This window comes from Muribaculum sp. NM65_B17, assembly GCF_004793735.1.
In the GTDB taxonomy this organism is placed as follows: domain Bacteria; phylum Bacteroidota; class Bacteroidia; order Bacteroidales; family Muribaculaceae; genus Muribaculum; species Muribaculum gordoncarteri.
Map to the genome: position 1 here is coordinate 230,685 of NZ_SRYY01000002.1, position 57,671 is coordinate 288,355.

Consider the following 57,671-nt stretch of genomic DNA (forward strand, 5'->3'; position numbering starts at 1 on the left):
CGCAAAAGATTGATAAGAATCGTAGTTCATATTACAGAACATGTTAAAATCAAGATTGGAAAATTCAAATGAACCGTTAGACCAAGTCCTGAAATTATTTAATAAAGGGAATATGACTAAAAATCCTATTAGAAATAGAAATATGAATCTGTTGTTGTATCTAATTTTAGGAAATGCGAGGATTAATAAAGGCATATAATAGGCAGCTGTTCTCAATCGTGCCAGAGATATGGGAAAACAACTAATCAACATTAGAATAAAAAAATAAAATTTGTAAGTTTTACTTTTCCCAATAGCCCAATAATTAATGCAGCATACGACTGAAAGAGGTCTAATTATACAATCAAATAGGGGACCCGTAAAATTGCCTGATTTTTGGGATACATCATCGCCAACGATATCAGATAACCCTCTAAAAATTAGTAAATATAGATTATTCCTAAAATAGAAAATTGTATATGCAACACTTACTATACTTATCCCCAATAATATGGCTCTCCACTTTTTTATTTTTTTTACAGAAACCGGGGTTTTGTCTAAAGTCAATATGGGTTTATTTATATGTTTATAGGAATAATTGTATGTTAAATCATAGATAAATAACATGAGCAATGTAATCAAATTTGTTATTATATATGTGTCCTCTGATATCTTATAACCACCTACGGTTTCTGTCCCCATTTTGAACTGCATTAATGGGGCAATACCCATGAAAAAGAATATGAATAGATAGAAAATCTTTTTTGCTGAATAGGCTTTATTTTCGTTGGATAATATATGTAAAAGCGAATATATTATGATTGCGGCATTTGATAAGTAAACTGCGTCAGATTTATATTTCCCAGGTGATGCTATCATTATGGCGTATATTGCCATTACAAAAATGAAAGCATTAAAAAAAATGAAAATGCTCCTTAAGGCGTTATATTTATACAATTTAGGCATCCTAATTGTATTTGGCTTAATTTAATTTTTATAAAATGATTTTTTCAAAATGGGAGTTAGATTCTATATTTGAAGGAATTTTGGTGTAGTCACCATAAATGGATTTTAAATAATGGTCATAGCCCTTTGGGATTGGGAATTCTCCGTCTTCAAATTTTGCCAAAGTCGTTTCCTTAAAATCTTTAACGAAACGAGGTTTGGGGAATGGAGATCCATATGAATGTCTGAAAACGCCATTAGAATTAAATTTACTTAGCATTGCAAATAACGGATATAATATTCGCCTATTTAATAAATGACCTCCGAAAATGAATTTTCTACGTAATGATTCATTCTTTATTTTTGCAAATACAGTTAGGGTGTGCCACCATATTTTAGATGATAGTATATGCATATACTTTGAGTTGGAAGGTTCAATTGTAAAGATGTCAATAAAGCAACCGTGAAATTTTATCCAATCATCTATGAAATATGATTCTTTTACATAAGAATTTTTATCTCGAAGTTTATCAAATGGGTATAGGTATTCTTTATCATTAAAATAAGAATGTAATATATATCGATCGTTTTGTTCAGAATTCAAGATTTTATAAAACTTAATATAATCCTTTCGCTCCATTTCAATGTCTACATCATCATCCCAGGGAATGAATCCTCCGTGGCGTACGGCTCCAAGACATGACCCTGCAGATAGCCAATATTTAATGTTGTTTTCGCGACATACTTTGTCTATGTACTTGAGCATTTCAAGTATGTGTAATTGCATTCTGCGAAGATTTGAGCCATCAGGATTATATTTTGCACGAAGTTCGGCCTGTTGTTCGGAGCTAATCATAGTTTTGTCAAGTATATTTTCTTCCCGGATAGAGGGGTGTTATTAACAAATTCACGCTTATTAGTGTGATATATTGATGGAGTGATCGATTTTTCAATAGGATTCAATTCTAATAGAAGTGCCAAGGAATCTCCGCCATTTATTTGGTATTGAAGATTGAACATGATAATGGGTGACTTGAGTTCATAATCATTAAAAGTTACGAACCCGTTGTGGCCACATATAACTGCTATGCAATTATCAAAATCACGCAATAATACATCAGAAACTGTTTTCGGATCTGACCATGTTGAATTGGTAGTCTCAAAATGCCATTGAGCGTAGCTGTTGCTATATATTATGTTCCCATTATTTACATCTAAAAATTCATGTGTCAATAATATGAACTGCTCATCAGGATGGTCAATTATCCAATTTTGGGCCCATTTTAAAACTTCATGTCGGGGGGCGAATTCAAGAATCATTAAATATATATTAAAAGACCTTAAAGGTAATTTTAGAATTATATTTTCGATATTATTGGGTTCAAAATATGACACGATATTGCAATTGGGCATTAATGGATTGCAATATTTATTGATTAAAGTATTTCCTCTGTCGAATATCTTATTTTCATGATCCCATAGATAGTCGTGATTGCCGGTGCATGTGAATATTGGAATGCCATTTTGTGACAGATTCGCCATTGCTTTGCTGTATCGGTACCAACTCGATTCGGAATTGGTATTTGTCACATCTCCGACTTGTATGACACAAGGTATGTTTTTCAAGAATACACTTTGGCTTAATGTCCATTCTATTGTATTCATAAATGGACGCATACATTTGTCAGATGCTGTATATTCTTGTACATCTCCTAAAACTACAATGTATTCATTATTAGGATTGATGTTGAGGTCTTTATCTTGAATAGATACAGAGTATATGTCATCGTTATCATTGCATGAAGTTAGTGTAATTATATATAGGATTAATAGTGGTATATAAAGGTTGTATTTTATCATAAATGTGGATGGCTTAAAGCGTTAATTTATTTAATTAACCGTTTTGCTAGATTGATGCTTTCAAATAAACCTTTATTTTTGAAGCCATAAGCTAGTACTAAATAGCTTAGAGTGAATATCATCGATATTATAATGAAATGTAGATTAAAGTATGAATTAATTGTCCATGCAAGTGTGAATGCAATAAACGTTAATGCAATATTGATTAGAATATTTATTATTTGATGTATTATTGAAATGCCAACAAACCGAAATGCAAGGTATGCATTAATAAGATATATATTGAGCGAAGAAAGTACCATTCCCCATAGAAGGCCGTATATTCCCCAATTAATTCCAATGAGGAGTGCTGCCAATAAAAACCCCCATTTATAGAAACTCCATAGAAATAAATTGCGACTTCTTCCAACAGCAGCAACAGCATAAAAATTGATGTTTTGTAGGCATGCGAATAGACCGCCGATACACAAGATTTGAAAATACGGTACGCATGGAAGCCATATTTCCCCATAGAGGGCATTAATTAGAGGTTCTGCAATTAATATAAGTAATCCCATTAATGGGAATATAAGAAAGCTAATTATTCTAATGTTCATAGATAATATTGCGATGAGTTTCTGCTTATCATCCTGTATTGATGAATATACCGGAAACATCACTTGAACAATAACCTGAGGAATAGAATAGCTACATACGATGTCAAGCTTATAGGCCTGTGAATAATAACCCATCTGAGTCGCAGAGAATTTCTTGCCTATGATTATTCCCTGTAGATTTTTACACACTTCTTGTAATATTCCTGCGGCGAATAGATATCCTCCAAATGAAAAAAGTGAACATATTGTTTTAGTTGAAAATGTTAAAGAGGGATGCCAACGTGTTTGAAGCCAATATAGTATTATTGACATAATGCCACTTGTGATTTGTAGTAGTACAAGGCTCCATACTCCCCATCCTATGTATGCTAAATAGATTGCTAATCCACTGGCTGTAATATATGACCCAAGATTAGTTATGGCTATTGTTTTGAATGCCAATTGTTTCCTAAGTCTTACGGTTTGTATGGATATAATGGATGTTGTTATTAAAATAAGCCCAATGGCTCTTAGGACATCTGAGAGTATTGGCATTTTGAAATATATTGCTATATAGGGAGAAAATGCGTATAGCAATGAATACATAACGGTGGACAATCCTATGTTCCAATAAAATATTGTTGAATAGTCTGTTTGACTAGGATTTTTTTTCTGGATTAGAGCATTCCCGAACCCTCCGTCGATTATTACTTGTGACACGGCTATAAATATGGCTAGCATACCTATGGCACCAAAGTCATCGGGCATCAGTAAACGAGCTAATACTAGATTAACAATAAACTGCAACGCCATATTCCCAAATCGGTCAATTGTAGCCCATATAGCTCCAGTTGCAGTTTTATGTACTAATGTATTGTCCAAAGTAAGAGATCTGAGATTTTTTTTGCAAAATAGATGTCATGAAGACCAATGCCAACATTGTAAGAGAGAATACGTTCTATGTCGCTTTCTCGACCTTCAATTTTGCCTGAAATCACATCGCCAATTTCACCGAATTTGCGAAATTCATTAAAATATCTAAAGCCTTTTACGTGACCTTCATCATCCGCAAAAACCTTGTCGAATATACTGTCACAGTTTTGGAATCCTCTTGTATGTACAGGCACAACGAGTACGCCTTGTTTAAAAAGTTTGGTGTCATTGACTAAAATGTCTTTTGCCTCAGTTATACAAGAAACTATTACATCTGAATCTTTGACTAAATCATCTATTTCATCTACTATTTGAAACTCTACATTCTTGAAGTCTTTATATTTTTCAACTGTTTTTTCTGCGTGGTCCTTGTATTTTTTCAGTCGAATAATAAGTTTTTTATCACAATTAGTAGCTAAAAGGCAATCCAAAGTTGAATGTCCTATTACTCCCAAACCTATGAATGAATATATTTTTGCTGAGGGCGATCGCAAAGTGTTGATTGACAAAGCGGCAACTGCACCAGTCCTCATTGCCGTTATCCAATCGGCATTCATGACAGAAATCATTTCCCCTGTATTAGAGTTAAAGAGCATTAAATCACTCTTTAATGCCGGATGATTTCCTGCAATACGTGAAACGATTTTACAACCAAAAGTGTGAAATTCAGCTGGAAGTAAACATGGCATTGTATTAAAAAAGTCAATCCCTTTAGGGTGTATAGAAACTTTGGGGGGTAAAATACTTCGGTTTTTCATAAGAAACCCTTCTTTAACCCATTCTACGCATGTAATGGGATTGATTTTTAAATCTTCTATATCGTTAGATGAGATATATTTCATGGAAGGTTTATATTATGTTAATGTTATGTTCGGCAAATTCAAGATCTTTTTCGTCGTCTATCTCATACCATTGCAGGTTGTTCTCTATAATGACATATAGTGGAAGTCTTGATGATATTTTATCGGAAGGATATTCGGGTGTATTTCCGTATTGATCAGCAATCCCTGCTGCTAATGGCATCCAAGTGGCAACATCTTCGATGATATATTCATATCCTACTTTTTCAGGATAAGAATTATTCTGGAAAAATTCTTCCCACTTGATTTGGTGTTCATATGTCGCCAACATGTTTTTGTAGAATGCATTTGACAGCTTGTGGATTCCAACAAGCTCTCCTATTGGTTCGTTTCCTGTTTCACTTAGAATCGTATCCTTGTTTGTTGAGCATTTTAGGAGATTTCCTTCGTCATCACAGGCGATGTAGTATTGATCCTGAAATTTGTTGACAGGGGTAACGAGCATTATGTCGGGATGTGGGTCTTCAAATAAAGAAGTAAGAGCCTTTTGTTCGTAAACTATATCTGATTCGAGCAGTAAGAAGTCATCATCCCCGATAGCATTCTTGCATCGGGACAGTGTTTCCATGCTGTTTGTTTCTGCAAAGCGGGGGCTGAATACGGTCTGTATCTGGGGATATTTTTCGGCGAGGTTATCATACCATTCTCGGTGATATCCGGTGCCTATGATAATCTTTTTTATTCCTGCAGAAATAAGATTTTCGATTGAACGAATTACCATTGGGATTCCTTTGAATTCTATGAATCCTTTGGGCTTTGTTTCGGTCATTGAGCCGAATCGAGTGCCTTTGCCGGCAGCCATTATAACTGCGGTTTCAATCATTTCAATGGAGTTTTAATCCCGATGGAATCAAGGGCGTCTTTAAATACTACAAAGAAATTTTCTATGTCTTTAGTGTCTATTGCTCCGAGTGAACAGAGTCGGAATGTATCGGTAGTTGATATCTTGCCCGGATATATGGTATACCCTCTTTCATAGCAAAAATCATGTACCTTGTTGAAATCCCACTGTGGAAGATCGGGGTATTTAACAGAAACCACCAGCCCGGATTCCTTTTCTTTATCAATGACATATTCAAGCCCTAACTGTTCAATGCCTTTGTGTATGGCGCTGTTGACTCTTGCATGGCGAGCAATTTTGGCATCTTCTCCCTCCTTGAAATATTCGGCTATGGCTTGTTTTAGTGCATAAACTACTTGTACAGGTGGCGTGAAGTGCATCTCTCCTGTTTTCTCAAAGAAGCTGTATTGAAGATAGAGGTTACAGTAATATGACCTCTTGGGGAAATCTTTTGATTTTTCAATAAACTCCTTGTCACCTATGATAAATGAGAGTCCGCTCATGGCCATAAGACCTTTCTGTGCCGATGCCATACAGAAGTCGACATTGTCCTTAACTATGTCAAATGGAATCATACCTAATGAGGATGTTGTGTCGACTACGAAAATAGCTCCGAATCGGTGTGCGAGCTCTCCAATTTCTCGAATGGGATTTAGAAGGCCGGTCCCCGTTTCGTGATGGGTTGTATATACAAGGGCTATATCGGGATTTTCTTTAAGGGCTTTCTCAACCAATGAGAGATCAGGGATATCGAAAATTGACAGTTTCATGTCGATGTGAGGAAGTCCGTAATATTGACATACCTCAACTGCACGTGAACTATAGGCTCCGTTATTGATTACGAGGATTTTCTTCCCTTCGGGGAGTAGTGAATTAAGGCAGATGTCTATGTTTATCGTACCGCTTCCACAAAATAGCACCGCAGTGTGCTTACTTTCAACGCCATGTGCAATTTTGACGAGATCTTTCCGAATTTGCTTCATAATATCAGCAAATTCCTTTTCTCTAGGACAAATGTCAGGAACCACCTGGGCCATTTTGACAGTATCAGTAGTTGTTGCCGGCCCCGGATTTAGTAATATATTTCGTTTTATATTCATTTTTTTTAGACCTAATTTTTGAGATTTGTCATGAAAGCCTCTTTGTTTTGGATGGGGGTCGTTGTGGGGCGACCAAGGTTGTCGCGGGAATCGATTCTTACGCGAAGTTCGATTAAGACCGGTCCGTCCATTGTGTTTATTCTCCCTGAAAGAGCTTTGATTTCCTGCTCAGTCGTTACTGTCAGGGTTTCTTTGTAACCACATGCTTTTGCAATGGCGCAGATGTCGATACCGAAGCCGAGTGTTGGCTGGCCGCCGACCGATTCATGAGCTCCGTTGTTGAATACCACATGCACAAGGTTTTTCGGCGCCAATGCTCCGATGTTTGAAATGGCACCCATGTGCATTATGAATGCTCCGTCGCCATCGAAGCAGAATATTCTCTTGTCGGGTTTTTCAAGTGCGATGCCAAGTGCGATGGATGAACTATGTCCCATTGAGCCTACTGTAAGGAAGTCCTTACTATGGCATTGGCTCAAAGCTTCACGAAGTTCAAACAGCTCGCGAGAGAGTTTTCCTGTGGTTGACACTATGACGCTATCGATGTCGAGAGCCTTTACAAGAATAGTCAATGCTTCCTCTCGGGAAAGTGGATAGTCGTTTATCGCTTGATTCTTAAGCTTATATTTGCCAAAAGTATTTTTTCGTATTATTATGGCATGGGGTTTGCTGAGCTTTTTGCAATCATTTACAATTGCCTGAACAGCAGCAAGGGCTTCCGTGTCTTCATTGGGAAGGACAATGTAGGGAATCTGCATTGCTTCAAGAAGAGGTATTGTTACCTCTCCCTGCTTCACATGCTGTGGCTCGTCGTGTACTCCGGGCTCACCTCTCCATCCTATTATCAACAGAACGGGCATTGAATACACTTTCTCGTCGACAAGTGACATGAGCGGATTTACGGCATTGCCTATTCCTGAGTTCTGCATGTATACAACAGGGACTTTTCCTGTGGCGAGATAATGTCCGGCTGCAATTCCTACAGCTGCACCTTCGTTTGCGGCTATTATGTTATGTGTCGCATCCGAGTTATCGGTTATATAGGCACATAGATTTTTTAGTAAAGAGTCGGGAACACCGGTGAATAGGCGAACTCCTGATGCTTTAAGGGTGTCGTATAATTTGTCAACAGATACCATTATATGTCTATTTTGTTCCGGGGATAAGTTCGAGAATTTCTTTTATCGGCATGCACATTCCGTTAGCCTCAAGCGAACGCTCATTTTCAAGAATTGTTTCTGCCGTCTTTTTCATTGCCGGATATGCGGCGCGCAACATGTGGTTGGCGTATATGACTACATTGACACCCCATTCGGTGAGCTCTTTTTCGTAGATGTGGTTGTAGGTGGTGGGGACTACGACAATTGGAATCTTGGGATGTTCCTCTCTGAATCTTAGGCAGAACTCCTTTATGTCTTCGCCAGATTTATTTTTACTGTGAATCATTATGCCGTCGGCTCCGGCTGCAACATACGCGCGAGCGCGTTCTAATGCGTCATCAATCGATTTTCCGGCGATAAGACTTTCGATACGGGCTATGATCATGAAATCTTTGGTTACCTGTGCTTCCTTGCCGGCTCTTATCTTTTGACAGAAATGTTCGATTGTATCTTGTGTCTGTATGGCATCGGTTCCGAAGAGTGAGTTTTTCTTAAGTCCCACCTTGTCCTCTATTATGATCGCCGATATGCCGTGGCGCTCCAGTGTGCGCACAGTAAACACAAAATGTTCTATTTTGCCGCCGGTGTCGCCGTCAAATATTATGGGCTTTGTCGTGCATTCAAGAATGTTGTTCAAGTCCTGAAGGCGAGTGGTGAGGTCTACGGCCTCGATGTCAGGTTTGCCTTTTGATGTGGAGTCGGTCAGTGAGCTTGACCACATGCCGTCAAAGGTATTGTGTCTTCCGTTGGCATCTACTTCGGCATTTTCTATTATGAGGCCGCACAGTCCGTCATGCGCTTCCATTATGCGGACAATAGGTTTGGCGGCAATAAGGCGGCGAAGACGCTTCATGCGTACTTCGGGTGTTGTTCCGAGTGATTTTTCCTCTTCAACAAGACCGGTTGAATCGATTCCTTTGGTGTAGGGAATTTCAATCACTTTGCCTCCGAGTTCCTCCATGACCTTGAATACTTCTTCGCGAAGCTCCATGTCGATGCCGGTTTTCCAGTCATCACCATGGATTATATAATCAGGCTTTAGTTTACGAAGATTTGGTATATACGACCATTCATCCTGAGGAATGACCTCTGCGACACCCTTTATATTTTCGACCACTTGTTTACGTTGCTCATAAGTGAGGAATGGAAGTCGTTTATGCTCGGCGACGGCTTTGTCGGTGAACAAGCCGATAATAACATCGCCATATTTTGCACCTTCGTTGATGATGTTTATAAGGCCTGGATGCATTATATCGGCAACCATGCCTAAATATACTTTCTTATTCATGTCTAATATATTTTAGTCTTATTATGTCCGGCCCTTTGCCGTTGATTAGTAGTCGAGAATTCTATATAACCCTTTGGGTGATATGGTTGAGGTTGTGTGTGATATGGCGAATAGGCAGCGTCCCATTAGAGCAAAGAGCTCCACAGGGTGCCTTTGAGGGTCTTGTGTTTCAGAGATTCGGGCATGGCGGTTGGCGCCTGATGCGGTGGGGCGGGGTTAGGGGATGACGGTGAGGAAGGTGGCGGGGATTTCGGCTTTGACCATGAACTGCAGGTTGAGCAGCTCGACGATGAGGTTGTAGCGTCGTCCTTCTTTTATTACGAGGCCTTCGTATCCGGCAAATGTGCCGTCGGTCACGCGCACTCTCGTTCCTTCAGCGAGGTGGCAACGGCGTTCTTCGTCGAGCATCGTCATTTCGGCGCATCGTGATATGATCCATTTGAAGCGCATCATTTCGGCTTCGGGGATTATGGCGTATTCGCGTGATGTACCGTTTGACGATGTGTATATTGCCGCTGTTCCAAACAGGTTGCTGCTTAATGACTTGACCTCTTCGGAGGTGGCGCGCAGGAATATGATGTTGCGTATGACGGGCTGTGTCTTGACGATGCGTTTCTTGCCTTGCATCTTGACCACCTCTTCGACGGGATAGTAGGTTTCTACGTCGATTCCTGCGGTTGACTCTATCTGCTTTAGTACGGTGTCGACGGGGGAGAACATGCGCATGGCATACCAATGGCTTTCGATGTCACACACTGATGATGCTACCTGACGCACGGCTGCGTCGATGTCGTCGCGGTCAACGGGCATGTCACGACGGTCGGCGAATTGAAATATCGAGGCTTCGGTGTTGCTGACACATTCGGCAATGACCGAGAGGTCGATGCCGCACTCTCTTGCGCATGATATCCAGCCGTTGAGCGCGGAGTCGGGGTTGAGCTGACGCTGTAGCTGCAGGTTGCGGCTGACGATGCCCAGTCGTGAGGCGTATTCGTCGAAGTCAAGTGTATCGGCAAGGGGGAAGAGTGGGGCGTTGCTGTCGGATTTATTGTCGGGTAGCAGGCGGTCCATGCATGAGAGCCTGATTGTCTTACGCCCGTCGGGAATGTTTATGTAGTCGTCGGTTATGTCGTTGAGTGTCATGCGCTTCATGCACTCAAACGATGTGCCGCAGGTGTAGAAGCTGAACATGAACATGTCGCGTACTCGTGCGAGTGCCGGATATTGACTCATCGAGGCGTTGGCTACGGTTAAGATGTCGTCACGTGTCGTGAGGTTGGTTTCGGCATCGTTTTTCGACGATACGTTGGCAAACACCTTGTTTCCGTCGTCGACCGAGTTGTTGAAGATGGCGCGCAGCGTCATCAGATAGAGTTTTATCGTTGATGCCGACTTTTTTTCATCGACAAGCCACGTGGCAAATCTCGACAAGTCGTTCTCGTCGAAATCGGTCACATCGATGGTGTCGTTTCCAAGGAATTTACGGAATGAAGAGATGCATGCCCGATAATATTTTACCGTTGACGGTGTCTTTCCCTCGATGCTCTTGGCCAGGAGTTGCGACAGGTCGACAATTTGTTCTGCGATTTCGGGCATATAGTCGGGGGTGAAATTAAAACCTATATAATCCTGGGCGATGCTAAAATTCCCTCCATCGGCGTTATGAGTTTAGCTGACAGAGGTTTAGGACTAATTACACTGCGCAATAGCGCGACCATACCAAACATTTTCAATTACTTCTCCACAATTAAAAGCTTCGAAGCTGTGTCCGTTGTCGTTTGACGGGCGACTTTGGATTTGACTGCAAAAATAGAAAATATTATTGAACTTTACAACTGTACTGTCAAATTAGGCGTGTTGATGTGGTCAATGGACGATAACGTATTTTTGAATTGAGGGTATCGGGCATAGTTAATTTTGGTTAAATGGATGGAGTTCCGACGGTTTGTTGCTGTATTTTGATACTTTTGCAAAATATATCTATTAAAAATGTTATAGTATGAAAAGGACTTTTATCACATTTCTAATCGTGTTGATTGGCGTTGCTAATGTGTATGCTCAGCAGGTTAAGATGGAGTATGACAACAAGGCTCTGTCGTTGCCTGAGGTTATGCAGCAATACTTCAGGATAAAGGGCGTTCAGTGCATAAGTGCCACGATGAAGGGTGACTTTAACGGTAAGCGCGGCAAAATTAAGCGTATTTCATGTCACAACGGTGAGTTTTCCGAAAAGGAGATGATGTCGGAGTTTATTCATTTCGTGTTGACCGACAGCGTGGAAACGCTTGATTTCATGGCCGTGCCGATCGATAACGGCAAGATGTTGCTGGAATGCGTATATCCTGTTAACGGTCAGCCGATGTTTTCCGACACATTGGATATCGATAAAAATAAAATCCTTATGGAAACTTATACCGCCGACGATGACGCGGCATTCCCAATCTTGGCTTACTCTTCGGGAATTAAAATTGACAGTGAAATAGGCACTATGATTTGGTTCTGCGGTCTGCGCGATTCAGGCGTTGCACCGCGTAAATGGCGTGATGAGCACGGCATAGACGATTATGTCTATTATACTGTTACGCTTGAGGAGGACACGCCTCCCGGCGACAATGATCCGGTATACATGAAAGTGGCCAAGGAAGGCGGAGGAGCTTTCCACCGGCATTGACGGTTGCTTGTCGTGATATAAATAGCAAAAACAAAGGCTTGCTTCTATGCTGAAGCAAGCCTTTGTCGTTTTGTATAAATCAAATCATTTATAAGAAAACTGCAATGTCGATTTTATGTCGGTGCTTGACGAGCCTATGTAAACTTTGAATTTGCCCGGTTCGGCAATCCATTCGTGAGCCTTGTCGTCAAAGAATTTCAGGTCGTCGGGCGTTATTTCAAATTTCACGACCTTGGTTTGCGAAGGGTTCAATTCCACTTTTTTGAATCCCTTCAGCTCCTTGAGCGGACGCGGAAGCGACGACTTTTCGTCGGCGATGTAGAGCTGTACCACCTCTTTTCCGGCAACTTTGCCGATATTGGTAACCGGTACAGTGACGGTGATGCTCTTGTCGCCCTCCATAAGGTTGGATGAAAGTGAAGCCTTGCCGTATTCAAATGTAGTGTAGCTCAGGCCGTGACCAAACGGGAACATGGCCGGAATCTTCTTGGTGTCGTGCCAGCGATAGCCTACCAGAATGTCCTCAAGATATTGCTGCTGGGGACTTTTGCCTTCGCGCTCGATTCCGGGATAGGATTCAGCTCCGAATGAGTGGGCTCCGTTGTCCTCAAGTCGCTTGGGGAATGAGAACGGAAGCTTGCCGCTCGGATTGGTCTTGCCCGAAATCACATCGGCCATCGACGGGCCTATCATCGTGCCGAGATACCAGCTTTGTATTACAGCCGGCACCTTGTCAAGCCAGGGCATTGCGTAGGCATTGCCGGTGACATTGGCCACTATCACATTTGGGTTGACTGCAACCAGCTCCTCGATTATCTTGTCCTGTCCCCACGGGAGGTTGTACTCGCGGCGGTCGGTCGATTCGCAATCCTGAAAAGCATTCTTGTTAAGTCCACCTATATATATTACGGCATCGGCGTCTTTGGCCATCGCCACAGCTTGATTGCGCAACGAGTCCAATGTGGTTTGCGCTATGCGGTCTTCGCGTTCATACATGGCACGCCCCGAGCGGTAGCCTTCGGCGTAGGTAACGCCGTTGCCGTAGGTGTTGCGTATGGCGTCGAGAGGCGTGAACATGTCCTTGACCTTTAGCTCTGATGAGCCTCCGCCCTCGTTGAGGAATCTAACGGCGTTTTCGCCAACCACAAGTATCTTCTTGTATTTGGCCGGGTCGAGCGGCAGGATGCCGTTATTTTTAAGGAGCACGATTGCTTCATCGCCTATGCTTTTGGCTGCAGCGTAGTGCTCGGGCGATGTGGCCGAGCCGAAAGGCTTGTCGGGATTCATCGCCGTGCGGAAGATGAGCCGCAAAATGTTGCGGGCCTTGTCGTCGACTGTCGATTCGGGCACCTCGCCGCTACGCATCATGTCGAGGTAAGGATTGGCGAGATAGTAGTCGGAGTAGGGTGACTTGCTTTCGCTTGTGAGGCCGTTGGTCCAGGTTCCCATTTCGATGTCAAGACCGTTGAGAGCCGCCTGCTTTGTGTTGTGGGCACCGCCCCAGTCGGTAATTACCGCGCCGTCAAATCCCCACTCGCCGCGCAGGATGTCGTTGAGCAGGCGTGAATTGTGGCAGCAATGCTCGTCCCACACTTGGTTATATGCGCCCATGATGCTCCAGGCGCCGCCGTCGACTACGGCCTTCTTGAATGCCGGGAGATATATTTCATAGAGTGCGCGATCCGAAAGAACCACATTTATGCTGCCACGCCATCGCTCCTGGTTGTTAAGCGCGAAATGCTTGACGCATGCAGCCACGCCGTTTTTCTGCAGCTCCTGAATGTAGGGGACTACCATTTCACCCGAAAGGTAGGGGTCCTCGCCCATATACTCGAAGTTGCGGCCGTTGAGCGGTGTGCGATAGATGTTAACGCCGGGGCCGAGCATCACGTTCTTGTCGCGATAACGGGCCTCTTCGCCGATGCTCTTTCCGTAGATTGCCGACAGTTCAGGATTCCAAGTGGCGGCAAGGGCCGTGAGTGCCGGAAATGCCGTGATGGAGTCGTTGGTCCAGTTGGAGTATCCCCAGTCGTTCCAGTTGATTTCGGCGCGCACCCCATGAGGCCCGTCGCTCATCCTTATTTCGGGAATGCCGAGGCGAGGAACTCCTGCGCTTGAAAATTTGCTCTGGGCATGGCACAGCCTTACTTTCTCCTCCAGTGTCATTCGCGATAGAGCGTCCTCTACACGCTCCTCGATAGGCTTTGTCTTGTCAAGATAGACCGGCTGTTGGCCTGAAGCCAATATCGATGTGCCGATAGCTATCGACATCAGTGTCGTTTTAAGTTTCATGTATTACATGTATTATAAGTTAAATTTTTAAGTTATTTCAAATGTTGGCTGTAACCTTCTCGCCGTTGTATTTCACAAGCAGTCCTTTTGCCTTTATGGCGTTGGCTGTTGCGTGCTTGCCGTCGACCTTTACTACGTTGAACAGTCTGTCGGCTTTCATGCCGGGGTATTGTCCCTCGCGACTCTCTATCGTCAGGGTAGAGGCGTCGTCGTCATATCGGAACCTTATCTTGGAAAATTCACCGCGCTCGTAGCCGTAGTTTGTGCCTTCGTCCTCATAGAGGGTGAAGTCGCCGTCATTTCCGCCGTAAACAACGATGGTCGTCGGCTCGCCGGATTCCTCGGCTGTCGACATTATGTCGCCGCCTGCGGGAATGATTGAACCTGCGCGCACATAGAGCGGTATCCTCTCGTAGGGCGCGTCGACGGTGATGTCGCGCCCACCTTCAATCATCTTTCCGCTGTAGAAGTCATACCATTTACTTCCTTCGGGGAAGTAGACGCTGCGGCTGCGTGCTCCATATTTATATACGGGCGCTACAAGGAGAGCCGGACCGAACATATATTGATCCTTGATGTCAAATGTAGCTTTGTCGTCGGTGAAGTCCATCACCATGGGGCGCATGATTGTGTAGTCGTTGAAGTAGGTCATGCCGGCAAGCGAGTATATGTAGGGCATGAGGTTGTAGCGCAACTTTGTGTAGGCCGTTATTGCCTTATAGGCCAGATGCGATTCGGGGGCGATGTTGAACACCTCGCGGAAGGGCCATTGGCCGTGGGCGCGGAAGAGCGGGGTGAAGGCTCCAAACTGATACCAGCGCGTGTTCAGTTCGCGCCACTCCTTGAGATCGGCGTTTTCGTTGCCGGTGAAGTTGTACTCCCGTTGGGCGGCTACATAGCGGTCCTCGACACAGAAGCCGCCGATGTCCATGGTCCAGTAGGGGATTCCGCTTACCGAGAAGTTAAGTCCCGCCGATATCTGCGCTTCCATGTCCTCCCAGCGGGTGGCGATGTCGCCGCTCCATGTGGCGGTCGAGTAGCGCTGAAGTCCCGAGAATCCCGAGCGGGTAAGCAGGAACACACGCTTGTCGGGCTCGACACCTCGCTGTCCGTTGTAGATGGCCTCGGCATTCATCAGGGCGTAGGCGTTGAAGTATTTGGCCGACGGACCGAGTGCCGTTGGGGTTGAGAGGTATTTGCGATATTCGATGTCGGTGCAGTCGCGAATGTTGGGCTCGCTGGCATCCATCCACCATGCATCGAATCCGAGAGGCATGTAGTGGTCGTTCATCTGCTCCCAGAACAGCTTGCGTGCATCGGGGTCGTAGGCATCGTAGAACGAGCCGAGATAGCCGGGGCCGACCCAGTCGCGGATGCTGTCGCGAATGGCTCCCTGATACATCCATCCGTTTTTGTCAAACTCCTTGAAGTGCTCGGTGGTGATATAGAATTTTGGCCACACCGAAATCATCACGCGCCCGTTCATTGCATGGATGGAATCGACCATGCCCTTGGGGTCGGGGAATCGCTTGCGGTCAAACTCATGGCAGCCCCATGCGTCCTCCTCCCAGTGCTGCCAGTCGATGACTATGTTGTCGATAGGTATGCGGCGTTTGCGGAATTCGGCTAATGTCGACAGCACCTCGTCCTGGGTGTTGTACTTTTCGCGGCTTTGCCAGTAGCCCATGGCCCATTTCGGCATTATGGGCGATTTGCCGGTGAGAGTGCGGTAGCCGCTTATTACATCGTCCATGTTGTCGCCGTAGATGAAGTAGTAGTCGATCATGTCCTGCATCTCGCCCCACCATGTGAGTTGATTCTTCTTGTCGTCGGGTGTAGGGGCATATACGCGAAGGCCGCAGTAGGCCACGCCGCCGTTGGGCTCCCACTCAATCCTTATGGGCGTGCGCTTGCCTTTCTCGAGATTTACCGAAAATTTGTAGCTGTTGGGATTCCAAGCCGTGCGCCATCGCTGTTCCACTACAGGCTTGTTGTCTATGTATATGGTCTGGTAGCCCGAGTAGTACATGATGAAGTCGAATGTGCCGCTCTCACGAGGCTCAATCTCTCCTTCGTAGACAACTTTTGAACCGTAGAAGTTGAAGTCGCGTGGCAGGTTCACTACGTGATTGAGGTCGCCTCTTATAAGGTGTTCGAAATATATCTGGGGCTCCTGACGGGTCATCGTGTCGCCCTTTGCGTCGGTATAAATTCCGGTCAGTGCGCCTTCGCGGCCTTCGATGTCGTAGAGCGTGAATATGTCGCCGAGCTGGCTGTAGTCATCGGGATTTCCCCAGCGGCACAGTGAATAGCTGTCCCACAGGATGCCGTAGTTGCCTGTCGACACTACAAATGGTATCGACACCTTGGTGTTGTACTGGAAAAGCTCCTCGTTCTTGCCTTTGTAATTGAACTCGTTGCTTTGATGCTGGCCAAGACCGTAGATGCCTTCATCGTCATCGAGCGAGAGAAATGACTGCGTTACTGTGTATCCGTCGGTGCCTTCTACGGTTATCGGTTTGAATGAGCGGCTTCCGTCGCTCTCCTGAAGTATCTTTTTACCGCTTTTGTCAAGGAATGTCACGGCTCCGGAGTGCTTGTCAACGGCGGCTTTGAGCTGCGATGTCGTTAGATACACACTGTCGTCAGTCTGTGTTACTGAAAATTCGGGAATTTCATTGACCGGTAATGCCACAAGGCTTGCGTCGTCGGGGAACTCGCTGTCGGGCGATGCCGACACTCTTATTATCTTGTCGGTTACGACCTTAAGCCTTACATTGCCTGTCGGTGTTTCGATGGTGACCCCATCCGGCAATATCTCGGTTGCCGAACTTTTGGTGCAGCTTTGGGTTGATATGCCGATTGTCAATGCTGCGGCAATCCAAAACAGGTGTAATGATTTCATGTTGCAGTATTAAATATTTTTCAGTTACCTAAGTTGCGTCATGCGATACTCTATTCCATTTGCCGTCGGCATTGCAGGTCTGCTCCGATTGTAAGGGCGTAAAAGAAAAAAAGACCGCATTTGTGCGGTCTTTCGGGCCTTTTCGGCCAATTATCTTGTTTGTAGTGGGGGAAATCGTTGTCCTCTCGACAATTATAGGCCTTTTGCCTTCAGATTCCCAACTCTTCCGAGATTTCGGTGCCTCTCTTTCGGGGAAAGGCTTAGAGCCACATTCTTTATATTACAAAATTACTATATCTTTGCAAGCAATGCTTTCGTTAATGGTAATGATAGTATGCTTTACAAATAGGACAATCTATATTGTCGTCCTATGTGATGCAAAGATATACAATCGATATTGCAATGATGTTACAGCTAAGTTCCAATTCTAATAATTTTGCGCTTATTTCTGTTTATTTGGATTTGCAGTCCATTTTATAAGTGAAAATCTGAATTCCAGGCCGTGAGGCTTGTTGTTCTGAACCCTGATATAGCCGCCGAGAACGTTTATCGTATTCTTCACGATGGGAAGTCCGAGGCCGGTTCCCCCCACCTTGCGCGAGCGTCCCTTGTCGATGCGGTAGAATCGGTCAAACAGATGCGGAAGGTGCTCCTCTTCCACGCCGTTTCCGTTGTCGTAGAATGAGAATACGTATTCCCGCGAGTTCTGCTTCACTATCTTTATGCCGCAATCGGTTCCGTGGGAGTGGAAGTCGGCGTTTCTTATCAAATTTATGAGCATTCCGTAGAGCAGGTTGTAGTTGCCCACGACATAGCAGTCGAGCGGAATGTCAAATGTAAACTTGATGCCGTTGGTGAGGTTGATGTTCTTAAGCTCGGCCGCAACGTTGAACACGAGTTCGTGGAAGTCGACACGCTCCCTCATCACACCCGAGCCTCCTTCTTCGAGGCGAGTAATCGTCGACAAGTCGTTGAGCATGTTGCACAGCCGCTCCATGTGTTCCTGGGCTTTGCCTATGAAGCGGGTGCGCGATGCCTCATCCATTTCGGGATGGTCGGCAATTGTGTCGAGGTAGCCCTTGATTACGCCCACGGGGGTCTTTAGCTCGTGGTTTATGTTGTTGGTGAGCTGCTTGGTTACGCTTATCTTCTCCTCGGTGGCCTTTATGGCTATGCGGTGCTCGCGCTCCGAACGTTCATTGGCTTCCATTTTTTCACGATACAGGCTTATTATCTGTCGCGATATGTCGCCGAGTTCATCGTGCGGGAAGTCGTCGTCGATGTTGAAATCCTTGTCGCTGGCGGCGCGGTTGGCAAAGTCATGCAGCAGGCTTATGTTCTTGCCGAGGTATCGCGTCGTAAAGTAGGCTATGACTGAAACTATGGCTGCGAGCGCAATGATTATTATCCACAGGCTCTCGTCGACGGCCATTGACTGGGTGAGCGATAGAGTGTAGGGCATTGCCGTATGCACATATATCTTGCCGTCGGAACTTGTGCGGGCTCCGAAGTAATAGTAGGGGTTGTCCTTGTCGTTTTCGTCGCTGCGTCGGAATGCGGTTCCCGCTCCCTTCTCGGTGGCGTCGGCCAACTCTGGCGGAAGATTCTCCGAGGTGTATCTCGGGATGGGGGTTCCTACGCAATAGAGCAGTTCGCCCCGTTCATCGTAAATGGAAACTCTTATGCCGTTGAGCACGGAGTTTTCATAGTATTTCGCGATGAAGTTCATGAACGGAGCAAGATCGATGTCTTGATCGTAGGATGCGATTATGCGCGAGTTTATAAGACGCAACTCATCGTTTACGCGCTGGGTTCGGTAGGTCTTCTCCCTTTCGTATTGAAACAGGGCAAGAGCGATGATGATGAACCACAGCATCGCAACAAGTGGAATGAACAGTCGCCACTGATAGCTAATTGGTTTCCTTAAAGCCATATCCGAAACCTAAGCGAGTTATGATGTTGTTGCCGTAGGGATCGATTTTCTTGCGCAGACGGGTTATATTGGTGTCGATGGTGCGGTTGGACACAACTACATCGTCGGGCCACACTTCACGTATAATCTCTTCACGCGAGTATATGCGATTGCGGTGAGTGAGGAAGAACAGCAGGATTTCAAACTCCGTCTTGGTCAGCGTTACGGGCTCGCCGTTGAGGAAGCAGCTCTTCTCGTTGCGGTCGATTCGGAGTGTCTTGAATGTGATGTCGGGCTCGTGGATGCTCTTTGAAAGGTTGTAGGCATATTGCTGCGACACGTGCGACCTGCGCAGCACGGCGCGTACCCTCGCAAGTACTTCGCTGATTACAAATGGCTTGGTGATGTAATCGTCGCCTCCGATGTTAAGACCCATGACTGTGTCATCTTCTCCGTCGAGTGCCGAGCAGAAGATTATCGGGGTGTTTTCGGTGGCTATGTTGTTCTTAAGCCTTTTGGCAAAATCAAATCCGCTAATCTTGTCCATCATTATGTCAAGGATGAACAATGAGTAGCTTGAAAGATCCATGGTAAGAGCTTTTTCACCTGATAGTGCATAATCTACCTCGTAGCCATCGAGCTCAAGGTTGTATTTAAGTATTTCGCATAATGACTCTTCGTCATCTACGACCAAAATTTTAATTCGCATTGATGTCTGGTTTTTTAGTTATGCTAAGGTACTCAGAAAATATGGATTTTAATGTTAATGTGTGTTAAATATGCTCGGGCCGTGAACCATTCATCCCCGGGGATGTTCTAAGGGTATAATTACTATATTTGCACTGTGTTTTTCATGGTATTAGATTTAAGGTTAATTATAAAGGGCGAGTCGGGAGACTGGCCCTTTGTAATTTTTATGACATGATGTTGATTGTAATCAGTGAATGAGCTTGGGAAACCGTGATGTAGTGCGTAGTTGCCATTGTCCGTTCTCGTCGGCTGTTACAAACAGGGCCGACACATTGTCGAGGCGCTCAATCATGTTGATGGCGCTGTCGATGTTCATTACCATGCATGCCGTGGCAAGTGCGTCGGCGGTAATGCATTCGGGAGCTACTACGGTTACGCTCAATGTGCTGTTTTCGGCCGGTCGTCCGGTGCTGGGCGATATGCTGTGGCCGTATATCGCTCCGTCGACATTGCGGAAGTTGCGATAGTTGCCCGATGTGGCTATGGCGCATGAAGTCACCGATATTACTGCGATGCCGTCATGGAGTATCGAGTCATGGGCCTGCAGTGGAGCGTCGATCATTACATTCCAGTCGGTGCCTCGCGGGCTGTTTCCGTCAACAACAATCTCTCCACCCACCTCTATCATGAAGTTCAGGCATCCGTTTCGTCGCATCATTTCGGCTATAGCGTCGCAACCGTAGCCTTTGGCTATCGCGCTGAAGTCGAATTCGGTGCCGGGATGCTTCTTCACGATTGTGTCCGACGGGGTCAGGAAACATTCATCGATGCCCATTAGCTGCAATGCGCTGTCGATCTGGTGCTGTGAGGGAGTGTGTTCGGCTGCTTTGCCGCTGCCAAATCCCCAAAGGTTGATTACGGGGGCTATCGTGGGGTCAAATGCGCCTTGGCTTATGTTGTTGATATGCTTTGACTTGAGAAATACTTTGTGAAACATCGAGTCGGTTATCATCGATTCGTTACGGTTGATTTTGCTTATAGTCGATGAGTCGCAGTAAGGCGATATCGACAGTTCAACTTGTCGCATTATGTCGTGTATGGAGTCGTCAAGCGATGCCGACGATGAGTATATTATGTGGAATGTAGTGTTCCACGCGACACCTTCGAGCATCTTATAAGGCTTGCGCGTGGTGCATCCGGCAATGACGGCTATTGCAGCCACTATTATGAGTAATTTCCTTTGCAACATGATAGGACGATTAATTCTTCAAAATTAATCTATTTTATTGGAAATTTGTACTTTTTCGCCGATTTTTTCATCCTACACCGATGTAAATAATCCATGTTTTACTTAAATTTGCACTTCATACAATAAATAATGTTATGCAACCGATATTTCTTGTAGGCTATATGGGATGTGGAAAGTCCACTCTCGGACGCACGGTATCGGCCATTACCGGATGCAGGTTCATTGACCTTGACACATATATCGAAGGCCGCTATCATCACACCGTAAAGGAGCTCTTTGCGCTTCACGGTGAGAGCGGGTTCCGTGACCTGGAGCGTAATATGCTCCATGAAGTGGGGCAGTTTGAGGATGTGGTGGTGGCCTGTGGCGGCGGCACACCATGTTTTTTCGACAATATGGATTGGATGAATCAGGCCGGGACTACTGTGTTTCTCGACACATCGGTCGACAAGCTTCATGTGAGATTGATGCGAGGACGACATAAGAGGCCGTTGATTGCCGACAAGAATGATGAGGAGTTGCGACGATTCATCGTGGATGCGCTTGAGGCAAGAATGCCTTACTATTCAAAGGCCGAAGTGGTGTTTAAAGCCGATTTGCTCGACTCGGAGTGCGAGAAGAGCGATACTGCGCGTCGGTTTATAAAGCAACTTAATCTCGAATGACCATGATGATAAGCGATGCTTCCCATACCCCCATGCCTCAACCTGTCGATGTAACAGTGAAGCCTCACAGGATTGCAATAGGTGTACCCTCGTGTGCCACGCTGACCGACCGTCGCTTCCCCCTCACTCCCGAGGCTGTGGCAATGCTGGTGGCTCGGGGATATTGCGTGAAAATTCAGGCCGATGCCGCGTCGGTGATTCACTACTCCGACTCGCAGTACTTGCGCGCCGGAGCCGCCATAGTCGACCGCGATGAGGCGTTGCGGTGTGACATCGTGCTGCATCTTGCGCCGGTGAGTGCCGCCGATGTGAAGCGCATGCGCCGTGGTGCCATGCTCCTTTCGCTACTTCATGCCGAACAGCAGTCGGTCGACGCCGTCAGGGAGCTGCTCAACCGTCGCATCGTGGCCGTTGCCGTGGACTTGATTCAGGATTCCAAGGGGCACACCCCGTTCTATGACATACTTGCCGAAATCGACGGGCGCGCTGCCATTGCGCTTGCTTCGTCGCTTCTTGCTCATCCCGACCACGGGAAGGGAATACTTCTCGGCGGAATCGCCGGCATAGTGCCGTGTGAGGTGACCATAATAGGCTCCGACATTGCAGCCTGTGCCGCCGCGTCGTCGGCATTGGGCATGGGCGCGATGGTGCGAATGTTTGACAATGATGTCTACCGGTTGCGTGAGGCATCGCGACTACTCGCCCCCGGGCTTGTCACCTCGGCCATACATCCGCGTGTCCTTGAAAATGCGTTACGCACAGCCGACATTGTGATAGCCTCGCAGGTGTCGTCGCGTTACCATGTCGACTCCGACATGGTCGATGTCATGAAGAAGGGTGTCATTGTCATGGATCTTGACTACGACTGCGGTGCCGCTTTCCCGTCGCTTCCGGCCGTTGACATATCTACATTGTCGACCTCCAATGCCGCACTCGCTTCGGGCGGACGGATATGCTACACCTGTCCCGGAAATGCCGTGCCGCGCACTGCCGCCATGGCCCTTAGCAACACATTCCTGTCGTTGATGAACGACATCTTGTCGTGTGAGGGCGTGACCAATGTCGTGAGGATGCTTCCCGGAATGCAGCGTGCCGTCTACACTTTTCTCGGAAAGCCGGTCAACCGCCGCATAGCGGCTATTGTAAATATGCGTTCGGTCGACATCGCGTTGTTGCTTAACTGTTCCTAATAACGCCGCCAATGAATCAGCGTAAATTTTATGTAGTGTGGAGCGGTAACGCTCCGGGCATATATGACTCCTGGGAGGAGTGCAAGGCTCAGGTTGAGGGATATCCTGGTGCCAGATACAAGGGCTTCAACTCGCTTGAGGATGCCACGATGGCTTTCAGGGGCGATGCCGAGGATGAGCTGTATGCGTTACGTGCCATAGCAGGTCACGGTGCGTCCATTGTCAATTACGAGGCGTTTCCCGAGATTGAGCGTAACGCAATTGCCGTAGATGCCGCTTGTGCCGGCAATCCTGGACGAATGGAGTATCGCGGTGTGGATGTGGCGTCGGGTGCCGAGCTTTTCCGCTTCGGGCCGATTGATGACGGCACCAACAATGTGGGCGAGTTTCTTGCGCTTGTCCATGCGCTTGCATTGTGTAAGCAGCAGGGTTGGACTATGCCCATATACTCCGACAGTCGCACGGCTCAGGCGTGGGTGCGCAACCGTCACGCCAAGACTTCGCTTGCCAAGACTCCGCGTAACGCCAAGCTGCATCAGCTCATAGCGCGTGCCGAGGCTTGGTTGAACAATAACACCTATCCCAATCGCATAATAAAGTGGAAGACCGAAGAGTGGGGTGAGATTCCCGCCGACTTCGGTCGTAAATAGTCATTGCTTCATGTTGAGTGCGGCGATGAATCGCTGCACCACTTCGGGCTTGCCCGTGTATTTGCCCCAGTCCTCGCTCAGCTTGCAGGTGTCGTTGTAGAAATCCCATGTTTCGGTGATTTTTACCGCGACAAGCTTTATCACTATGTTAAGCGGCTTCAGTCCCGGGAAGTCGTTGGTGAAGTGCGTGCCTATGCCGAATGACGGCATGCAGTACTTCCTCGCATACTTGTGTAGCTCGATTGCGCTGTCGGTGTCGAGGCCGTTGCTGAATATTACCTGCTTGGTGAGCGGGTCGATGTTGAGCGACCTGTACTTCTTCACTATGTTTTCGATCTGCTTGTAGTTGTCGCCGCTGTCGACACGCAGCCCTTTGAACATGTTGGCGAAATCTTCCGAGAAGTTCAGGCTGAATATGTGCCACCCGTAGGTGTCGTAGAGAAATGTTCCGAGTGCTCCGCGGAATGTGTTGCGCCACTTGTCCATGGCTATATGGTTGGCCATCTGCGGCCCATACATTCCTCCTATCGCGCACACCCATTCATGAGCCATTGTGCCCATAGGCGTGAGGTCGTGCTTCATGGCGAGATACACGTTGCTCGTGCCTACAAACTTTCCGGGACGACGACCGCTTTCGTCACACTCCTTCATCGCGGCCACAACCGTGTCCTCGGTTTTGAATGATGCCCGCCGGCGTGTGCCGAAATCGCTGTAGACGCATCCCGCGTCAAGGAGCCTCTCGGCTTTGTCGTAGGAATTCCGGTAGTAGGCGTCATAGTCGATTGTTTCTGCCTTGCCGGTCATGATGTAATAGAGCTCCGACACTATCGCGAGTATTTTTACCTCGAGCAGTATCGTGTCTGACCAGTTGCCCTCGATGTCGATGTGAAGGTGACCCTCACGGTCCTGATGCGCGCTCACCCATTCGCGGCGGTAGCGGAATCCCCTCAGGTAACGGTAGAACCACTCCGGGATGTAGCTGCATTTGCGTTTCATGAAGTCGATTTCACGGTCGGTGATGACGAGCTGCTCAAGCATGACTATCTGCTCGTTGAGGCGGTCGACGAATCCTGCGGGATACACCATGTCGTTTCGGTCGATGAATGTGTATTTCACCCTTGCTCGCGGGAAGTTCTCTATTACCGCGCAGCACATTGTGAATTTATACAGGTCGTCGTCGGTGAAGTGGGTGATTATCGGTTTCATTTGTCAGTCGATGTTACCGGTTAAACATTTGGGCCTGCAGCGGTTGCCGCAAGCCCAAACGGAAAATCATTGTCGTTATGGTCAGTCAAGAGCCATGTAATGTTCACGCGGATGGTCGCAGGCGGGACACACTGCCGGTGGCTGTTTGCCTTCGTAGATGTAACCGCACACGAGGCATTTCCACTTGATGGGTTTGTCGCGTTTCCACACTGTGCCGTCCTTTACCTGCTGGAGATAACGCTCAAATCGGTCGCAGTGATGTTGCTCTATCTCGGCGATTTCGCGGAAGTGGCGTGCTGCATCGGGGAATCCTTCCTCTTCGGCTACCTTGGCAAAGGCTATATAGGCCTTTACGCCTTCCTCCTTTTCCTCCTTGATGGAGATTTCAAGATTGGTGGCTGTGTCACCGATTACGCCGGCATCGGGAGTAAGGGCTATGTCGACAGTGCCGCCTTCAAGCATCTTCAGGAATATTTTGCCGTGACGCAATTCGTTGGATGCCGTATCACGGAATATCTCGCCGATCGGGAAATAATTCTCCTTATCAGCCTGCTGGGCGTAGAACGTGTAGCGTGCATAAGCCTGTGCCTCATTCATGTAGGAAATAGCAAGGTTCTTTTCAGTCTGTGTGCCCTTGATACTTTTTGTTTTATTAGCCATAAGTTTTTATTTGTTTTAGTATTAAAAATTACTTTATCATATTTCTAAAACGTATATGATAATGATTATGTTTAAGCGCGTCGTGTTAACTTCAGGCTAAAAAAGAATCTCCGCATCCATGTCGTGTTAATGGATGCGGAGATTGCATTAGGCGATGTTTATTATTGCATTTTTATTACGAATCCGCCTCTCGGTTGCATATTTATCTTTTCAGGGAGTGAGGTTATGGAGCTTATCGACCAAGGGTTGTCAGGTTTGCCGCTGTCGGTGAACATCGTGCCGCTTATCTCGCCTTTGTTGACGGGCGAATAGTCGGGTGTCACCTCCATCGGCTCGTCGGTTCCGTTTATGCCCGCTATGTACCAGTCGCTGCCTTTCCTGCGCGCTATCACGGTGTGGTTGCCGGGATAGCCGGCGAGCAGCTTGGTTTCGTCCCATGTCGACGGCAGTGTCGAGAAGAATTCGAGCACTTCGGCAGGCTGTGCGAGATAGCTTTCGGGGCGGTCGGCCAGATGCTGTATTCCCGATTCAAAGAGCACTGTCAGTGCCAGCTCGTGGCCGTGGCTGGTGATGTGGGGATGTTGCGAATCCGAGAATGTGCAAGGCGTATAGTCCATCGGGCCTATGACATTGCGGGTGAAGGGGAGTGTGGCGTTATGTGCGGCCGCACGATTTGTGAGTATGGGGGCGTTGTTGTACCACTCGGCTCCGTACACACCCTCGACCGACATCAGGTTGGGATAGGTACGCTGCCAGCCGCGAGGCACTGTCGCACCGTGAAAGTTTACGAGCAGATGATGCTTTGCCGCGCTTTCGAGCAGGTCGATGTAGTAATTCATCGTTTCCTGGCCGTCGCCCGGGAAGAAGTCGATTTTGACTCCGGCAAAGCCGTTATCCTCAAGCCATGCAAACTCTTTCTCGCGGTCTTCGGGCTTGTTGAGCCTGAATTTCGGGCCGGGGGCTCCGTTGATCCATCCTGTGCTTGAGTTGTACCATATCAGCGGTTTTACCCCTTTTGAGGCTGCGTAGGCAGCTACGTCGTTTATGTCGCCTCCGTTTGACATCTCGTCCCATTCGGCATCGATGAGCGTATAGGGCAGGTTGAGCGTGTCGGCAAGGTCGATGTATTGTTTCAGAATCTGATAGTCTTTTGATCCGTGATTATGAGCCCAATAAATCCATGATGCCACTCCAGGTTCAATCCATGAGGTGTCGATGCGTGCCTCGGGGCTGACATCGGTCACGAGCGTCGACTCCACGATGTCGTTGAGGCTGCCTATTATCACCACTCTCCAGGGGGTGGCGGTGCATGAGGCTGACGATGCCCACTCTACGGCATACTCCGACTCGTTGTCGGTGGCTTTCAGCAGCGAAGCGCAGTTCTCTTTCTCGATGGCCGCTTCGGTGAATAGTCCCCAGGTGCTGTCGCTGAACTCTACAAGGGCCGGGTAGCCCCAACGGTCATCCTTTTGATCATGTCCCGTCTGCTCGGGGAAGAAGCGCTCGTAACCCGGGTCATACCGTTGCATCCAGCGTTTCTTGTCGGCGTCGATTGTGTATTGGGTAATCTCACCTACGATGGGGGAGTCGGGTGTGGTGACATAACGTAACGTGATGCCGTCGTTGTAGATTCGCAGTATCATCGACACTCCCTCGATGTCGTCGGATGCAAACTCATACTCGTTGTACTCGTTGGTGCACACACTCTTCTTGCCGGTGAGCATCGTGTACTCGCTCTTAACGCCGGGCGTTGTCTTTTTAAATGAAAAGTTGGTGCTGACATTTGCGCTGTCGGAGGTCATTACTCCTAATGACGATATCGTGAACAGATTTTCTGAACTGTTGCCGTTGACATATTTAACGGTTAACGTGGTCGTAGAATCTTGGTTGATGTCGAGAGCTATCTTGCCGTTGGGCGAGGTAAGGTGGGGTGTGCCGGCGCAGCCTGTAATCAGGATTGCGATCGACAGAATGGCGAGAATGCGGTTCATGATTGATTAAAGTTTTAATGTCGTTTTGTTTCCGTTATAGTCTATTGTGCGTGCAGGTTGCCCGTTTATCGTTATGTTGAATTTTCGGTTCTTGCTCATGCCGGGATAGCTTCCTTTGCGTGACGCTATCTCCAATGTGCGTGACTTGTCGTTCCACTTCATGTCGATGGTGCTGCAGGCTCCCTTTTCGTAGTTGTAGTTGTCGCCTTCGTCTTCATAGAGCGAGAACTCTCCGTCGTTTCCGGTATATATCGCTATTTCAATAGGCTCGTCCTTCAGGTCGCCGGTGTACTGCTTGTCGTGCGACATGGGGAGTATGCTTCCGGCCTTTACGTAGACGGGGATGTTCTCCATCGTCACGTTGATGTTATGCTCGCGGCCTCCGTCGAGATGCGAGTTGTCATAGAGGTTGTACCATCCGCCTTTGGCTGCGGGCAGATAGGCGGTGCGTGACGCTATCGACGGTTCGGTAACGGGAAGTATGAGCAGGTTGCCGCCGAGCATGTAGTCATGCTTTACGGCAAGTGCATTCTTGTCGTCGGGGTAGTCAAATACGAGCGGGCGCATCATCGTGTAGCCTTCGCTGCTCACCTTGTGTGACAACGAGTAGATGTAGGGCAGCAGCCTGTAACGCCACTTGATGGCATTGCCTATTATGCGTTCGGCTTCGGCTCCGTAACGCCACGGTTCGGTTTCGCTCGTGAATCCGTGTACGCGCATCAGTGGCATGAACGTTCCTGCCTGGATCCAGCGTATCATGCGCTGTATGTAGTCGTCGTTGGTGTACTGGTCGCCGGGACGGAAGAATCCGCCTGCATCGTAGGTCCACCAGGGCATTCCCGAAGCGGCCATTGAGAGTCCGCTTGCAATCTGTCGGCGGAATGTTTCCCAGTCGTTGCCCACATCGCCGGTCCACATTGCGGCTCCGTAACGCTGTATGCCGGGAAATCCGCAGCGGGTCAGTATCATTGTGCGCTTTTGGGGCATGTCGGCGCGACAGCCTTCATATACCGTGCGGTTGACAAGCAGGGGATATACGTTTCTGAACAATTCGCCGCGGTAACGGCCGTTCATTACACGGCGACCTTCAAGGTCGTCGTTTTCGGGCTCGGTTGCATCCTGCCACCATGCGTCGATTTCGTAGGGCTTCAGGAGTCGCTTGCTGAAGTTACTCCAGTAGAATTGCGATGCTTCGGGATTGAAGAAGTCGATCCAGTCGGAGCCGGGGATATAGTAGCCCTTTGCATCGGCCTCTTTTCCCACGGGTGAATTTTTGTCGATTTTCGACCACACCGAGAGCATCAGCCTCATGTCCATTTCGTGCAGACTGTCGACCATGGCTTTGGGGTCGGGATATGCGTCTTCGTCAAATTGCATGGAGTTCCATCCGTGCTTGCCCCAATATTGCCAGTCCTGTACTATGACATCGACCGGAATTTCGCGCTTGCGGAATTCGGCGGCGTTGGACAGCAGCTCGTCCTGTGAGTGGAAGCGTTCACGGCAGTGGATGTAGCCGAGCGCCCACTCCGGCATCATGGGGGCGTGACCTGTGGCCGAGCGGAATGAGGCTATGATTTCGTCGGGCGTGCCGGTGAATACGGTGAAGTCGGCTTTGGCGGGCATGGGTGAGCGCAATGTCGATGTGCCGTCGAGCTTCTTCAATGTCACGGTGGGGTTGTCGCCGCGTTCAAGGTTGGCCGACAGCTCATGCTTTCCTTTGGTGAGCGTGACGATGGTCGATGATGTGGGGGGAAGCCAAAGGTTCCGCTGGTCCATTATCGTTTTGCCGTCGATTGTCAGGTTGTGACGGCGGGCCATCTTTTGTCCCACATCGAGCAGTATCGAGTAGTCGCCGCTCTCGGGGATGTCGATTACGCCGGTAAACGTGTTGTCGCGGCGCACTTCCCTGCGTGCGCCTTCAGTGGTCGTGATGTTGACTTCGCGGGCGGCTCCGGCCTTTTCGCTGCGTGACAGTGCCACGGTGGTGGGGCCGGGATTGTATTCGGTGAGTCCGTAGTTGTTCCACAGTATGCCGTAGCCCTTGTTTGACAGGATGAAGGGTATCGATATCTGTGTGTTGACCTGGGTGAGGCGGCGTGACAGTCCCTTTATGTCGGTGAATCCGTCCTGGAATTGTCCGAGTCCGTAAAGATGCTCGTCGGCGCTGTTGTCCCATGACAATTGTGCGCCTGTGTCACGCGTTCCGTCGGGGTTGTCGGTTGAATATAGAGTGATGTCACGCGTCGTGAACACGGAGCGGCCCTGTGCGTCGGTTATGGTGACGGCTCTTTTGTTGCGGTCGATGTCGGCCTTGATTTTGCCGGCCGATATGCGCGTGGTCCCGTTTTGCAGTTCGGTTTTGGTGAGCTTGCCTGTGCGGGGCGATTTGTTAACGTAGATCCATTCGGGGAGAGTGTCGCTGAATTCTTTGGCGTATTCCACTCTTACCGCATTGTCATTCAGGAATGTCAGTCTTATCGATCCTTCCTGAAACGGGATAATGGCTTGGTTGTCTTTGGCCGGGGCCGCAGCTGTCGCACATAGCACAATCAAGCACGATATAAGTGTTCTTATCATCGCGGATGAGGTATTAATTAGGGATTTTAGGCAAAAATAGGCACAATAAATTTATCTAAGGGTGAAAAAATCGTTATAATAGTAGGACAAAATCGATATTTTACACCCGAATCCAATTTGTGCTCAACTATTTCCCCGGCCTCGTCGCTTGCGATTGGGCGTTATTGCTCTTTCCGTGCCTTTCCGGCGAGCATTCCGCAGGCGGCTGCTATGTCCTCGCCTCGTGATGCGCGTATGGTTGCCGTTACGCCGTGCTCGTTGAGCCTGTCGCGGAAGGCGGTCATCGTGTCGGTCGACGATGTGCTCAGGTCGCTGTCGGGTATGGCGTGGAATCGGATGAGGTTGACTCGGCAGTCAAGTCCTTTGAGCAGTCGTGCGAGAGCGTCGGCGTCACGCAGGCTGTCGTTGACACCGCGCCACATGATGTACTCGAATGAGAGTCGGCGCTGGTGGGCGAAGTCATATTGTCGCAACAGCGCGATGACATCGCGTGAGTGATAGGCGCGTTCTACGGGCATGAGCGATGCCCGTTGCTCGGGATAGGGGGAGTGGAGGCTCACGGCGAGATGCACCTTGGTGGTGTCGAGCAGGGTTTTCATCTCGTTTATTTTGCCGATGGTCGACACGGTTATGCGCTTCGGGCTCCATGCCAGTCCCCAGGGCGAAGTAAGCACCTCGATTGCCTGAAGCACGGCGGGCAGATTATCCATCGGTTCGCCCATGCCCATGAATACTACATTGGTGAGCGACCGGCTTTGGGGTATCGCCATGATTTGGTTGATGATGTCACACGCCGTCAGGTTGCCGTGGAATCCCTGTCGGCCTGTCATGCAGAATTTGCACCCCATGCGGCATCCCGCCTGTGACGACACGCACAGTGTGGCGCGATCCTTGTCGGGAATGTAGACCGCTTCTATGTCACGACCTCCTTTTCCGTCAAACAGGTACTTGACCGTGCCGTCGGTTGATTCGGCCGCCGCTTTGGGAGGCGTTACGCCTATGCAGTAGTCGGTTGAGAGGCGTTGACGGGCACTTTTCGACAGGTTGGTCATCTCGTCGATCGATGTTACGCGTTTCTCGTAGAGCCATTGCGACATCTGCTTTGCGGCAAATGACGGCATTCCGCATTCAGCGGCTACGTTACGGAGTTGTTCGAGGGTCAGCCCGGTAAGAGGCTTTTTGATTGTCGTTTCCATAGAGTGCAAAGTTACGCTTTTTTTGATGCCATTATTGCTATGTGATATGTTAAAATGATTTGGTTATCACAAAATCTTTTCAATCCTGTTAAATAATTATGCGATATTGTTTTTTTATTCGATAATTTTGATTATGTTTGCGTATTAGCAAAGTATGACCTATGGAAAGACTGATGCAATACGTATGGCAACATCGGCTGTGGCCTGTCAAAGAAATGTTTACAGTCGATGGCCATCGTGTGCATGTCATAGACCCGGGTTGCTTGAATCATGATTCCGGGCCCGATTTTTTCAATGCAAAGATTCGCATAGGCGATGAAATGTGGGCGGGTGATGTTGAAATCCATGTCAGGGCAAGCGACTGGCATCGTCACGGACATGACGGCGACAAGGCTTACGACTCGGTGATACTTCATGTCGTTTCCAAGGATGATGCACCGGTGAGGCGGAGCGACGGGAATGTGATACCTCAGATGAAAATGTCATGTTCGCCCTCGTTCAACGAGAGTTACAGGCGATTGGTGGCTTCGGCGGCCGACGACCTTCCATGCCATGAGGAGTTCAAGACCATCGACAATGTGCGGCTATACTCATGGCTCGACAACCTCGCCTATGAGCGTCTTTACAATAAGAGCGAGCGCATCAACCGTTACCTGTCGCGATTCTCGGGCGACTGGGAGTCGACTTGCTATGTGACTCTTGCGCGCGCACTTGGTTTCGGGGTTAACAGTGAGCCTTTTGAGCGGCTTGCGTTGAGTGTTCCGTTGCGGTTCATCGGCAAGCACAGTGACTCGGCATTGAGCATAGAGGCTCTGCTTTTCGGGCAGTCGGGCTTGCTCGAAGGGGTAGGCGACGGTGACTCCTATGTGGAGCTGCTGAAAAAGGAGTATGACTATCTCGCCCGGAAATTCTCGCTGGAACGGCAACCGAGGCTCGGGTGGAAGATGTCGAGGATGCGTCCGGCCAATTTCCCTCACAGGCGCATTGCATTTCTTGCGGCAATGCTCTTTGGCGGATTCAGGCTGATGTCACGCATTGTGGATGCAGGGAATCTGGCGCAGGCTTGTAAGCTCTTTGAGGTTGAGCTGGTTGGTTACTGGGCGAATCACTACACTTTCAACGGCTCCCTTGAGTCTACGCGCAGCGTAGCGTTGAGCCGAGGCTCGATAACGGTGCTTATAATAAATGTAGTGGTGCCGCTTCTCTATGCCTACGGGTTGTCGCTCGACGACAAGTCGATGACCGACAGGGCGGTCGCCATGTTGCAGGAGATGAAGCCCGAGAGCAATTCGGTGGTCGCGATGTTTGTCGATGCGGGTGTAAAGTGTGACGATGCATTCACCTCACAGGCACTGATTCAGTTGCGACGCGAGTACTGCGAGGCTCGCAAGTGCCTCTACTGCAGAGTGGGGCACAGGATGCTGTCACGTAGTGTAAAGGCTTAGGATTTATATTGAAGGATTAATGATGACTCTAATATATTTTGTAATCTAAATGTATTCAGGAATGTGATCTTGGTTGTCTAGTGGTAGGACTTTGTGGGATTAGTCTTTCGGTTTAATTTGACCCATGAAGTCACTGGTGGAGCCACCCTTACACTGTCTGCATTATTGTAGACGCTGTAACGGGTGGCTCTGCCATGATTGTAGTTGCCCACTACTGTTAATAATCTGTAAAGTGCTTGACGCGCCGATATTTGAGCGATAAAAAAGATTGGGATGTGGTGCATTACTTAATTGATATTTATGTATCTTTGTGGAATGATAATATCCAACATTAAAAGAATTGTCGCATTGCTGATTTTCTCGGCGCTTATTCTTTCTACCTCATTTATAGCCGATGCCGCTGAAGTGACTGTGGGCGCTGCGAGGATTGACCTTTACAAGCCTTGGCTTGAAGGGCGCCGGGTGGCGTTGCTGTCCAATCACACCGGCATGGTCGGCTCCAAGCACACTCTCGACCTCCTGCTTGAAAATAATGTTGATGTAGTCACACTTTTCTCGCCCGAACATGGATTCCGTGGCACCGCCGATGCCGGACAGCATGTGGCGAGCTCGGTTGACGAGGTGACGGGAATACCCATCGCATCGCTGTATAACGGCGGAAAACGCGGCCCGTCGCCCGAGGTGATGGCCGGTGTCGACGTGATTCTTGTGGATCTTCAGGATGTGGGAACACGATTCTACACCTACTACATAACCATGCTTGATGTAATGGAGGCGGCTGCCCGTCACGGCAAGAGCGTCATCGTGCTTGACCGTCCCAATCCGCTCGGAATGTCGGTCGACGGCCCGGTGCTTGACATGAAACTGCGTTCAGGCGTGGGACGACTTCCCATTCCGGTTTTGCACGGACTCACTCTCGGCGAGCTGGCCAAGATGGCCGTAGGCGAGGGATGGTTGCCCGGTGCTTCAAGCATTGACCTGAAGGTTGTGCCCTGCAAGGACTACACCCACTCGACACGTTATGCACTTCCCGTGGCTCCGTCGCCCAATCTGAGGAGCATGAAGGCCATATACCTTTATCCGTCGCTGTGTTACTTCGAGGGAACTACCGCTAGCGTGGGACGCGGAACCGATGTGCCGTTCCTCGTTTACGGTCATCCGCTCATGAAGGCCCGTGGCTTCTCGTTTACGCCACGCAGCGTGCCGGGTGCCAAGAATCCGCCTTTGCGCGACAAGCGATGCAACGGCGTAGACCTGCGCGAGGTCGATGACGAAGCTGCGATTGACGGCGGTGTCGACCTATCGTACATAATCGATGCCTACAACTCGATGACACAGGGAAAATCACGTTTCTTCAACTCTTTTTTTGACAAATTAATAGGCAACACCAAAATTCGCCCGATGATAGAGGCCGGCCGAAGTGCCGATGAGATAAAGGCCACATGGCGCGACGAGGTGGCGCAGTTCAAGAAGCTGCGCAGCCGCTACTTGCTATATCCCGAACAATGACCCCTACGATAGTTATAATAACCGTGCTGGCTTACTTCGCCGTTCTGTTTGGCGTAAGTCATCTCACATCCCGCAACAGTGACAACGCTTCGTTTTTCAACGGCAACAGGCGCGCCCCGTGGCCGTTGGTGGCTTTTGCCATGGTGGGTGCCGCCATATCGGGCGTAACGTTCATCAGCGTACCCGGAATGGTGGTCGACAAAGGTTACAGCTACCTGCAGATGGTGCTCGGATTCATCGTGGGCTATTGGGTGATAGCGTTTGTGCTTGTGCCGCTCTTCTACAAGCGCAACTTGTTGTCGATTTACGGTTATCTCGGCGAGCGTTTCGGTTCATCGACTTACCGTACCGGGGCATGGTTCTTCTTCGTTTCAAAAATGCTTGGCGCGGCGGTGAGGTTTTTTGTCGTGTGCATAGTGCTTCAGACCCTTGTGTGCGACCCTCTCGGTATTCCGTTTGTGGTCAATGTCGCCGTCACCATCGCCATTGTGTGGCTCTACACTTTTCGCGGAGGTGTCAAGACCCTGATATGGACCGATACTCTCAAGAGTTTCTGCCTTATAATGTCGGTGGTGCTGTGTATATGGTTCATAGCGCAGAACCTCGACCTGTCGTGGGCCGGTGTCGTCGATTCGATTGGCCGACACGGCTCGTCGCGCATCTTCTACTTCGACGATCCGTCACGCGGCGTCTACTTCTGGAAGCAGTTTCTTGCCGGAGTGTTCATGGCCATCGCCATAAACGGCCTTGACCAGGACATGATGCAGCGCAACCTTGCATGCCGTGACTCGCGTCAGTCGCAGAAGAACATGATTGTGAGCGGTGTCATGCAGTTTTTTGTCATAGCTCTGTTTCTGGTGCTCGGAACCTTGCTTGTGATATATGTCGAGAGTACACCGTCGTTGTCGATGCCCGAGAAGAGCGATGAGCTATTTGGCCTCGTGGCTGCGCATGAGTCACTGCCCGTGGCGGTGGGCGTGCTGTTTATTCTCGGACTTGTGTCGGCTGCCTATTCGGCTGCCGGTTCGGCACTCACATCGCTCACCACATCGTTTACGGTCGACATTCTCGATGCATCGGGCATGGAGGAGAGTCGCCTTGCACGTGTGCGCAAATGGGTGCACATAGCGATGTCGGCCACGATGGGCCTTGTAATAGTTGTGTTTTACATGATCAGCGAGGAGGATGCCATAAGCGCCGTCTACACCCTCGCGTCCTATACCTACGGCCCCATATTGGGCCTCTTTGTGTTCGGCATGTTCACCAAGCGACCGGTCAATGATCGGCTGGTGCCTGTAGTGTGCATTGCCGCGCCATGTCTTTGTTGGCTGGTGAAGTACTTCTTGAATGAATCGTTTGGCTATGAGATGAGTTTTGAATTGTTGATATTCAACGCTCTGCTCACGGCTGTCGGTCTGTCCCTGTTGCCGGGAAAAGCGTCGGTGTCTGACATCGGAGCCTCCCCGGAGTCAGTTTCTGCCGAATAGCGGGAACGTAATGAATATCTATTTTCTGTTTCAATTTTAAATTATTTATGGCACGAGATTTATTTAGCAGGTATATATGGCTTATCGACACCATACGCCGATATGGGTCGTTGACTCGTGATGAAATCAATCGGCTGTGGATGAAGTCGCCTTACTCCAACGGCGAGCCTCTTCCACGGCGCACATTCTACACCTATCGCAATGCAATAGAGGAGCTTTTTAAGATAAACATCGAGTGTAACCCGTCGACATTCGAGTACTATATTGAGCAGAGCAACGACCACTACGAGAGTGTCATGAACTGGTTGCTCAACTCGGCATCTATCGGCAATCTGTTGAACGATGCCCATGATATTGCCGACTCGATTTTTCTTGAGAATGTTCCTTCGGCGCGTGAATTCCTGTCGATTACCGTGGATTCATTGAAGGAGCACCGTCCAATGAAGTTTGACTATCATCCTTATACGCGCTTGAATCCGACACGTGACATAGTGCTCGAACCCTACTTCTTGAAGATATTCAAGCAGCGATGGTATGTGACGGGCCGAAACGTGAAGGAGGATGTCATAAAGACCTACGCGCTCGACCGCATGAGTGAGGCTACACTGTTGCCGTCGGTATATGAGGTACCCGAGGACTTCGATGCCGAGGCCTACTTCCGCGACAGCTACGGAATCATATTTGACGAGGGCGAGGTAAAGCACGTGGCTGTGCGCACCGATTCAAGGCAGGCCAAGTATTTCCGTTCGGTGCCGTTGCATGCGTCACAGCAGGAGGTGCTGCACGACTCCTATTCGATATTCTATTTCAAAATCAAGATTACTCCCGATTTTGTCCAGGAACTGCTATCCTACGGCCCCAAGGTGACGGTGTTGAGTCCCCCCGAGCTGCGAGCCATAATGATCAACAACCTGCGCGAGGCGTTGGCGCAATATTAGCCGTCGCAAGATGCCCTTAGTGGGCTTCGAGCCAATTGCTTCCCACTCCCGACGACACGATGAGGGGCACCCTGCCGTGGTAGGCGTTCATCATGTCGGAGGTCACGATAGCCTGTACGCGTTCAAGTTCTTCCGGCACAACGTTGAATATCAATTCATCGTGTACCTGCATTATCATTCGTGACTTCAAGCCTTCCTGCTCGAAGTTGCGGGCTATGTTCACCATGGCGAGTTTTATAATGTCGGCGGCCGAACCCTGTATGGGGGCGTTCACGGCATTTCGCTCGGCATATCCGCGCACAACGGCGTTTCTTGAGTTTATTTCGGGGAGCATTCGCTTGCGACCCATTATAGTTGTGACATATCCGTCGCTGCGAGCCTTCTCGATAGCTTCGGCGATGTACTCCTTGATGTGGGGATAGGTGGCGAAGTATCCGTCAATAAGCATCTTGGCTTCGGCTCGCGGAATGCGTAGCCGCTCCGAGAGGCCGAATGCCGATATGCCGTAGATTATTCCGAAGTTGGCGGTCTTGGCGCGGCGGCGCTGCTCGTCGCTCACATCCTCTATGCGCTCCTTGTATATCTTTGCCGCCGTGGCCTGATGGATGTCGGCCCCTGAAAGAAACGCCTCGATCATGTCGTTGTCACCGCTTATGTCGGCAATCAGTCGCAGCTCAATCTGCGAGTAGTCGGCACTCATGAACAGGTCGCCCCGGTCGGCTATGAAGGCGCGACGTATTTCGCGGCCGTCGTCGGTGCGTATGGGGATGTTCTGCAAGTTGGGGTTGGTCGATGAAATTCGTCCTGTGGCGGTTACGGTCTGGTTGTAGGTGGTGTGTATCTTGCCCGTCGACTGATTTATCAGCTGAGGCAGTGCGTCGATGTAGGTTGTCAGCAGCTTGCGTATACCTCGTATTTCAAGTATGGTGTCGACAATAGGATGCACGTTGCGGTATTTCTCAAGCACCTCTTCGGTGGTGGAGTAGGCACCACGCTTTGTGCGCTTGGCTTTGGCATCGATCTTCAGCCGTTCAAAGAGCACTTCGCCCACCTGCATGGGCGAGCCTATGTTGAACTCACCGCCCGCGAGCCTGTAGGCCTCCTGCTCCATCTCGCGCAGCTGCGATGTGTACTTGCGCGACAGCTCGGCCAATGCCTCGACATCGATGCGCACCCCTGTCCACTCCATCTCGGCGAGCACCTTTATTAGAGGCAACTCTATGTCGTCCATCAGATTTTTCACGCCGTTGCTCTCGATGAGCGGATTCAGCTTGTTGTAGAGGCGCAGCGTCATGTCGGCTATCTCACATAGGCGCAGCATCTCCTCACCTGCGGGAAGCGGCTCGCCTTTCTTGCGGGTGCGCGATGTGTCATCGTAGTCGAGAGTGTGATAGTCGAGATAGGCGGCCACCACGCGCGGAAAAGAGTGATTCATCTCAGGCTCGATGAGGTAGTGGGCCACCGATGTGTCGTAGTACGGAGCTGTAAATGCAATGCCTTCACGCTTCAGCAGCAGGTAGTCGCGCTTTACATCGTGGCTTACAATGGTGACGAAGGGCGATGTGAACAGCTTGGCCATGATTTTCAGCATTTCGTCACGTGCGGCTCCCTGCGGAGGCATGGCGATGTAGACGGCTTTTCCCTCGGATGTCGAGATTGCCGTAACCATCCAGCGTGATGTCATGTCGTCGGAGCCGATGGCATAGAGCGTCACTCCCACGCGTCCCGCCTTGACAGCTTCGTCGATTGTCGCCTCAAGAGTCGCGAGGTCGGAATTGGCGGTGTAGTCATGCTCCGAGTCGGCCATGGCCGATGTGTCGGCTTGCTGAGCAGGCTCGTCGATGATGTCGAAGAGCGAAGGCATTTCATTGGTTGTCGCAGGCTTGGCCTCGGGTGTCGGGGCTAACGGCTGATTGTCGCCATGACGGTCGTGCAATCGCTTGATGAACGTGCGGAATTCCAGTTCGGTGTATATCCCGGTCAGGGTGTTCAGGTCAATATCACCTCGGCGCAGATTGTCGATGGGAATGTCGACAGGCACATCGGTCTTTATTGTCGCGAGAAATTTTGAGAATCTTATCTGCTCGGCGTTGTCGACGATTTTGCGCTGCAAGGCACCCTTCAGTGAGTCGGTGTTGCCAAGCAGATTCTCGACGGTGCCCCATTCCGATATAAGCTTCATTGCCGTCTTTTCGCCCACTCCGGGACATCCCGGAATGTTGTCGACCGCATCGCCTTCAAGGGCGAGTATGTCGACCACCTGTTGCGGCGACTTAATGCCGTAACGCTCGCAAATCTCCTCGGGGCCGCGTATCTCCATCTCGGAACCGCGGAGCGAGGGCTTGAACATGAGCACGCGGTCGGTCACCAGCTGTCCGTAGTCCTTGTCGGGGGTCATCATGTAGGTGATGTAACCCTCCTTCTCGGCAATGTGCGACAGTGTGCCTATCACATCGTCGGCTTCATATCCCGGAATTTCGATAGCGGGGATTCCGTAGGCCTTTATGATGTCCTTTATATAGGGAATCGACAGGGTTATGTCCTCAGGCTGCTTGTCGCGCTGCGCCTTGTACTCGGGATAGGCTTCGTGGCGGAATGTGGGGCCGCTCGGGTCGAAGCACACCGCGATGTGTGATGGCTGCTGCTTGTTGAGCACCTCCTCAAGGGTGTTTACGAATCCGAATATCGCCGAGGTGTTGAAACCCCGTGAAGTCATGCGCGGAGCGCGTATAAGTGCGTAGTAGGCACGGTATATTAGTGCATAGGCATCGAGCAGAAATAGTTTCTTATCCATTATATCGGCTGTTTTTTGTTAGTGTAAACAAGAAATTCACGATAAATATAGGCATAAAATTATAACTTTTACTAATTTTGCATCACAAAATGCCGATATGACCGTATTAGAAGACATTCAACATACAATAGCCTCGGAACTTAGTCAACTCAATGAGTGCATGACCGAGGCTCTTTCGACATCCAACGAGTTGATGAATGAAATCGTCGGCAACTATCTGAAGACCAAAGGTAAGCAGATACGACCCATCCTCGTGTTGCTTAGCGCCAAGCTGTTTGGCGGCATCACTGATGCCACAATCGACGCTGCCGCTTCCATCGAGATGCTTCATAACGCCTCGCTGATTCATGACGATGTGGTGGACGATACTCTTACCCGCCGCAGCCGTCCGACCGTCAACGCTATCTGGGACAACCATATAGCAGTGCTTGTGGGCGACTTTTTCGTGTCATCGTCATTGCATAAGGCAGTCGCCACGGGCGACCTGCGCATAATCGACACCATTTCGCATCTCGGGCGCACTCTTTCGCTCGGTGAAATCGATCAGATAAACAAGGCCCGCTACCATGACATAACCGAAGAGTCGTATCTTGACATCATAGGCAGCAAGACGGCATCGCTTTTTGTCGCATGTATAAAGATGGGCGGATACTCGGTCAACGCATCCGATGAGGATATAGAGCGCATGTGCCGCTTTGCCCAGCTATTCGGACTGTGCTTCCAGATCAGGGATGACATATTTGACTATTTTGAGGACTCGCGCATAGGCAAGCCTACAGGCAACGACCTTCGCGAAGGCAAGATAACGCTTCCGTTGCTCCATGTACTGTCAATCGACACCCTTCCACGCCACAAAGAGATGAATGAGCTTGTGCGTAAAGATGAGCTGTCGAGCGAGCAGATAGCCACTCTTATAGCCTATGCACGTGAGTTCGGAGGCATCGACTACGCCTACGATTGCATGTCACGTTTCCGCGATGAGGCTGTAGAGATAATAAGCCACTTCCCCGACACGGAGATACGCCGTTCGTTCATTTCGCTATTTGACTTCATCATAGCCCGTCACAATTAGGCAAAATAAATCCCCACAACTTTGCAGCGGCGGGGAAAATTGGGTTTAAGATTCGGGACTGTATCTCATAAAGTAGGTGTCGGTTGCTTTATAGTGAGTGGTGTCGAAGTCGATAAAGAGGCGGTAGGACCATATTTCCTGCCAAAGCGCCCGGCTCACCCTCAAAGTGTCGGCACGGTCAAGTTCCATCCATTCGTAGTCGGTGTCACTGTCCTTTATGATTTTCCCTTCGTCGTTGGCTATCATGAGCAGATGGTCGCAGATGTCGCGAAATCCCACTCCGTCGGTGTTGGAATCGATGTAGCTCAACACCCTGTCCTTCAATTCGTCATCGGTGTACTCCACTCTCAGGGGAGTTGTGCCTAACTTAACTTTCATAGTGCGTAAATGTTTTATTGTCAGTAGAAGTATAACGCTTTCATAGGCGTTAAAGTTAGGCGGCGGGATGATTTATTTGATCGGTCGCCGGCATCGGCACCTGTTGTAGGCCGGTATATTGAAGGTGCTGAATTCCATTGTGAGCGCATCGAAACGCAGCAGTCGACCTGTGAGCAGTCGACCTATTCCGGTGATATATTTTATGACTTCGGCGGACTGGATGCATCCAAGTATGCCAGCTACGGCACCAAACGGACCGGCTACGACCTCATTGCCCGGCTGCACAGGCTCCTCTCCGGCAAAGAGGCACCGATAGCAGGGTGAGCCGGGAACGTAGGTCATCGCCTGACCCATGTAACGGTACATCCCTCCATGCACAAAAGGCTTGCCGAGTGCCACACAGGTGTCGTTGATCAGCAGCTTTGTCGAAAGGCTGTCGGTGGCATCCACTATTATGTCGTAGTCGGCCATGAGCGACTCTGCGTTGTCGGCGGTAAGGAGCCCTGAAACGGCCTCGACCTTTACGCCGGGGTTCAAAGCTGTCATGGATTGCGATGCCGATTCAACCTTGGCGCGGCCCACATCGGCCGTGGAGTGTATTATCTGGCGTTGGAGGTTGGAGAGGTCAACGACATCTCCGTCGATAATGCATATATTGCCCACGCCGGCTGCGGCAAGGTAGAGAGCAACAGGCGAACCCAGTCCTCCGGCTCCTACAATAAACACTTTTGCGTCATGTAGTTTCGATTGTCCGTCAATGCCTATTTCAGGCAGTGACAGATGTCGGCTGTAGCGTTTCAGTTCATCGTCATTGAATAGTGGCATAGAGTTGTCAGTTTTAGGCAAAGATAGGCAAGTTTGGCGTTACGGGCAAATCCGATATATGAATTTGCCCGCATAGTCACGGTTTCAGCATCAGGTTGCGGGCCTCGATGAATGTCGAGAACGCTCCGAAAATGTCGCTTAGCGAACTCACCGCGTGTTGGTGCTGGCTGTCGTAAAGCGATGCCGACATGCCCGCCGAGGCCGCTTGTCCTTTCAGGGCGCCGTTCACCCCCGACACATCCTCGATGAGCCTCAGCTGCAGGTCGAGCATCCTGTTGACCCCGAGATCGCCCGGCGACGACACCACCTGTTGAGGTCCCGGCATTCCGGGCTGCGCACGGTAGAGCACCACTCCGTCGGGAGCGGCCCAGTTGGCTGCGGCCTCCTCGATTGACATGTCGCGGGCATATTGGTTTTCGGGAAAAAGAAGTACGCCCTTTGCGGCAGTCGACAGGATGCGGTCGTTCAAAGTGAGCAGTCGGTTGACATTGCGCTGTTGCTGAATCACATCCTCCACGAAAGAGTGTATCTCGCCGTCAATCAGCGGATAGAACCGGAATACGTAGGGATGCGAGTCGGAGTATTCCTCGTGCAGCAGGCTTCCGTCGGGCGACATGAAGCGGCAGTGCCATCGGGTCGAAATGTCCCAGCGAAACTCAATCAACGGCTTGCTGTCGTTGCTTCGCGACTTGTTTTCATTCTCCAGTTCATTCGCGGCATCGCCGTTGCGGTAGAATATGTCGCCTGACATCGGGTCGTGACACAGATATTGCTCAACCGTTTCCAGTTCCCATGACTCAATTATGCGGCACATTCCTTTGGGCGCGTCGAGAAATGAGATGTAATCGTTGACCGATGCTCCTGTAGCGGTGGAGCGGCAATTGCCGGCAGCCTCCAATTTTGCGAAATGGCTGCGCAGGGCATCTGCGCGTCGGCGGTCGCCCATTGAAAAACGCATTACAACCTCGTTGGGCGACATGTCGCGAATCTGTCCGAGAATCTCCACATCATCGCCGCGCAGGTCGGTGACGGAGTTTATAAAGAATCGGGCGGGACTTACAATGTCGACCCATCGGGCGAGTCCTCCACGGCGGCACTCATAGGTGACGCGCTGTATGGCGCATCCCGAAATGAGGAATTCCTCAAGTGTGCGGGCGTCGATTTCGGGCAGATTGTTCACATCGTCGCTAAGGCGATTTGCCGCGATGGAGGAGCGGTAGTAGCCTATGATGCTTTTCAGGAGGCGGCGTATGAGATTATTGGTGGCGGGGTTGTAGCCCATTATACGCATTGCCGTGTGCTCGTCACACACCCGTCCGTCCGACATTTCCACCTTGTCGCTCCACTGCTTGCCGAATGTGTAGCGCTTGTGGCGAAGCCGTTGAGCCCTTAGTTGGGCTCCGGCCAGCCATGTTTCCAATGCTTTGTCAAGATGATTTTTCGTGTCGTTCATTATTGTGCTGATTTAGAGTTAAAAATCGGGCGAGGGAATCGTTGAAAGCGCCTTTTCATCAAACCGGTATATGCCCGGCGTATCGACTATCGCGAGCAGCTTTTCAACCTTTGCCGCGGAACCCGGCTTAACGGAGTAGAGGCGCACCTCACGGTTGTCGATCACCGCTACGGGGTGATGCGTGTCGCCGCGTGTGTAGGGCGATAGCTGAAGCTGCGCCGTGCGGCTCGACATGTCGGCGGTTATTGCGGCATCGCGTGTCCAGCCTTCGGCTCTCACCGCTGTCAGCTTACGACACTCGTCGGGCAATTTAAACACCAGGCATCCCTCGTCGTCGACAATCTGATTGGTGATTCGGTCGTGAATCTCCATGGGGGCGAGCATCGACAGCGGAGCGTTGTCGAGCAGGTCAAGATACCAGTCGCGCATTTTTCCGGCTAAAAGCCTGTCGATGTCAATGCCGTCGTGCCGCGTGTAGGGGCAGTCGTCGTTCACCGGTTCATGGAGGTAGCGCAACCGCCACTCCTGTAGCAGTTGCGCGTGGGTCATTTCGATTACCATCGTCACTTGGTTACGATGCGCAGATGAGCATCGGGATAGCGTAACACTATGCAGGAAGCCTCGGTGAGCACTATAGCCTCGCAGTTGCGTTGACCGCTTGAACGCAGGTCTATGGGCATTGCCTTGAAGGGGATGTGGGAATACTTCTGGATGTATTCGGGGTCGAGCACCATTGCTTCATCGGCATGTCCGCAAGCATCAAAGACTTCGCTCAGCACCACGTAGAGGCGTCCGAATTTGGTAGTGATCTCGGTGAAGTCGATTCCCCAGCGGGTCACGGTTTCGGCAGGCCCGGCTGTCTTAACATGGGGCAGCATGCTGAGCTGCTCGATGAAGCCCGAACCGCCTATGAGCACTTTTCGTGACGACCCGGCGTTGCCTGTGAATGCCGCACGCGATAGCCTTACGAGCTCCTCTTCATTGAATTTGTCCTTAACGTAGGAGAACTCCTTGCCCGCCTGGGTCCAGATGCCTTCGGTGGTAAATACCTCGCCGTGGGTGTTGTCTTTCTCAAATCGGGTTCGGGCACCAAACAGGAAGTTCTTTTCCATACTCAGGCGCATGTCGATGAGTGCCGTTTCCTCCTGATCGGTCAGGCTCCATCCCACCTCTTTGGCTGAAAGTCGCTGAAGGATAGACTGTTCGACTTGGCATTTGAATATTTGACAAAAATTTCGACGCTTTATGGGAAGGGCTTCGGATTGCGATGTCTGCACATCGAGTTCGGCAGCCGCACGCCCCATTCTTATCATGGATTGCTCAAAGTTCAAAGCGGGGAAGGTGTTCTCGGTCGGCGGATTTATCGCCTTTACGCGCAGCTTGTCGCCGGTGCTGATGACATAGAGCATGAGGCAGCTGCCCGGAGCCTTGCCCTTCACACCCGGAAGCAGAATGGTGTCGGAGGGGCTGAACATCGCGATGTTGTCGACCGACAGTTCGGCGATGTCGGATGTCTGGCTTGATTCAACGCCTTCAAACAGCTTGCATACCGAGGGCGGTGTGTCGACCGAGTAGTAGTCGACTATCATGCTTGAGCTGAGGCGAGCATCGGCGAGGCGTGAAATCTGGTCGATGGGAGTCGACATGGGGCGAATCTTGACGATGCGCTCGTCGATTTCGTTTCGGAGCAATTCTTCCGAAACTTCACGTGTGATTGTGGTTGTAAGCGGAGCGCCCTTTACGTGTGACGCGCCTGCAAATCCTTCTACGATTTGTGTTTCCATAAATTAATTTAAAAGTGTGTTTATAAAAAGTGAGTTGATTAATCCCAAACGCTGCGACGCGGCGGCTGGAGCATGAATTTGGATTCATGTGAGGAGTTGGCGGGGGAGCTGTCGGGGGAATGAGGCTGCTGGTACATCCCGGGACTTTTCATGATTTCCGCGGCACTTTCGTTGCGTCCGCGCAGATAGCCTCGATTCTCGGCTTCGAGAATAAGCGATTCGTCGGGAGGCGGCGGAGGCGTGGAGAAGTGCCTTGAAGCAGCTTCTCCGGCCTCTACACCGGCGAGCAAATCGACGATGAAGTGGGCTGCACGCGGGTCGCGGGCTACGATTTCCGACAGGTCGACTGTCGAAGATGCGTTGTCGATCGATGGAACGGTAGTGTCATTGACTTCCGGATCCTGAATGGCTGGTGTCGTTTCCATGGTATTAGTGATATTGTTGTCGGTTGATGTTCACATTGCAAAGTTATGATGCGGAAAAGCCGGATTTCACCCCATAATGTCGCGAAGCGATTTTCTTTGATGAAAATTTTGGGAGAATGAATTATTAGTTAAATTTGCGTACATGAAGTCAAAGGTGCTATTGGTGAGCAAATTCTACTATCGTCGAGGAGGCGCATGCGTCTATGTGCTTAACCTTGAGCGACTTTTGCTTGACCGCGGCCATGAGGTGGCGGTGTTTGCCATGGATTACGGGCTAAACGAACCTTCGCGATGGAGCGGCTTCTTCGCTCCCGAGGTGAAATTCTTCGGCCGTGATGCACATTTGCTTCCGGCAGCGCGGCGTGTACTGGGCATTGGCGATGTCAAGGCCCGTTTTTCGGCCATAGTCGACCGCGTGAGGCCCGATGTGGTTCATCTCAACAACATTCACTCCTATCTGTCGCCCGTGGTAGCCGCTATTGCCCATGAACGGGGCATAAGGGTGGTGTGGACTCTACATGACTATAAGCTTGTGTGTCCCGCCTACAGCTGCCGCCGCAACGGGGTTGATTGCACCGATTGCTTCGGCAACCGACTGCACAATGTTCTGCTGCACCGGTGCATGAAGCATAGCGTTAAAGCCTCGGCGCTTGCCTTTGCCGAGGCTTGGCGTTGGCGGCGCACGGTGCTTGAACGCTGTGTGGATGCTTTCATCTGTCCGAGCCGTTTCATGGCCGATGTCATGATACGCGCCGGATATGACGCACGAAAAATACACGTAGTGTGCAACTTCGTGGACGAGTCGCCCGCAGGCCGTGGCGATGCAGCATCGAGGCGGGGTGATTATTGCTGCTATGCGGGGCGGCTTTCGGAGGAGAAGGGTGTCGATACACTGCTGAAGGCGGCGACAATGTCGTCGCTGCCGCTGAAAGTGGCCGGAGAGGGCCCGTTGTCCGATGAGCTGAGGGGCCGGTACGCCGATTGCCTGAATGTGGAGTTTTTAGGAAAACTTGACCGAGCGGGAGTCATGGAACTGCTGCGCGGAGCGCGCTTTTCGGTCGTTCCCTCGGAGTGGTGGGAAAACAATCCGCTCTCGGCAATCGAGTCGTTGTCGTGCGGCACTCCTGTGGTGGGCGCCGCAACAGGCGGTATTCCCGAATTGATCGACGACGGCAACGGGCGGTTGTTCATGTCGGGCGATGTCGACGATCTTGCATGGACGATGAAAGAGGAGTGGCGCTCACTGCGCGACAACGAGGCGATAGCACGTGACACACGAGCGCGATTCAGCGCGTCACGGCATTACGATTCATTGATGAGTATATATAGCGGTTCATGAAGATATACGTATTAGGCACACGAGGCATTCCTGATGTGGCGGGAGGGGTGGAAACCCACTGCGAGCGGCTTTATCCACGGCTTGCGTCCATGGGAATGGATGTGACGGTCGTGAGAAGGCGTTGCTATGTTTCGCCTCGCAACGAGTATCGGGGAGTGCGTCTTATCGATGTATATGCTCCGAGGATAAAGAGCCTTGAGGCGATGTGTCACACCCTGCTCGGAGTCTTCAAGGCCGGCATCGACCGTGCCGATGTGGTTCACCTGCACGCGGTGGGGCCTTCGCTGCTTGCACCGCTTGCCCGTCTGTTAGGAATGAAAGTGGTGGTTACCAATCATGGTCACGACTATGAACGTGAGAAGTGGGGAAGAGTGGCAAAGGCTGTTTTGCGCATGGGGGAGCGGGTCGGTGTGCGTTTTGCCAATGAGGTGATTGCCATATCGCAGCCTATTGCCGATGTGCTTGAGTCGAAATACGGGCGAGGCGATGTCACGGTGATTCCCAACGGAGTCGAGCCGGCATGCGTGACCGAGGGCGACGACTATCTTAAATCAATAGGCGTGGAGCGTGGCCGTTATGTGCTTGCTGTAGGCCGACTGGTTAAGGAGAAGGGCCTTCACGACTTGATAATGGCGTTCGGGAAAATCAGGACAAAGGGCTTCCGACTGGTTATAGCCGGTGATGCCGACCATCGCGACGATTACAGCGACGAGCTAAAGGCTATGGCGGTCGAGGCCGGAGTGGTGATGCCGGGATACATTTCGGGAGAGCCTCTGCAACAGCTGATGTCACATTCGGCCTTATTCGTGCTGCCGTCCTATCATGAAGGCTTGCCCATTGCACTGCTTGAGGCGATGAGCTATGGTCTTGATGTGGCGGTGAGCGACATTAGGGCCAACCGGCTGAGCGAGCTCGACGGATCTGACTTTTTCAAGCGAGGCGACTGTGACGATCTTGCCCGGCTTATCGACACCAAGCTCCGTGTGGCTCCTCGGCGGCGCTGTTACGACATGTCACGTTACGACTGGGATGCGATAGCCGCACGCACTGCCGAGGTTTACGGACATTTGTCGCGATGAGGATGGAAAAATTACTGCCGATAAATAATTGTGTAAACGGAAAATTTCTTAAATTTGCGATAGATAACAAAATATTCAGGTCATTAATGAAATATTCGTGTTCAGCTTTCATGTCAGCATTACTGCTGTCGTCGTGTAGTGGCTTGTCGCCTGAGGCGCGTGAAATAGTGGGCGTTTACTATAATAACGAGCTGTCGGATGACACTCCCGTGCTTGAATTGAACGACGACGGGACATCGGTGATGCGAGCCATAAAGCCCGATGTGTTGACTATAGAGGTGCCGGGTACATGGAATGTAGTGAACGATTCGCTTGTAATCGACAATGATGTTACGAGAATGGTGACCGTGGGCGATACTTCGGTTCTCGGTGATGTTGCGACTAAATATTCACGACTTATAACGCGACATGACGAGTTGAGCCTTACACTTGCCAAGGACGGCATCGAATATCTCTACCATCGCAAGGTGACTCCCGATAAAGATTGACAACAATAACCGAAATTTATGAATATACACTCTATGAAACTTCACATTGTGCTATTTAGCCTGCTCGTGGTGACGCTTGCCGGATGTACTGCGGCAACTACCACCGAGAATCTTGCCGGTGCACGGCTGTTGATTGAGAACAATGACTTTGCTTCGGCGCAGAGCATGTGTGACGAGGTGCGCAATGCGGTCGAGAGTGACGACTCCGATGTAGAAGTAGAGGATTTGTGTAAACTTGCCATACTTTACATGCAGCTTGCCGACCACACCGACCGTGACGACAATGTGGAGTATGCCCGTCAGGCCTATATGCAATCCCTTGAATGCGACTCGGCGGGGGCTATGGATTATTACAGCCGACTCGGTGTCGACGAGATGGCGCAGGTAGTGCTGCTTTCGTCGATTGTGCGCAGTACCACCGCAGTGCCTGAGATAGACGAACAGGGCGACACGCTGTTGATTGTACCCGATGATGATTCATACATGATACCTTAAACGCCATGAACATTGACTTGCAATCGGCCTTGCAGGATTTCCTCGACCGTAATCCCGACTTGCCAAATGGTGACGACAATGATGTGTCGGACGAAAATGCCGATACACGCCCGGCTGCAGTTTGTGCCGACAGGCTCGACATCATATTGGAGAAGAAAGGACGCGGAGGTAAGAAGGCGACAATAATAACCGGATTTACGGGAAGCGACAGCGAGCTGGCCGAATTGGCTTCGGCTTTGAAACGCAAACTTGCCACAGGCGGCTCGGCTCGCGGCGGAGAGATACTCATCCAGGGTGACCGTCGCAGCGATGTGCTTGCCGCGCTTAAGTCGTTAGGCTACAAAGCCCGAATCATATAAACCGTCATTACATATAAATGCTCAATATCCACAAGGCATCGGCCGGTTCGGGCAAAACCTATACGCTTACCTATAATTATATAAAGCTACTGCTCGGTGCCGGCGACGAACAGGGAAATTACCGACTTGCATCGGACAGGAAGCGTCATCGCGCTATACTTGCCATAACGTTTACCAACAAGGCCACCGACGAGATGAAGCGACGCATCGTGCAGCAGCTCGCGATGCTTGCGCATGTCGATGCGGTGAATGGAAGCAAAAGCGACTATGAGGAGCGGTTGTGCAAGGAACTCGGATGTGATTCAACGCAACTTGCCAATGCAGCCCGCGATGCACTGTTTTCGCTTCTAGGCGACTACGGCTTTTTCAATGTGAGTACTATCGATGCGTTTTTTCAGACGGTTTTGCGTACATTTGCCCGCGAAGCCGAACTTACCGGCAACTACGAGGTTGAACTGAACGAAAAGAACGCCATAGCCATAGGCGTGAGCGAGATGCTGTCGTCGATAAACCGTGCCACACCCGAGGAGTCACGGCGGAGCGGCGACATGCGCATGCTCATTGCATGGCTTGAACAGTATATGCTGTCGAAGATAGAGGCCGGCGAAACCTACAACATATTCAATCGAGGCTCAAATCTTAACGGCGCTCTTGTGGATTTTGTAAACAATGCGTTGTCGGAGGTGTACAAGCTTAACGCCAAGGAGATTCAAGATTATCTTGCTGACAAAAACAAAATATCGGATTTTGCCAAGAAGCTTAACAGCGAGATCAGTGAGATTCCGAAGCTGATAGCCGGTGAGGCGGCACGGGTGTGTGAGGCAATTGAGAGAGAAGGCCTCACAGCCAGTGTGAATCACCATGTAATGAACCGACTGAGAGAGTGGAGCTCCGGTGAGGTAAGGGATCTTAACATGACGGTGGTTAAGGCTGCCGCCAATCCCGATGCACGTTATAAGGTAAGGCAGGCGCAACTATTCTCAGCCGACCTTGACGATGCCATAGGGGCGGTGCTGAACGATTGCATAGCGTTGACAAGACGCTACAACACCTATAAGCTAATGCGCGGCAATGTCTATAATCTCGGCCTCATAGGCGATATAGTGCATCATGCGCTGGAGGTGCAGAAGGAGAATAACTCGATAGTGCTCAGCGACACCAACGATATATTGCGGCGCATCATAAATCAGGAGGAGGCTCCGTTCATCTATGAGCGAATGGGAGTGAGGCTGCGTCACTTCCTTATCGATGAGTTTCAGGACACATCGCGTCTTCAATGGATCAATCTTGGCGCACTTGTGAGGGAGAGCCTTTCGACGGGCAATGACAATCTGATAATAGGCGACGAAAAACAGTCGATATACCGGTTTCGCAATTCCGACCCCAAACTGTTGAGCTACGATGTACCCAAAGAGTTTGAGCGTGACAGCCGTTTATTCGGCAACAGCGTTGAGGAGAACACCAACTGGCGTAGTGCGCGTGAGATAGTGCAGTTCAATAACACCCTGTTCACGGCCCTGATGTCACGCATAGGACTGAAAGAGGTCATCGACCATTATGCCGGTGTGGTGCAGAACATAGCCAAGAAGGAGATGAAAGGTTATGTCAAGGCTATTCCGAGTGCTGATGACGAGGAGGCTCTTGATAATATGGTGGAAGAGATAAAGCGTCAGTTGAAGCAAGGTTACCGGCAGGGCGATATAGCGGTGCTGGTACACAAGTGGACCCAGGGAAGTGCAGTAATTGAACGACTGCTTGACGCGAAGCTCGAAGACGAAGAACTGAGCGACTTAAGGGTGCTTAGCGACGATTCACTGGCGATAAGCGCAGCTCCGTCGGTGCGAAAGATTGTAAGTGTGTTGCGCTTTATTGACGCCCGACAGCCTCTTGAAGGCGAAACTCCTACACCGCAACAGCTTATAGCCCGTCTTGTAAACCGATATGAATATTTTTCGTCGGAAGGCGACGACGCAGCCTGTGCGCTTGAACGTGCATTTGTCGATGACACACCCGATGAACTTGCCATGGAGGCCGCCGACATGACCTGCATCAATCTTCCGTCGCTTGTGGAGAGAATTATAGGCCGTTATGTTGATGTTGATACATTGAGCCGTGAGAATGTGTATGTGTGTGCCTTTCAGGACATGGTGATAGATTTCTGTTCACGCGCCGATGCCGACATCCATTCATTCATGAAATGGTGGGATGCTACAGGATGTTATAGCAAGCTTTCGACCCCGGCTTCGCTCGATGCCATAAAGGTGATGACGATACACAAGTCCAAAGGGTTGGAATTTCCCTGTGTACACATGCCGTTTTGCGGATTGCCGCGCAATAGCAAGTCGGATATAGCATGGTTTGGAACCCGTGATGCCGAGGGAGCTCTTCTTGACGACTTTGTGCGTGACGGATTTGATAAGGAGTGCGTTCCTCCGTTTGTGCCTTTGTCGGTAGGCAAGGGGCTTGACGGTACCATGTTTGACCCGCGTTACAGGGAGATTGTTTCAGAAAAATATGTCGACCGACTTAATCTGCTCTATGTAGCATGCACGCGAGCGGTCAATGAACTGATGTTCTATTATACGCCGTTGAAGAAAATAAAGGTCGAGCAACTTGACGGTACATCATTGCCAACAACCGATTTCCTGCTTGCCAATGCATTTTCGGTGGCCGATGCGGCATTTTGCTGCAACAATGAGCCGCTGCCGGGATTGCTTGCCCCGCTGAAGAATCATGTTGACTCCTGTGACCTCTTTGAATTTGGCGAGCCTGTCGATCATAAAGCTGATCAGCGTGACGAACCGATGGTAGAGATGCCGGCCTACTATTCCTATGACAATGACGGAATATGGGAAATGAGCCGTATAGAGGATCTTGAGGATATGGAGCGTCCGCGCCGACGAGGCATCGTGCTACATTCGATAATGAGCGGAGTGCGCCGTCGTGGAGATGTGGAGCGCGCAGTGCGTCGTCGTGCCGCACGCGGATTCATAGATGATGATGAAATCGACGGATATGTCGCCGAGCTGTCGGAGGCACTTTCCGACGAGCGGATTGATGAATGGTTTGAGGGTTATCGCCGACTGTTGCGCGAAAGCACCATTGCCGTGCCAACGGGTGACGGTGTGCGAAATTACCGCCCCGACAGGGTGGTGTGGACCTCGCAAGGCACTATCGATGTCATTGACTATAAATTCGGCGAGGAAGAGCCTTCAGGGTATATACGGCAGGTGAAGGGGTATATGAGGCTGATTTCAAAAATCTATCCCGATGTGGAAGTGAGAGGCTTCCTGTGGTATCCGTTACAGAAGCGCATCACCCGGGTGTGACACGGGGAGCTCGATGTTGAACGTGGTGCCTTTGCCCGGCTCGGACGACGCTACATATATGTGTCCGTGATGGTATTGCTCGACGATGCGCTTTGCAAGCGTAAGGCCGAGCCCCCAACCGCGTTTCTTGGTGGTGTAGCCGGGGTTGAATATTTTCTTGAAATGATTGTGAGTAATGCCTTTGCCGGTGTCGCTGACGCTGATCAGCGCATATCGGGGAGTGCGTGATGTGGTCACAGTGATTACTCCGTCGGCTTTCATGGCGTCTACGGCATTCTTTATGAGATTTTCCATTACCCATTCAAGCAGCGGTGCGCTCATTGAAACGATGAGAGGCTGTTGGCACAGATTAACTTTCAAGGCGATGCGGCTTGATATACGGGCGGCCATGTATCGAGTGGCATTGGATACAGCAGTGTTTACATCGACCGGAGTCATGGCGGGGCGTGAGCCGATTTTGCCGAATCGTGACGCTATGGTCGACAGCCGGTTTACATCCTTGTCCATCTCCTCGGTGACGGTAGGGTCTATGTCACGGCTCTTCAGCAGCTCGATCCATGCCATAAGTGACGATATGGGTGTGCCGAGCTGATGGGCCGTTTCCTTGGACAGTCCAACCCACACTCGGTTTTGTTCGGCCTTTTTGGTGGATGTCACGGCATAGTAGACGACGGAGATGAAGAGCAGCATTATAACCAGCATGATGTAGGGGAAATAGTTGAGCATTTTCAACAGTCGGCTGTCCTCGTAGTATAGCATCTGCTCGTTGTCGGGCGAGATGGTGATGTGTATGATGTTGTTGGTTTTCTTCATCGAGGCAAGTTTGTCGTTGAGGTACTTGCTGTTTTTTTCAGAGATAGAGTAGGGATGAAGAGTGTCGACCGGCTCCGGCAGATTGAAGTTGCGGTAGAGTAGGATGTTGTCGTCGCTGTCGGTGAGCAATACGGGGATGTTGCGGTTGCCTTCGATTATGCGTAGCAGGAAATCGATGTCGGCCGAGCCGGGAAGGGCGATGTCGCTGTTGTCGGTTTCGGGGGCGACGATTGCTTTCGTGGCGTCGGCCCATATCTCCATGCGCTCGCGCTCCTGGGAGGCAAGCTCGCGTACGATTCGGTTGGAGATGTAGAGGAATATTGTGACAAGAGCTATTGCAACGGCAAGAAATGCCATTGTGCCGTAGCGTCGCTTGTCGTAAATGTCGGCCATGATGTAATAACAACGGCTGAGCCGTGAGTATTATTGCATTCGCTCGAAGTCTTCGGCTATGAATCGGGCTACCGAGTGGGAGGTGTTGGGCCCGATGACTGTCGATGCGGCATTTTTCACTTCGGGCAATGCGTTGTCCACGGCAACCGACAGGTCGGCTATCCGCATCATGGGGAGGTCGTTGAGATTGTCGCCGAACACGACTATGCGGTCGGCGTTGATGTCACGTGCAAGACGCTTCACGGCATTGGCCTTGCTCACTTCGGGCGCGAATATCTCGATGATGCCCACATCCTTGCCGAAGATGTCGACATAGTTGCTGACCGAGCAGTCGATTGACCGACGAAGGTCGTCGGCAAGAGCATTTATGCGTTGGCATGGTCCCATGGCGAAGAAGAGTACGGTGTTGGGGATTGACTGATTCATTCCCGCCGGTTCATCGATGTGGAAGCGTTTGAGGGGTAGATTCATGCGCTCGTTTATGAACTTGTCGTCGTGGATGCTTCGCTCGCCGTTGTGGTAGACTGTGAGCATGCCTTTGTCGTCGAATGTGTATATGAACGGATTTACACCGTGACGGTCGGCGGCAGCGCGTATGAGCCGTGATGTTTCGGGCGATATGAAGCGGGTGTCGATGTAACGCATCGTGTTGCGGTCCCACAGTGTGGCTCCGGTCATGACTATTGCCGGAAGCGATGTCACGGTGTGGGTAAGCAGCGGATTTACCGTGGCCGGAGTGCGGGCTGTGGCAACGGTTATCAAGGCGCCCCGTCGTGTAAGGTCGGTTATTATTTCGGCCGATTCGGGGCTTACCCTGCTGTTGTCGTCGAGCAGGGTGCCGTCCATGTCGGTTACGTAGAGAGTTCGCTTCATCTTAAAGTTTTCGTCCTTCGTAACGTTCAATTGCGTCAATCCATTTCTGTTCGATAGGAGCCGAATGTCCCGTGGCGATGTCAAATCCCACCATGACTGTTCGCCCTACGCACTTTACTTCGCCGCTTTTGGTGTTGACGATGCGCTGTTCCATGACGAAACTTTTTTCGCCCATTTCGGTAACGGTTGTCACCACACCGATTTCTTCATATATATAGGTGGGCGCATGGAAGTCGCAGTTTATGTTTGCGACCACAATGTTGATGTGCTTCCAGTCGACGCCATCGGGCATTATGTCGAGGAAGTAACGGCTCTTGCCAAGATCGAAAAACGCTATATACACTCCGTTGTTCAGGTGACCGAGCATGTCGATGTCGTTGAACCGCATTTGTAGCGGCACCAGATGACGGAATGGGAATCGGGGTTCCGGCACACGTGGATTTTGTGAAGCCGGTAATTTTATTACTTCTGCCATGGCGCAAAGTTACGAAAAAATCCCGTATCGACCTCCGCGATGTCCGGTGTCGATACGGGACTGTGTTGTTATAAAAAGTGAATTGTTACTTCACTACAAAGTCGATAGACTGCAAATCTTCGTCACGTGACGAGCATCCGTAGAGAATCTGATAGCGTCCCGGGCGGGTCGACAGTTCGTCGATAGAGGGATCGTAGTATTCAAATGCCTCGCCGTCGAGAGTTATCGAAGCCTTTGCTGTTTCGCCGGGTGCCAAAGAGAGCTTCTGGAATCCGCGAAGCGACTTGATGGGAGCTTCAGGATAGTCCAAAGCCTTGACATAGACCTGTACGATTTCATCGCCCTTGCGGTCGCCGGTGTTTGTCACAGGCACTGTGAGCGTAACTTTGCCGTCGGACTTCATCGATGACTTTGACAGACGACCCTTTCCATAATCGAAGCTGGTGTAGGAGAGTCCGTGACCGAAAGGATATTGAGCCTTGCCGCGGAAGTAACGGTAGGTGCGATTGTCCATGCTGTAGTCGAGGAAGTCGGGCAGGTCGTCGTTGGAGCGATAGAACGTAACGGGAAGTTTTCCGCCGGGGTTATAGTCGCCGAGGAGCACTTCGGCCAAAGCCTGCGAACCACCCTGTCCGGGATACCATGCCTGAAGCAGAGCGTCATATTGTCCTTCCACACTGCCGAACGCGATTGCCGATCCCGAGCAGTTGACCATTACGACGGGCTTGCCTGTGGCGTGCATTGCGCGCAGCAGTCGCTGCTGAACCTTGGGAAGCTCGATGTCGGCTTTGTCGCCGCCTTCACCTTCCATGCGAGCCGAGATACCGCCTATGACAATTATTGCGTCGGCATCCTTGACAGCATCGGCTACATCGTCAAATTCAACCAACTGACGCTGGCAGATGTCGCCGCGCAACATTGCGAAGTTGGACTTGCCATGCTTGTATTCGATGATTACATCGTAGGTTTCGCCTTCCTTTACGGGGAATGACTTATAGTCGACGGCACCGCGACCGAATCCGCGTCGTGATGAGCCTGCGGCTACGCTGTCGACAACCTCACCGTTGATTTTGAGTACGTATCCGTTGTCGGTTGCGAGAGTGTATTGCATATCGCCGGTAAAGGGAGCCTTGTAGCTGCCCGATATTCTTACTGAGATTGTGTCCTTGCTTACGCCCTGGGCAAATCCCCATGCTCCGAATGTCGAGAAATCAATCTTGTTGTAGTAGTCGGTCTTTGCAGGCTGTCCGCTCAAGTTGTCGTTGTTGTAGAACTCTACGAGCACACCTTTGCCGTCATTAAATTCCTGCAGATGGGGTATTGTATTGTATTCGTCGGCCAGCTCGCAAGCTTTTTGATAGATGACCTTGGTGTCGGGCAATGCAGCGCGTATACCTTCGAGCAACGAGCGGGTGTGAGCTTCGGTGGGTGTACCGCCATAGTTGCCGTTGAGCATTGAAGTGTCGTCGGCATTCGGGCCAACAACGGCGATTGTCTTGATGTCTTTCGAGAGCGGAAGCACACCGTTGTTTTCAAGCAGCACCATTGATTCGCGAGCGGCCTGTACAGCAAGTTCATGGTTGCTTTCACTGCTGATTACATCAGGACCGAGGTTGTTCCACGGGATCATCTCGGCGGGGTCAAACATACCGAGCTCAAAGCGTCCCAAGAGTGTTTTGCGCAGATGGTCGTCGAGAACGCTCTCATCCAACATTCCTTTATCCAGGGCTTCAGTGAGTACCATGAACACCTTTCCACACTCCAGGTCGGTGCCGTTGAGCACTGCGTCGACCGATGCCGAGAGGGGATCGGGATGAGTTTCATGCTGTCCCTTGTTGTAGAAATTATTGATGGCGTCGCAGTCGGTCAATACGATTGCGTCATATCCCCACTTGCGGCGAAGGATGTCGACGAGCAATCGGTCGCTTGTGCAGCAAGGCTTTCCTTCGTAACGGTTGTAGGCACACATCACTTCGCGCACGTTGCCTTTCTGGACCAATGCCTTGAAGGCGGGGAGATAGGTTTCCCACAGGTCACGCATCGATACCGAAGCATTGTAGGTGTGACGCAAAGGTTCGGGCCCGCTGTGTACGGCATAGTGCTTGGCACAAGCATGAGTCTTGAAGTAACGGTCGTCGTTGCCCTGCATTCCAAGCACGGTCTGCACTCCCAATACTGCGTTCAAGTAGGGGTCCTCTCCGCAGGTTTCCTGTCCTCGTCCCCAACGAGGGTCGCGGAATATGTTGACATTAGGGCACCAGAATGTGAGTTCGGGATTGCCGGGGTAATAGGTTACTCCCATTGGCACATTGAATATGTCATGATCGGAACGGTTCCAATTGGCTCTTGCCTCATCGGAAACGGTTGAGAATACGTTATAGACCAGCTCGGGGCTGAAAGCCGAGGCCATGCCGATTGGCTGCGGATATACGGTGTAGCCGTCCTGACGCACTCCGTGGCATGCTTCGCTCCACCAGTTATAGGAGGGGATGCCGAGGCGGTCGACCGATATCGACTTATTCA

46 protein-coding genes (2 of these 46 cut by a window edge) are annotated in these 57,671 nt (G+C 50.1%); 15 read left to right on the top strand and 31 right to left on the bottom strand.

The features are described from left to right. From E5354_RS03575 to E5354_RS03620, 10 genes are all read right to left on the bottom strand, one after another. Positions 1–876, bottom strand: the 5' portion of a protein-coding gene (locus E5354_RS03575) for an O-antigen polymerase (RefSeq protein WP_168353816.1). The gene continues 426 nt to the left of window position 1, outside the view; only the first 876 of its 1,302 coding nucleotides appear in the window; the start codon lies at positions 874–876; its stop codon lies off the left edge, out of view. A gap of 97 nt (positions 877–973) precedes the next feature. Continuing rightward, on the bottom strand, positions 974–1,780 hold the full coding sequence (locus E5354_RS03580) for a phosphorylcholine transferase LicD (RefSeq protein ID WP_135946457.1): 807 nt from the start codon (positions 1,778–1,780) through the stop codon (positions 974–976). Beyond that, positions 1,777–2,784, bottom strand: coding sequence for a metallophosphoesterase (locus E5354_RS03585; RefSeq protein WP_135946458.1), 1,008 nt, complete (start codon positions 2,782–2,784; stop codon positions 1,777–1,779). Before E5354_RS03585 ends, E5354_RS03580 begins: the two co-directional genes overlap by 4 nt. A gap of 26 nt (positions 2,785–2,810) precedes the next feature. Beyond that, positions 2,811–4,241 carry a lipopolysaccharide biosynthesis protein gene (locus E5354_RS03590; protein ID WP_135946459.1) on the bottom strand — a complete coding sequence of 477 codons (1,431 nt, stop codon included), beginning with the start codon at positions 4,239–4,241 and terminating at the stop codon, positions 2,811–2,813. Beyond that, complete coding sequence (locus E5354_RS03595) at positions 4,226–5,134, bottom strand: ornithine cyclodeaminase (RefSeq protein WP_135946460.1); 909 nt, start codon at positions 5,132–5,134, stop codon at positions 4,226–4,228. The genes E5354_RS03590 and E5354_RS03595 overlap by 16 nt, the downstream gene beginning before the upstream one ends. A gap of 7 nt (positions 5,135–5,141) precedes the next feature. After that, on the bottom strand, positions 5,142–5,975 hold the full coding sequence (locus tag E5354_RS03600; protein ID WP_135946461.1) for a phosphocholine cytidylyltransferase family protein: 834 nt from the start codon (positions 5,973–5,975) through the stop codon (positions 5,142–5,144). Further along, a complete protein-coding gene (locus E5354_RS03605) occupies positions 5,972–7,093 on the bottom strand; it encodes a 2-aminoethylphosphonate aminotransferase (RefSeq protein ID WP_135946462.1) in 1,122 nt (373 codons plus the stop codon). The genes E5354_RS03600 and E5354_RS03605 overlap by 4 nt, the downstream gene beginning before the upstream one ends. Before the next feature lie 11 nt (positions 7,094–7,104). Further along, complete coding sequence (gene aepY, locus E5354_RS03610; protein WP_135946463.1) at positions 7,105–8,232, bottom strand: phosphonopyruvate decarboxylase; 1,128 nt, start codon at positions 8,230–8,232, stop codon at positions 7,105–7,107. Between the two features lie 7 nt (positions 8,233–8,239). Then, positions 8,240–9,541 carry a phosphoenolpyruvate mutase gene (gene aepX / locus E5354_RS03615; protein ID WP_135946464.1) on the bottom strand — a complete coding sequence of 434 codons (1,302 nt, stop codon included), beginning with the start codon at positions 9,539–9,541 and terminating at the stop codon, positions 8,240–8,242. A 216-nt stretch (positions 9,542–9,757) separates the two neighbouring features. Then, positions 9,758–11,137, bottom strand: a complete 1,380-nt coding sequence (locus tag E5354_RS03620) for a UpxY family transcription antiterminator (RefSeq protein WP_135946465.1) — start codon at positions 11,135–11,137, stop codon at positions 9,758–9,760. Between the two features lie 403 nt (positions 11,138–11,540). Between E5354_RS03620 and E5354_RS03625 the strand changes: the two genes are divergently transcribed. Next, on the top strand, positions 11,541–12,212 hold the full coding sequence (locus E5354_RS03625; RefSeq protein ID WP_135946466.1) for a hypothetical protein: 672 nt from the start codon (positions 11,541–11,543) through the stop codon (positions 12,210–12,212). An 84-nt stretch (positions 12,213–12,296) separates the two neighbouring features. Here E5354_RS03625 and E5354_RS03630 read toward each other — a convergent pair whose 3' ends face one another. From E5354_RS03630 to E5354_RS03650, 5 genes are all read right to left on the bottom strand, one after another. Further along, positions 12,297–14,504, bottom strand: a complete 2,208-nt coding sequence (locus tag E5354_RS03630; protein ID WP_135946467.1) for a glycoside hydrolase family 3 C-terminal domain-containing protein — start codon at positions 14,502–14,504, stop codon at positions 12,297–12,299. Positions 14,505–14,541: 37 nt separating this feature from the next. Then, entirely contained in the window at positions 14,542–17,409 is a 2,868-nt protein-coding gene (locus tag E5354_RS03635) for a TIM-barrel domain-containing protein (protein WP_135946468.1), read from the bottom strand. 442 nt (positions 17,410–17,851) lie between these two features. After that, entirely contained in the window at positions 17,852–19,342 is a 1,491-nt protein-coding gene (locus E5354_RS03640) for a sensor histidine kinase (RefSeq protein ID WP_123395153.1), read from the bottom strand. Further along, positions 19,320–20,030, bottom strand: a complete 711-nt coding sequence (locus tag E5354_RS03645; protein ID WP_123395154.1) for a response regulator transcription factor — start codon at positions 20,028–20,030, stop codon at positions 19,320–19,322. The genes E5354_RS03640 and E5354_RS03645 overlap by 23 nt, the downstream gene beginning before the upstream one ends. Positions 20,031–20,258: 228 nt before the next feature. Next, positions 20,259–21,260 (bottom strand): FAD:protein FMN transferase, encoded by a 1,002-nt coding sequence (locus E5354_RS03650; protein ID WP_135946469.1) that lies wholly within the window; start codon positions 21,258–21,260, stop codon positions 20,259–20,261. Between the two features lie 134 nt (positions 21,261–21,394). Between E5354_RS03650 and E5354_RS03655 the strand changes: the two genes are divergently transcribed. Genes E5354_RS03655 through E5354_RS03665 form a run of 3 tightly spaced genes read left to right on the top strand, consistent with a single transcriptional unit; the run spans position 21,395 to position 23,765 of the window. Beyond that, a complete protein-coding gene (locus E5354_RS03655) occupies positions 21,395–21,925 on the top strand; it encodes a shikimate kinase (protein ID WP_123395156.1) in 531 nt (176 codons plus the stop codon). 2 nt (positions 21,926–21,927) lie between these two features. Further along, positions 21,928–23,115: a hypothetical protein gene (locus tag E5354_RS03660; protein ID WP_168353817.1), complete on the top strand. Its 1,188-nt coding sequence runs from the start codon at positions 21,928–21,930 to the stop codon at positions 23,113–23,115. A gap of 11 nt (positions 23,116–23,126) precedes the next feature. Beyond that, on the top strand, positions 23,127–23,765 hold the full coding sequence (locus E5354_RS03665; RefSeq protein WP_123395158.1) for a viroplasmin family protein: 639 nt from the start codon (positions 23,127–23,129) through the stop codon (positions 23,763–23,765). Here the strand turns inward: E5354_RS03665 and pncB are convergent, their stop codons facing one another. The 5 genes from pncB to rlmN form a co-directional block, all read right to left on the bottom strand. Beyond that, a complete protein-coding gene (gene pncB / locus E5354_RS03670; protein WP_135946471.1) occupies positions 23,766–24,971 on the bottom strand; it encodes a nicotinate phosphoribosyltransferase in 1,206 nt (401 codons plus the stop codon). Positions 24,972–25,052: 81 nt separating this feature from the next. Beyond that, on the bottom strand, positions 25,053–25,631 hold the full coding sequence (rbr, locus tag E5354_RS03675) for a rubrerythrin (RefSeq protein ID WP_123395160.1): 579 nt from the start codon (positions 25,629–25,631) through the stop codon (positions 25,053–25,055). A gap of 161 nt (positions 25,632–25,792) precedes the next feature. After that, positions 25,793–27,622, bottom strand: a complete 1,830-nt coding sequence (locus E5354_RS03680; protein ID WP_135946472.1) for a glycoside hydrolase family 97 protein — start codon at positions 27,620–27,622, stop codon at positions 25,793–25,795. A gap of 6 nt (positions 27,623–27,628) precedes the next feature. Further along, complete coding sequence (locus E5354_RS03685; protein ID WP_123395162.1) at positions 27,629–30,199, bottom strand: TIM-barrel domain-containing protein; 2,571 nt, start codon at positions 30,197–30,199, stop codon at positions 27,629–27,631. A 161-nt stretch (positions 30,200–30,360) separates the two neighbouring features. Further along, on the bottom strand, positions 30,361–31,395 hold the full coding sequence (gene rlmN / locus E5354_RS03690; RefSeq protein WP_123395163.1) for a 23S rRNA (adenine(2503)-C(2))-methyltransferase RlmN: 1,035 nt from the start codon (positions 31,393–31,395) through the stop codon (positions 30,361–30,363). Between the two features lie 161 nt (positions 31,396–31,556). Between rlmN and E5354_RS03695 the strand changes: the two genes are divergently transcribed. The 4 genes from E5354_RS03695 to E5354_RS03710 all read left to right on the top strand — a co-directional run bounded on the left by E5354_RS03695 (position 31,557) and on the right by E5354_RS03710 (position 36,774). Beyond that, positions 31,557–32,840 carry a DUF2851 family protein gene (locus E5354_RS03695; protein ID WP_135946473.1) on the top strand — a complete coding sequence of 428 codons (1,284 nt, stop codon included), beginning with the start codon at positions 31,557–31,559 and terminating at the stop codon, positions 32,838–32,840. Between the two features lie 300 nt (positions 32,841–33,140). Then, positions 33,141–34,349 (top strand): exo-beta-N-acetylmuramidase NamZ domain-containing protein, encoded by a 1,209-nt coding sequence (locus E5354_RS03700; RefSeq protein WP_246863734.1) that lies wholly within the window; start codon positions 33,141–33,143, stop codon positions 34,347–34,349. Beyond that, entirely contained in the window at positions 34,346–35,836 is a 1,491-nt protein-coding gene (locus E5354_RS03705; RefSeq protein ID WP_135946474.1) for a sodium:solute symporter, read from the top strand. The genes E5354_RS03700 and E5354_RS03705 overlap by 4 nt, the downstream gene beginning before the upstream one ends. A gap of 47 nt (positions 35,837–35,883) precedes the next feature. Next, a complete protein-coding gene (locus E5354_RS03710) occupies positions 35,884–36,774 on the top strand; it encodes a helix-turn-helix transcriptional regulator (RefSeq protein ID WP_123395167.1) in 891 nt (296 codons plus the stop codon). Between the two features lie 16 nt (positions 36,775–36,790). Here the strand turns inward: E5354_RS03710 and polA are convergent, their stop codons facing one another. Further along, on the bottom strand, positions 36,791–39,568 hold the full coding sequence (polA, locus tag E5354_RS03715; protein WP_135946475.1) for a DNA polymerase I: 2,778 nt from the start codon (positions 39,566–39,568) through the stop codon (positions 36,791–36,793). 97 nt (positions 39,569–39,665) lie between these two features. On the opposite strand from polA, the gene E5354_RS03720 reads away from it, so the two are divergent. Then, positions 39,666–40,640 (top strand): polyprenyl synthetase family protein, encoded by a 975-nt coding sequence (locus tag E5354_RS03720; protein WP_123395169.1) that lies wholly within the window; start codon positions 39,666–39,668, stop codon positions 40,638–40,640. A gap of 45 nt (positions 40,641–40,685) precedes the next feature. Here E5354_RS03720 and E5354_RS03725 read toward each other — a convergent pair whose 3' ends face one another. The 6 genes from E5354_RS03725 to E5354_RS03750 all read right to left on the bottom strand — a co-directional run bounded on the left by E5354_RS03725 (position 40,686) and on the right by E5354_RS03750 (position 45,505). Further along, positions 40,686–41,018: a hypothetical protein gene (locus E5354_RS03725; RefSeq protein WP_123395170.1), complete on the bottom strand. Its 333-nt coding sequence runs from the start codon at positions 41,016–41,018 to the stop codon at positions 40,686–40,688. Positions 41,019–41,090: 72 nt separating this feature from the next. Beyond that, positions 41,091–41,843, bottom strand: a complete 753-nt coding sequence (locus E5354_RS03730; protein ID WP_135946476.1) for a HesA/MoeB/ThiF family protein — start codon at positions 41,841–41,843, stop codon at positions 41,091–41,093. A 76-nt stretch (positions 41,844–41,919) separates the two neighbouring features. Next, positions 41,920–43,296 carry a hypothetical protein gene (locus tag E5354_RS03735; RefSeq protein ID WP_135946477.1) on the bottom strand — a complete coding sequence of 459 codons (1,377 nt, stop codon included), beginning with the start codon at positions 43,294–43,296 and terminating at the stop codon, positions 41,920–41,922. 18 nt (positions 43,297–43,314) lie between these two features. Next, positions 43,315–43,857 carry a hypothetical protein gene (locus E5354_RS03740; RefSeq protein WP_135946478.1) on the bottom strand — a complete coding sequence of 181 codons (543 nt, stop codon included), beginning with the start codon at positions 43,855–43,857 and terminating at the stop codon, positions 43,315–43,317. Positions 43,858–43,859: 2 nt separating this feature from the next. Continuing rightward, complete coding sequence (locus E5354_RS03745; RefSeq protein WP_123395174.1) at positions 43,860–45,080, bottom strand: DUF5309 family protein; 1,221 nt, start codon at positions 45,078–45,080, stop codon at positions 43,860–43,862. 38 nt (positions 45,081–45,118) lie between these two features. Next, positions 45,119–45,505, bottom strand: coding sequence for a hypothetical protein (locus E5354_RS03750; RefSeq protein ID WP_135946479.1), 387 nt, complete (start codon positions 45,503–45,505; stop codon positions 45,119–45,121). 142 nt (positions 45,506–45,647) lie between these two features. Between E5354_RS03750 and E5354_RS03755 the strand changes: the two genes are divergently transcribed. The 6 genes from E5354_RS03755 (at position 45,648) to E5354_RS03780 (ending at position 52,594) form a co-directional block, all read left to right on the top strand. Continuing rightward, positions 45,648–46,844: a glycosyltransferase gene (locus E5354_RS03755; RefSeq protein WP_135946480.1), complete on the top strand. Its 1,197-nt coding sequence runs from the start codon at positions 45,648–45,650 to the stop codon at positions 46,842–46,844. Further along, complete coding sequence (locus E5354_RS03760; RefSeq protein ID WP_123395177.1) at positions 46,841–47,923, top strand: glycosyltransferase family 4 protein; 1,083 nt, start codon at positions 46,841–46,843, stop codon at positions 47,921–47,923. Before E5354_RS03755 ends, E5354_RS03760 begins: the two co-directional genes overlap by 4 nt. A gap of 110 nt (positions 47,924–48,033) precedes the next feature. Next, positions 48,034–48,411, top strand: coding sequence for a hypothetical protein (locus tag E5354_RS03765; RefSeq protein ID WP_135946481.1), 378 nt, complete (start codon positions 48,034–48,036; stop codon positions 48,409–48,411). 18 nt (positions 48,412–48,429) lie between these two features. Beyond that, a complete protein-coding gene (locus tag E5354_RS03770; RefSeq protein ID WP_135946482.1) occupies positions 48,430–48,906 on the top strand; it encodes a hypothetical protein in 477 nt (158 codons plus the stop codon). A 5-nt stretch (positions 48,907–48,911) separates the two neighbouring features. Further along, positions 48,912–49,265 carry a translation initiation factor gene (locus E5354_RS03775; protein ID WP_123395180.1) on the top strand — a complete coding sequence of 118 codons (354 nt, stop codon included), beginning with the start codon at positions 48,912–48,914 and terminating at the stop codon, positions 49,263–49,265. A 17-nt stretch (positions 49,266–49,282) separates the two neighbouring features. Continuing rightward, positions 49,283–52,594, top strand: a complete 3,312-nt coding sequence (locus tag E5354_RS03780; protein ID WP_135946483.1) for a UvrD-helicase domain-containing protein — start codon at positions 49,283–49,285, stop codon at positions 52,592–52,594. On the opposite strand, the gene E5354_RS03785 is transcribed toward E5354_RS03780, so the two are convergent. The 4 genes from E5354_RS03785 to E5354_RS03800 all read right to left on the bottom strand — a co-directional run. Beyond that, positions 52,568–53,800 carry a sensor histidine kinase gene (locus E5354_RS03785; RefSeq protein ID WP_135946484.1) on the bottom strand — a complete coding sequence of 411 codons (1,233 nt, stop codon included), beginning with the start codon at positions 53,798–53,800 and terminating at the stop codon, positions 52,568–52,570. The genes E5354_RS03780 and E5354_RS03785 overlap by 27 nt on opposite strands. Positions 53,801–53,830: 30 nt before the next feature. After that, a complete protein-coding gene (locus E5354_RS03790; protein WP_135946485.1) occupies positions 53,831–54,673 on the bottom strand; it encodes an HAD-IIB family hydrolase in 843 nt (280 codons plus the stop codon). 1 nt (position 54,674) lies between these two features. Next, positions 54,675–55,148, bottom strand: coding sequence for an acyl-CoA thioesterase (locus E5354_RS03795; protein ID WP_135946486.1), 474 nt, complete (start codon positions 55,146–55,148; stop codon positions 54,675–54,677). An 85-nt stretch (positions 55,149–55,233) separates the two neighbouring features. Next, positions 55,234–57,671: the 3' portion of a glycoside hydrolase family 3 C-terminal domain-containing protein gene (locus E5354_RS03800; protein ID WP_136419346.1), read on the bottom strand. It continues 490 nt past the right edge of the window; the window shows 2,438 of its 2,928 coding nt (coding positions 491–2,928); its start codon lies off the right edge, out of view; its stop codon occupies positions 55,234–55,236.

What these genes read in the sequence shown, in the direction of transcription:
- E5354_RS03580 (WP_135946457.1), bottom strand. Translation starts at nt 1,780, where the DNA reads ATGATTAGCTCCGAACAACAGGCCGAACTTCGTGCAAAATATAATCCT.
- E5354_RS03585 (WP_135946458.1), bottom strand. Translation starts at nt 2,784, where the DNA reads ATGATAAAATACAACCTTTATATACCACTATTAATCCTATATATAATT.
- E5354_RS03595 (WP_135946460.1), bottom strand. Translation starts at nt 5,134, where the DNA reads ATGAAATATATCTCATCTAACGATATAGAAGATTTAAAAATCAATCCC.
- E5354_RS03600 (WP_135946461.1), bottom strand. Translation starts at nt 5,975, where the DNA reads ATGATTGAAACCGCAGTTATAATGGCTGCCGGCAAAGGCACTCGATTC.
- E5354_RS03605 (WP_135946462.1), bottom strand. Translation starts at nt 7,093, where the DNA reads ATGAATATAAAACGAAATATATTACTAAATCCGGGGCCGGCAACAACT.
- aepY (WP_135946463.1), bottom strand. Translation starts at nt 8,232, where the DNA reads ATGGTATCTGTTGACAAATTATACGACACCCTTAAAGCATCAGGAGTT.
- aepX (WP_135946464.1), bottom strand. Translation starts at nt 9,541, where the DNA reads ATGAATAAGAAAGTATATTTAGGCATGGTTGCCGATATAATGCATCCA.
- E5354_RS03620 (WP_135946465.1), bottom strand. Translation starts at nt 11,137, where the DNA reads ATGCCCGAAATCGCAGAACAAATTGTCGACCTGTCGCAACTCCTGGCC.
- E5354_RS03625 (WP_135946466.1), top strand. Translation starts at nt 11,541, where the DNA reads ATGAAAAGGACTTTTATCACATTTCTAATCGTGTTGATTGGCGTTGCT.
- E5354_RS03630 (WP_135946467.1), bottom strand. Translation starts at nt 14,504, where the DNA reads ATGAAACTTAAAACGACACTGATGTCGATAGCTATCGGCACATCGATA.
- E5354_RS03635 (WP_135946468.1), bottom strand. Translation starts at nt 17,409, where the DNA reads ATGAAATCATTACACCTGTTTTGGATTGCCGCAGCATTGACAATCGGC.
- E5354_RS03640 (WP_123395153.1), bottom strand. Translation starts at nt 19,342, where the DNA reads ATGGCTTTAAGGAAACCAATTAGCTATCAGTGGCGACTGTTCATTCCA.
- E5354_RS03645 (WP_123395154.1), bottom strand. Translation starts at nt 20,030, where the DNA reads ATGCGAATTAAAATTTTGGTCGTAGATGACGAAGAGTCATTATGCGAA.
- E5354_RS03650 (WP_135946469.1), bottom strand. Translation starts at nt 21,260, where the DNA reads ATGTTGCAAAGGAAATTACTCATAATAGTGGCTGCAATAGCCGTCATT.
- E5354_RS03655 (WP_123395156.1), top strand. Translation starts at nt 21,395, where the DNA reads ATGCAACCGATATTTCTTGTAGGCTATATGGGATGTGGAAAGTCCACT.
- E5354_RS03660 (WP_168353817.1), top strand. Translation starts at nt 21,928, where the DNA reads ATGATGATAAGCGATGCTTCCCATACCCCCATGCCTCAACCTGTCGAT.
- E5354_RS03665 (WP_123395158.1), top strand. Translation starts at nt 23,127, where the DNA reads ATGAATCAGCGTAAATTTTATGTAGTGTGGAGCGGTAACGCTCCGGGC.
- pncB (WP_135946471.1), bottom strand. Translation starts at nt 24,971, where the DNA reads ATGAAACCGATAATCACCCACTTCACCGACGACGACCTGTATAAATTC.
- rbr (WP_123395160.1), bottom strand. Translation starts at nt 25,631, where the DNA reads ATGGCTAATAAAACAAAAAGTATCAAGGGCACACAGACTGAAAAGAAC.
- E5354_RS03680 (WP_135946472.1), bottom strand. Translation starts at nt 27,622, where the DNA reads ATGAACCGCATTCTCGCCATTCTGTCGATCGCAATCCTGATTACAGGC.
- E5354_RS03685 (WP_123395162.1), bottom strand. Translation starts at nt 30,199, where the DNA reads ATGATAAGAACACTTATATCGTGCTTGATTGTGCTATGTGCGACAGCT.
- rlmN (WP_123395163.1), bottom strand. Translation starts at nt 31,395, where the DNA reads ATGGAAACGACAATCAAAAAGCCTCTTACCGGGCTGACCCTCGAACAA.
- E5354_RS03695 (WP_135946473.1), top strand. Translation starts at nt 31,557, where the DNA reads ATGGAAAGACTGATGCAATACGTATGGCAACATCGGCTGTGGCCTGTC.
- E5354_RS03700 (WP_246863734.1), top strand. Translation starts at nt 33,141, where the DNA reads ATGTATCTTTGTGGAATGATAATATCCAACATTAAAAGAATTGTCGCA.
- E5354_RS03705 (WP_135946474.1), top strand. Translation starts at nt 34,346, where the DNA reads ATGACCCCTACGATAGTTATAATAACCGTGCTGGCTTACTTCGCCGTT.
- E5354_RS03710 (WP_123395167.1), top strand. Translation starts at nt 35,884, where the DNA reads ATGGCACGAGATTTATTTAGCAGGTATATATGGCTTATCGACACCATA.
- polA (WP_135946475.1), bottom strand. Translation starts at nt 39,568, where the DNA reads ATGGATAAGAAACTATTTCTGCTCGATGCCTATGCACTAATATACCGT.
- E5354_RS03720 (WP_123395169.1), top strand. Translation starts at nt 39,666, where the DNA reads ATGACCGTATTAGAAGACATTCAACATACAATAGCCTCGGAACTTAGT.
- E5354_RS03725 (WP_123395170.1), bottom strand. Translation starts at nt 41,018, where the DNA reads ATGAAAGTTAAGTTAGGCACAACTCCCCTGAGAGTGGAGTACACCGAT.
- E5354_RS03730 (WP_135946476.1), bottom strand. Translation starts at nt 41,843, where the DNA reads ATGCCACTATTCAATGACGATGAACTGAAACGCTACAGCCGACATCTG.
- E5354_RS03735 (WP_135946477.1), bottom strand. Translation starts at nt 43,296, where the DNA reads ATGAACGACACGAAAAATCATCTTGACAAAGCATTGGAAACATGGCTG.
- E5354_RS03740 (WP_135946478.1), bottom strand. Translation starts at nt 43,857, where the DNA reads ATGGTAATCGAAATGACCCACGCGCAACTGCTACAGGAGTGGCGGTTG.
- E5354_RS03745 (WP_123395174.1), bottom strand. Translation starts at nt 45,080, where the DNA reads ATGGAAACACAAATCGTAGAAGGATTTGCAGGCGCGTCACACGTAAAG.
- E5354_RS03750 (WP_135946479.1), bottom strand. Translation starts at nt 45,505, where the DNA reads ATGGAAACGACACCAGCCATTCAGGATCCGGAAGTCAATGACACTACC.
- E5354_RS03755 (WP_135946480.1), top strand. Translation starts at nt 45,648, where the DNA reads ATGAAGTCAAAGGTGCTATTGGTGAGCAAATTCTACTATCGTCGAGGA.
- E5354_RS03760 (WP_123395177.1), top strand. Translation starts at nt 46,841, where the DNA reads ATGAAGATATACGTATTAGGCACACGAGGCATTCCTGATGTGGCGGGA.
- E5354_RS03765 (WP_135946481.1), top strand. Translation starts at nt 48,034, where the DNA reads ATGTCAGCATTACTGCTGTCGTCGTGTAGTGGCTTGTCGCCTGAGGCG.
- E5354_RS03770 (WP_135946482.1), top strand. Translation starts at nt 48,430, where the DNA reads ATGAATATACACTCTATGAAACTTCACATTGTGCTATTTAGCCTGCTC.
- E5354_RS03775 (WP_123395180.1), top strand. Translation starts at nt 48,912, where the DNA reads ATGAACATTGACTTGCAATCGGCCTTGCAGGATTTCCTCGACCGTAAT.
- E5354_RS03780 (WP_135946483.1), top strand. Translation starts at nt 49,283, where the DNA reads ATGCTCAATATCCACAAGGCATCGGCCGGTTCGGGCAAAACCTATACG.
- E5354_RS03785 (WP_135946484.1), bottom strand. Translation starts at nt 53,800, where the DNA reads ATGGCCGACATTTACGACAAGCGACGCTACGGCACAATGGCATTTCTT.
- E5354_RS03790 (WP_135946485.1), bottom strand. Translation starts at nt 54,673, where the DNA reads ATGAAGCGAACTCTCTACGTAACCGACATGGACGGCACCCTGCTCGAC.
- E5354_RS03795 (WP_135946486.1), bottom strand. Translation starts at nt 55,148, where the DNA reads ATGGCAGAAGTAATAAAATTACCGGCTTCACAAAATCCACGTGTGCCG.